Annotated in this window: 56 protein-coding genes (1 of these 56 running past the window's edge); 45 read left to right on the top strand and 11 right to left on the bottom strand. The window is 71.6% G+C overall.

Annotation, left to right across the window (positions count from 1 at the left end):
* From rpsH to VGE38_RS10560, 23 genes are all read left to right on the top strand, one after another.
* A protein-coding gene (rpsH, locus tag VGE38_RS10670) for a 30S ribosomal protein S8 (protein WP_331142524.1) crosses the window boundary here: on the top strand, nucleotides 1-266 show its 3' portion. It extends 154 nt beyond the left edge of the window; the window shows 266 of its 420 coding nt (coding positions 155-420); its start codon lies beyond the left edge, outside the window; its stop codon occupies nucleotides 264-266.
* Nucleotides 267-294: 28 nt separating this feature from the next.
* A complete protein-coding gene (rplF, locus tag VGE38_RS10665; RefSeq protein ID WP_331142523.1) occupies nucleotides 295-837 on the top strand; it encodes a 50S ribosomal protein L6 in 543 nt (180 codons plus the stop codon).
* The gene (rplR, locus tag VGE38_RS10660) at nucleotides 837-1,220 is read left to right on the top strand and encodes a 50S ribosomal protein L18 (protein WP_331142522.1); all 384 of its coding nucleotides are present in this window, start codon (nucleotides 837-839) and stop codon (nucleotides 1,218-1,220) included. The genes rplF and rplR overlap by 1 nt, the downstream gene beginning before the upstream one ends.
* A gap of 40 nt (nucleotides 1,221-1,260) precedes the next feature.
* Nucleotides 1,261-1,878 carry a 30S ribosomal protein S5 gene (gene rpsE / locus VGE38_RS10655; RefSeq protein ID WP_331142521.1) on the top strand — a complete coding sequence of 206 codons (618 nt, stop codon included), beginning with the start codon at nucleotides 1,261-1,263 and terminating at the stop codon, nucleotides 1,876-1,878.
* On the top strand, nucleotides 1,878-2,060 hold the full coding sequence (gene rpmD, locus VGE38_RS10650; protein ID WP_331142520.1) for a 50S ribosomal protein L30: 183 nt from the start codon (nucleotides 1,878-1,880) through the stop codon (nucleotides 2,058-2,060). The genes rpsE and rpmD overlap by 1 nt, the downstream gene beginning before the upstream one ends.
* Before the next feature lies 1 nt (nucleotide 2,061).
* Nucleotides 2,062-2,502 carry a 50S ribosomal protein L15 gene (rplO, locus tag VGE38_RS10645; RefSeq protein WP_331142519.1) on the top strand — a complete coding sequence of 147 codons (441 nt, stop codon included), beginning with the start codon at nucleotides 2,062-2,064 and terminating at the stop codon, nucleotides 2,500-2,502.
* 158 nt (nucleotides 2,503-2,660) lie between these two features.
* The gene (gene secY / locus VGE38_RS10640) at nucleotides 2,661-3,962 is read left to right on the top strand and encodes a preprotein translocase subunit SecY (RefSeq protein ID WP_331142518.1); all 1,302 of its coding nucleotides are present in this window, start codon (nucleotides 2,661-2,663) and stop codon (nucleotides 3,960-3,962) included.
* Complete coding sequence (locus tag VGE38_RS10635; RefSeq protein WP_331142517.1) at nucleotides 3,962-4,537, top strand: adenylate kinase; 576 nt, start codon at nucleotides 3,962-3,964, stop codon at nucleotides 4,535-4,537. The genes secY and VGE38_RS10635 overlap by 1 nt, the downstream gene beginning before the upstream one ends.
* Entirely contained in the window at nucleotides 4,537-5,358 is an 822-nt protein-coding gene (map, locus tag VGE38_RS10630) for a type I methionyl aminopeptidase (protein ID WP_331142516.1), read from the top strand. Before VGE38_RS10635 ends, map begins: the two co-directional genes overlap by 1 nt.
* A gap of 58 nt (nucleotides 5,359-5,416) precedes the next feature.
* Entirely contained in the window at nucleotides 5,417-6,052 is a 636-nt protein-coding gene (locus tag VGE38_RS10625; protein ID WP_331142515.1) for a 4'-phosphopantetheinyl transferase family protein, read from the top strand.
* Between the two features lie 82 nt (nucleotides 6,053-6,134).
* Nucleotides 6,135-7,985 (top strand): hypothetical protein, encoded by a 1,851-nt coding sequence (locus tag VGE38_RS10620; protein WP_331142514.1) that lies wholly within the window; start codon nucleotides 6,135-6,137, stop codon nucleotides 7,983-7,985.
* 46 nt (nucleotides 7,986-8,031) lie between these two features.
* Complete coding sequence (locus tag VGE38_RS10615) at nucleotides 8,032-9,084, top strand: LLM class flavin-dependent oxidoreductase (RefSeq protein WP_331142513.1); 1,053 nt, start codon at nucleotides 8,032-8,034, stop codon at nucleotides 9,082-9,084.
* Between the two features lie 237 nt (nucleotides 9,085-9,321).
* Nucleotides 9,322-9,543 (top strand): translation initiation factor IF-1, encoded by a 222-nt coding sequence (gene infA / locus VGE38_RS10610; protein ID WP_011757309.1) that lies wholly within the window; start codon nucleotides 9,322-9,324, stop codon nucleotides 9,541-9,543.
* A 29-nt stretch (nucleotides 9,544-9,572) separates the two neighbouring features.
* The gene (gene rpmJ, locus VGE38_RS10605) at nucleotides 9,573-9,686 is read left to right on the top strand and encodes a 50S ribosomal protein L36 (protein ID WP_004008316.1); all 114 of its coding nucleotides are present in this window, start codon (nucleotides 9,573-9,575) and stop codon (nucleotides 9,684-9,686) included.
* Nucleotides 9,687-9,888: 202 nt separating this feature from the next.
* Complete coding sequence (rpsM, locus tag VGE38_RS10600; protein WP_331142512.1) at nucleotides 9,889-10,266, top strand: 30S ribosomal protein S13; 378 nt, start codon at nucleotides 9,889-9,891, stop codon at nucleotides 10,264-10,266.
* A gap of 103 nt (nucleotides 10,267-10,369) precedes the next feature.
* The gene (rpsK, locus tag VGE38_RS10595) at nucleotides 10,370-10,777 is read left to right on the top strand and encodes a 30S ribosomal protein S11 (protein ID WP_331142511.1); all 408 of its coding nucleotides are present in this window, start codon (nucleotides 10,370-10,372) and stop codon (nucleotides 10,775-10,777) included.
* 35 nt (nucleotides 10,778-10,812) lie between these two features.
* A complete protein-coding gene (gene rpsD, locus VGE38_RS10590; RefSeq protein WP_331142510.1) occupies nucleotides 10,813-11,421 on the top strand; it encodes a 30S ribosomal protein S4 in 609 nt (202 codons plus the stop codon).
* Nucleotides 11,422-11,554: 133 nt separating this feature from the next.
* Entirely contained in the window at nucleotides 11,555-12,571 is a 1,017-nt protein-coding gene (locus VGE38_RS10585) for a DNA-directed RNA polymerase subunit alpha (protein WP_331142509.1), read from the top strand.
* A gap of 144 nt (nucleotides 12,572-12,715) precedes the next feature.
* Complete coding sequence (gene rplQ, locus VGE38_RS10580) at nucleotides 12,716-13,321, top strand: 50S ribosomal protein L17 (RefSeq protein WP_331142508.1); 606 nt, start codon at nucleotides 12,716-12,718, stop codon at nucleotides 13,319-13,321.
* Between the two features lie 181 nt (nucleotides 13,322-13,502).
* On the top strand, nucleotides 13,503-15,836 hold the full coding sequence (locus tag VGE38_RS10575; RefSeq protein WP_331142507.1) for a putative bifunctional diguanylate cyclase/phosphodiesterase: 2,334 nt from the start codon (nucleotides 13,503-13,505) through the stop codon (nucleotides 15,834-15,836).
* A 127-nt stretch (nucleotides 15,837-15,963) separates the two neighbouring features.
* Nucleotides 15,964-16,788, top strand: coding sequence for an amino acid ABC transporter substrate-binding protein (locus VGE38_RS10570; RefSeq protein WP_331142506.1), 825 nt, complete (start codon nucleotides 15,964-15,966; stop codon nucleotides 16,786-16,788).
* The gene (locus VGE38_RS10565; protein ID WP_331142505.1) at nucleotides 16,788-17,450 is read left to right on the top strand and encodes an amino acid ABC transporter permease; all 663 of its coding nucleotides are present in this window, start codon (nucleotides 16,788-16,790) and stop codon (nucleotides 17,448-17,450) included. The genes VGE38_RS10570 and VGE38_RS10565 overlap by 1 nt, the downstream gene beginning before the upstream one ends.
* Nucleotides 17,440-18,198: an ATP-binding cassette domain-containing protein gene (locus VGE38_RS10560; protein WP_331142504.1), complete on the top strand. Its 759-nt coding sequence runs from the start codon at nucleotides 17,440-17,442 to the stop codon at nucleotides 18,196-18,198. The genes VGE38_RS10565 and VGE38_RS10560 overlap by 11 nt, the downstream gene beginning before the upstream one ends.
* A gap of 166 nt (nucleotides 18,199-18,364) precedes the next feature.
* On the opposite strand, the gene VGE38_RS10555 is transcribed toward VGE38_RS10560, so the two are convergent.
* Entirely contained in the window at nucleotides 18,365-19,699 is a 1,335-nt protein-coding gene (locus VGE38_RS10555) for an HNH endonuclease signature motif containing protein (protein WP_331142503.1), read from the bottom strand.
* A gap of 323 nt (nucleotides 19,700-20,022) precedes the next feature.
* Here VGE38_RS10555 and VGE38_RS10550 point away from each other — a divergent pair, with 323 nt between their 5' ends.
* Nucleotides 20,023-21,297 (top strand): PucR family transcriptional regulator, encoded by a 1,275-nt coding sequence (locus VGE38_RS10550; protein ID WP_524538547.1) that lies wholly within the window; start codon nucleotides 20,023-20,025, stop codon nucleotides 21,295-21,297.
* Between the two features lie 41 nt (nucleotides 21,298-21,338).
* Here the strand turns inward: VGE38_RS10550 and VGE38_RS10545 are convergent, their stop codons facing one another.
* Complete coding sequence (locus VGE38_RS10545; protein ID WP_331142501.1) at nucleotides 21,339-21,563, bottom strand: helix-turn-helix transcriptional regulator; 225 nt, start codon at nucleotides 21,561-21,563, stop codon at nucleotides 21,339-21,341.
* A gap of 197 nt (nucleotides 21,564-21,760) precedes the next feature.
* Nucleotides 21,761-22,537 (bottom strand): DUF72 domain-containing protein, encoded by a 777-nt coding sequence (locus tag VGE38_RS10540; protein ID WP_331142500.1) that lies wholly within the window; start codon nucleotides 22,535-22,537, stop codon nucleotides 21,761-21,763.
* On the opposite strand from VGE38_RS10540, the gene truA reads away from it, so the two are divergent.
* Together truA and VGE38_RS10530 are read left to right on the top strand one after the other, a co-directional pair.
* On the top strand, nucleotides 22,530-23,369 hold the full coding sequence (gene truA / locus VGE38_RS10535; RefSeq protein ID WP_331142499.1) for a tRNA pseudouridine(38-40) synthase TruA: 840 nt from the start codon (nucleotides 22,530-22,532) through the stop codon (nucleotides 23,367-23,369). The two genes, VGE38_RS10540 and truA, sit on opposite strands and share 8 nt — an antisense overlap.
* Nucleotides 23,366-23,977, top strand: coding sequence for a class I SAM-dependent methyltransferase (locus tag VGE38_RS10530; protein ID WP_331142498.1), 612 nt, complete (start codon nucleotides 23,366-23,368; stop codon nucleotides 23,975-23,977). Before truA ends, VGE38_RS10530 begins: the two co-directional genes overlap by 4 nt.
* 125 nt (nucleotides 23,978-24,102) lie before the next feature.
* Here VGE38_RS10530 and VGE38_RS10525 read toward each other — a convergent pair whose 3' ends face one another.
* The gene (locus VGE38_RS10525) at nucleotides 24,103-25,434 is read right to left on the bottom strand and encodes a cytochrome P450 (RefSeq protein ID WP_331142497.1); all 1,332 of its coding nucleotides are present in this window, start codon (nucleotides 25,432-25,434) and stop codon (nucleotides 24,103-24,105) included.
* Between the two features lie 54 nt (nucleotides 25,435-25,488).
* Nucleotides 25,489-26,481, bottom strand: a complete 993-nt coding sequence (locus tag VGE38_RS10520) for an alpha/beta hydrolase (protein WP_331142496.1) — start codon at nucleotides 26,479-26,481, stop codon at nucleotides 25,489-25,491.
* 110 nt (nucleotides 26,482-26,591) lie between these two features.
* Here VGE38_RS10520 and VGE38_RS10515 point away from each other — a divergent pair, with 110 nt between their 5' ends.
* Both VGE38_RS10515 and VGE38_RS10510 read left to right on the top strand, forming a co-directional pair.
* Nucleotides 26,592-28,286: an ABC-F family ATP-binding cassette domain-containing protein gene (locus VGE38_RS10515; protein ID WP_331142495.1), complete on the top strand. Its 1,695-nt coding sequence runs from the start codon at nucleotides 26,592-26,594 to the stop codon at nucleotides 28,284-28,286.
* On the top strand, nucleotides 28,283-29,320 hold the full coding sequence (locus tag VGE38_RS10510) for a GNAT family N-acetyltransferase (RefSeq protein ID WP_331142494.1): 1,038 nt from the start codon (nucleotides 28,283-28,285) through the stop codon (nucleotides 29,318-29,320). The genes VGE38_RS10515 and VGE38_RS10510 overlap by 4 nt, the downstream gene beginning before the upstream one ends.
* A gap of 109 nt (nucleotides 29,321-29,429) precedes the next feature.
* On the opposite strand, the gene VGE38_RS10505 is transcribed toward VGE38_RS10510, so the two are convergent.
* Nucleotides 29,430-30,788, bottom strand: coding sequence for a S1C family serine protease (locus VGE38_RS10505; RefSeq protein WP_331142493.1), 1,359 nt, complete (start codon nucleotides 30,786-30,788; stop codon nucleotides 29,430-29,432).
* Between the two features lie 104 nt (nucleotides 30,789-30,892).
* Between VGE38_RS10505 and VGE38_RS10500 the strand changes: the two genes are divergently transcribed.
* Entirely contained in the window at nucleotides 30,893-32,098 is a 1,206-nt protein-coding gene (locus VGE38_RS10500; protein WP_331142492.1) for an MFS transporter, read from the top strand.
* Nucleotides 32,099-32,196: 98 nt separating this feature from the next.
* Here VGE38_RS10500 and VGE38_RS10495 read toward each other — a convergent pair whose 3' ends face one another.
* Nucleotides 32,197-33,486, bottom strand: coding sequence for a citrate synthase (locus VGE38_RS10495; RefSeq protein WP_331142491.1), 1,290 nt, complete (start codon nucleotides 33,484-33,486; stop codon nucleotides 32,197-32,199).
* 257 nt (nucleotides 33,487-33,743) lie between these two features.
* On the opposite strand from VGE38_RS10495, the gene rplM reads away from it, so the two are divergent.
* The 3 genes from rplM to glmM are packed head-to-tail and all read left to right on the top strand — an operon-like array spanning nucleotide 33,744 to nucleotide 36,093.
* Nucleotides 33,744-34,187 carry a 50S ribosomal protein L13 gene (gene rplM / locus VGE38_RS10490; RefSeq protein ID WP_331142490.1) on the top strand — a complete coding sequence of 148 codons (444 nt, stop codon included), beginning with the start codon at nucleotides 33,744-33,746 and terminating at the stop codon, nucleotides 34,185-34,187.
* 24 nt (nucleotides 34,188-34,211) lie between these two features.
* On the top strand, nucleotides 34,212-34,724 hold the full coding sequence (gene rpsI, locus VGE38_RS10485) for a 30S ribosomal protein S9 (RefSeq protein WP_331142489.1): 513 nt from the start codon (nucleotides 34,212-34,214) through the stop codon (nucleotides 34,722-34,724).
* A 22-nt stretch (nucleotides 34,725-34,746) separates the two neighbouring features.
* A complete protein-coding gene (gene glmM, locus VGE38_RS10480) occupies nucleotides 34,747-36,093 on the top strand; it encodes a phosphoglucosamine mutase (RefSeq protein ID WP_331142488.1) in 1,347 nt (448 codons plus the stop codon).
* A 101-nt stretch (nucleotides 36,094-36,194) separates the two neighbouring features.
* Here glmM and coaA read toward each other — a convergent pair whose 3' ends face one another.
* Nucleotides 36,195-37,202 (bottom strand): type I pantothenate kinase, encoded by a 1,008-nt coding sequence (gene coaA, locus VGE38_RS10475; RefSeq protein ID WP_331142487.1) that lies wholly within the window; start codon nucleotides 37,200-37,202, stop codon nucleotides 36,195-36,197.
* A gap of 68 nt (nucleotides 37,203-37,270) precedes the next feature.
* On the opposite strand from coaA, the gene glmS reads away from it, so the two are divergent.
* The 11 genes from glmS (at nucleotide 37,271) to tsaD (ending at nucleotide 49,534) form a co-directional block, all read left to right on the top strand.
* A complete protein-coding gene (gene glmS, locus VGE38_RS10470) occupies nucleotides 37,271-39,127 on the top strand; it encodes a glutamine--fructose-6-phosphate transaminase (isomerizing) (protein ID WP_331142486.1) in 1,857 nt (618 codons plus the stop codon).
* Nucleotides 39,124-39,474 (top strand): holo-ACP synthase, encoded by a 351-nt coding sequence (locus VGE38_RS10465; protein ID WP_331142485.1) that lies wholly within the window; start codon nucleotides 39,124-39,126, stop codon nucleotides 39,472-39,474. The genes glmS and VGE38_RS10465 overlap by 4 nt, the downstream gene beginning before the upstream one ends.
* Nucleotides 39,475-39,579: 105 nt before the next feature.
* Nucleotides 39,580-40,896: an aspartate aminotransferase family protein gene (locus VGE38_RS10460; protein ID WP_331142484.1), complete on the top strand. Its 1,317-nt coding sequence runs from the start codon at nucleotides 39,580-39,582 to the stop codon at nucleotides 40,894-40,896.
* A complete protein-coding gene (locus VGE38_RS10455; RefSeq protein WP_331142483.1) occupies nucleotides 40,896-42,389 on the top strand; it encodes a CoA-acylating methylmalonate-semialdehyde dehydrogenase in 1,494 nt (497 codons plus the stop codon). Before VGE38_RS10460 ends, VGE38_RS10455 begins: the two co-directional genes overlap by 1 nt.
* A gap of 167 nt (nucleotides 42,390-42,556) precedes the next feature.
* Nucleotides 42,557-44,008: an NAD(P)H-hydrate dehydratase gene (locus VGE38_RS10450; protein ID WP_331142482.1), complete on the top strand. Its 1,452-nt coding sequence runs from the start codon at nucleotides 42,557-42,559 to the stop codon at nucleotides 44,006-44,008.
* Nucleotides 44,005-45,222 (top strand): alanine racemase, encoded by a 1,218-nt coding sequence (alr, locus tag VGE38_RS10445; RefSeq protein ID WP_331142481.1) that lies wholly within the window; start codon nucleotides 44,005-44,007, stop codon nucleotides 45,220-45,222. The genes VGE38_RS10450 and alr overlap by 4 nt, the downstream gene beginning before the upstream one ends.
* Nucleotides 45,213-46,277, top strand: coding sequence for an alpha/beta fold hydrolase (locus VGE38_RS10440; protein WP_331142480.1), 1,065 nt, complete (start codon nucleotides 45,213-45,215; stop codon nucleotides 46,275-46,277). The genes alr and VGE38_RS10440 overlap by 10 nt, the downstream gene beginning before the upstream one ends.
* Nucleotides 46,274-47,275, top strand: coding sequence for a tRNA (adenosine(37)-N6)-threonylcarbamoyltransferase complex ATPase subunit type 1 TsaE (tsaE, locus tag VGE38_RS10435; RefSeq protein WP_331142479.1), 1,002 nt, complete (start codon nucleotides 46,274-46,276; stop codon nucleotides 47,273-47,275). Before VGE38_RS10440 ends, tsaE begins: the two co-directional genes overlap by 4 nt.
* Entirely contained in the window at nucleotides 47,272-47,928 is a 657-nt protein-coding gene (gene tsaB / locus VGE38_RS10430) for a tRNA (adenosine(37)-N6)-threonylcarbamoyltransferase complex dimerization subunit type 1 TsaB (RefSeq protein WP_331142478.1), read from the top strand. The genes tsaE and tsaB overlap by 4 nt, the downstream gene beginning before the upstream one ends.
* A complete protein-coding gene (gene rimI / locus VGE38_RS10425) occupies nucleotides 47,925-48,377 on the top strand; it encodes a ribosomal protein S18-alanine N-acetyltransferase (RefSeq protein ID WP_331142477.1) in 453 nt (150 codons plus the stop codon). Before tsaB ends, rimI begins: the two co-directional genes overlap by 4 nt.
* A 101-nt stretch (nucleotides 48,378-48,478) precedes the next feature.
* On the top strand, nucleotides 48,479-49,534 hold the full coding sequence (gene tsaD / locus VGE38_RS10420; RefSeq protein ID WP_331142476.1) for a tRNA (adenosine(37)-N6)-threonylcarbamoyltransferase complex transferase subunit TsaD: 1,056 nt from the start codon (nucleotides 48,479-48,481) through the stop codon (nucleotides 49,532-49,534).
* 136 nt (nucleotides 49,535-49,670) lie between these two features.
* On the opposite strand, the gene VGE38_RS10415 is transcribed toward tsaD, so the two are convergent.
* The 3 genes from VGE38_RS10415 to VGE38_RS10405 all read right to left on the bottom strand — a co-directional run bounded on the left by VGE38_RS10415 (nucleotide 49,671) and on the right by VGE38_RS10405 (nucleotide 52,728).
* Nucleotides 49,671-50,867, bottom strand: coding sequence for a hypothetical protein (locus VGE38_RS10415; RefSeq protein WP_331142475.1), 1,197 nt, complete (start codon nucleotides 50,865-50,867; stop codon nucleotides 49,671-49,673).
* Nucleotides 50,864-51,388, bottom strand: coding sequence for a SigE family RNA polymerase sigma factor (locus VGE38_RS10410; protein ID WP_331142474.1), 525 nt, complete (start codon nucleotides 51,386-51,388; stop codon nucleotides 50,864-50,866). The genes VGE38_RS10415 and VGE38_RS10410 overlap by 4 nt, the downstream gene beginning before the upstream one ends.
* A 167-nt stretch (nucleotides 51,389-51,555) precedes the next feature.
* Complete coding sequence (locus tag VGE38_RS10405) at nucleotides 51,556-52,728, bottom strand: class I SAM-dependent methyltransferase (RefSeq protein ID WP_331142473.1); 1,173 nt, start codon at nucleotides 52,726-52,728, stop codon at nucleotides 51,556-51,558.
* Nucleotides 52,729-52,918: 190 nt separating this feature from the next.
* Between VGE38_RS10405 and groES the strand changes: the two genes are divergently transcribed.
* Both groES and groL read left to right on the top strand, forming a co-directional pair.
* Nucleotides 52,919-53,215, top strand: a complete 297-nt coding sequence (gene groES, locus VGE38_RS10400) for a co-chaperone GroES (protein ID WP_331142472.1) — start codon at nucleotides 52,919-52,921, stop codon at nucleotides 53,213-53,215.
* 95 nt (nucleotides 53,216-53,310) lie between these two features.
* Nucleotides 53,311-54,933 carry a chaperonin GroEL gene (groL, locus tag VGE38_RS10395; protein ID WP_331142471.1) on the top strand — a complete coding sequence of 541 codons (1,623 nt, stop codon included), beginning with the start codon at nucleotides 53,311-53,313 and terminating at the stop codon, nucleotides 54,931-54,933.
* The last annotated feature ends 44 nt before the right edge of the window (nucleotides 54,934-54,977 follow it).

The raw sequence follows: 54,977 nt of genomic DNA, 5'->3' as shown, positions 1-54,977 counted from the left end.
AGGACAACGTCGCTGCTGACGGCACTCCCGGCGTGGGCAAGACGCTGACCATCACGCTCAAGTACGGCCGCAACCGTGAGCGCTCGATCGCCGGTGTCCGGCGCATCAGCAAGCCCGGCCTGCGGGTGTACGCCAAGCACACCGGCCTGCCGCGCGTGCTCGGCGGCCTGGGCGTCGCGATCATCTCGACGAGCCAGGGTCTGCTGACCGACCGCCAGGCGAACCAGAAGGGCGTGGGTGGGGAAGTCCTCGCCTACGTCTGGTGACCTGAGACCGAGAGAGGAGAGAAGAACTATGTCGCGAATCGGCAAGCTCCCCGTCCCGGTCCCGGCCGGTGTCGACGTCCAGATCGACGGCGCCACCGTCACGGTGAAGGGCCCCAAGGGCACCCTGTCGCACACCGTCGCGTCCCCGATCACCGTCGAGAAGGGTGAGGACGGCGTCCTCGACGTCAAGCGTCCCGACGACGAGCGCGTCTCCAAGGCGCTGCACGGCCTGACCCGCACGCTGGTCAACAACATGGTCGTGGGCGTCACCGACGGCTACGAGAAGAAGCTCGAGATCGTGGGCGTCGGCTACCGCGTCCTGTCCAAGGGCCCGACCCAGCTGGAGTTCCAGCTCGGCTACTCGCACCCGATCGTCTTCGACGCGCCGGAGGGCATCACCTTCACCGTCGAGGGCCCGACCAAGCTCGGTGTCGTCGGCATCGACAAGCAGCAGGTCGGAGAGGTCGCGGCCAACATCCGCAAGCTCCGCAAGCCCGAGCCGTACAAGGGCAAGGGTGTCCGTTACGCCGGCGAGAACGTCCGCCGCAAGGTCGGAAAGGCTGGTAAGTGATGGCCATCTCGCTGTCGAACCGCAAGCACACCGCCGCCCGCGTCAAGTCGCGCCTGCGTCGCCAGGTCCGCGGTCGCAAGAAGATCCACGGTACGCCCGAGCGCCCGCGCCTGGTCGTCACCCGGTCCTCGAAGCACATCACCGCCCAGGTCGTCGACGACCTGGTCGGCAAGACGCTCGTCTCGGCCTCGACGATCGAGGCCGACCTGCGTGGCGTCGAGGGCGACAAGACCGCCAAGGCGAAGCGCGTCGGCGAGCTCGTCGCCGAGCGGGCCAAGGCCCAGGGCATCGAGGGCGTCGTCTTCGACCGTGCCGGCAACAAGTACCACGGCCGCATCGCGGCGCTCGCCGAGGGCGCCCGCGAGGGTGGCCTGGCGTTCTGATCGCAACACCAGCGACTAGAGAGAGAAGAGGAACAGTCTCATGAGCGGAGCCCAGCGCGGACAGCGTGGTGGCGAGCGCCAGTCGGGTGGTCGCGGTCGCGACGGTCGACGTGACGCTGAGAAGACCGCCTACATCGAGCGCGTCGTTGCGATCAACCGTGTCGCCAAGGTCGTGAAGGGCGGTCGTCGCTTCAGCTTCACCGCCCTCGTGATCGTGGGCGACGGTGACGGTCTCGTCGGCGTCGGCTACGGCAAGGCGAAGGAGGTCCCGGCCGCGATCGCCAAGGGTGTCGAGGAGGCGAAGAAGGCTTTCTTCCGCGTCCCCCGCATCCAGGGCACGATCCCGCACCCGGTCCAGGGTGAGAAGGCCGCGGGCGTCGTCATGCTCCGTCCGGCCGCTCCCGGTACCGGTGTGATCGCCGGTGGCCCGGTGCGCGCTGTCCTGGAGTGCGCCGGCCTGCACGACATCCTGAGCAAGTCGCTCGGGTCGTCCAACCAGATCAACATCGTCCACGCGACGGTCGAGGCCCTCAAGCAGCTCGAGCAGCCCGAGGCTGTTGCTGCCCGCCGTGGTCTCGCCGTCGAGGACGTCGCCCCGGCCGCGCTGCTCAAGGCGCGCGCGGAGGCCGCTGCTGCCCCGGCGGAGGTGAGCAACTGATGGCTCAGCTCAAGGTCCAGCAGAAGAGGGGCCTCGTCGGCCTGAAGCAGAACCAGCGCGACACGCTGCGCTCCCTGGGTCTGAAGCGGATCGGCGACGTGGTCGTCAAGGAGGACCGCCCGGAGATCCGGGGCATGGTCAACACCGTCCGTCACCTCGTGACGGTCGAGGAGGTCGACTGACATGACGCTCAAGCTGCACCACCTGCGTCCGGCGCCCGGTGCCAAGACCGCCAAGACCCGCGTCGGTCGTGGTGAGGGCTCGAAGGGTAAGACCGCCGGCCGCGGTACCAAGGGCACCAAGGCCCGCTACCAGGTTCCGGTCGCCTTCGAGGGTGGCCAGATGCCGATCCACATGCGGCTCCCGAAGCTCAAGGGCTTCAAGAACCCGTTCAAGGTGGAGTTCCAGGTCGTGAACCTGGACAAGCTCAGCGAGCTGTTCCCCGAGGGTGGCGCCGTCACCGTCGAGGCGCTGGTCGCCAAGGGCGCGGTCCGCAAGAACCAGCCCGTCAAGGTGCTCGGCACCGGCGAGCTGACCGTGAAGGTGGACGTCACCGCGGACGCCTTCTCCGGCTCGGCCAAGGAGAAGATCGAGGCCGCCGGCGGAACGGTCACCGTTTCCTGATTGTTCGATCGTGACAAGGCGCGGTCGGGGTCGCCTGCGAAGGTGATCCCCGGCCGCGCCTTTGTCGCTCCTGCCCTGTTAGGCTGCCCGGGTTCTGCAGGCTGCTTCACGTGCGGGCAGAACCTGTCGTTGCTGGTTGTTGAGAAGAGGACCGACTCGTGCTTGGCGCGTTCGCGAACGCATTCCGGACCCCGGACCTGCGACGCAAGCTGTTGTTCGTCCTGGGGATCATCGTGGTCTTCCGGGCGGGCTCGCAGATCCCTGCCCCTGGCGTCAACGTCGCCAACGTCGAAGAGTGCATCAACCTCACGAAGGACGGCGCGGGCGCGGGGCTCTACAACCTCGTCAACCTCTTCTCCGGCGGCGCACTGCTGCAGCTCACCGTGTTCGCGCTGGGCATCATGCCCTACATCACCGCGAGCATCATCCTGCAGCTCCTCGTCGTGGTGATCCCGCGGCTGGAGGCCCTGAAGAACGAGGGCCAGACCGGGCAGACCAAGATCACGCAGTACACCCGCTACCTCACGCTCGGCCTGGCCGTGCTGCAGGCGACCGGCATCGTGGCGCTGGCCCGGTCCGGCGACCTGCTCCAGTGCACCCAGCCACTGCTGCACGACAACGGCACCGCGACCTTCCTCGTCATGGTCGTGACCATGACCGCCGGCACCGCGGTGATCATGTGGCTCGGCGAGCTCATCACCGAGCGCGGCATCGGCAACGGCATGTCGATCCTCATCTTCACGCAGGTCGTGGCGACGTTCCCCGCGACCATGTGGGCGGTCCAGGAGCAGCACAGCTGGTGGACCTTCGGCGTCGTGATGGCCATCGGTCTGGCGATCATGGCGGCGGTCATCTTCATCGAGCAGGCGCAGCGCCGGATCCCGGTGCAGTACGCCCGCCGCATGGTCGGCAGCCGGATGTTCGGCGGGTCGTCGACCTACATCCCGCTCAAGGTCAACCAGGCCGGCATCATCCCGGTCATCTTCGGCTCCTCGTTGCTCTACCTGCCGGCGATGGCCGCGCAGTTCAACCAGGGCAGCGACTCGATCTGGGTCGAGTGGATCAACAAGTACTTCGTCAGCGGGGACCACCCGATCTACATGGCGACGTACTTCCTGCTCATCATCTTCTTCACCTACTTCTACGTCTCCATCACCTTCAACCCGACGGAGGTGGCGGACAACATGAAGAAGTACGGCGGCTTCATCCCCGGGATCCGGGCGGGCAAGCCGACCGAGGACTACCTGTCCTACGTCCTGTCCCGCATCACGCTGCCGGGCTCGCTCTACCTCGGTCTGGTCGCGCTGATCCCGCTGATCGCGCTGGCCCTGATCGGTGCGAACCAGAACTTCCCGTTCGGCGGCACCTCCATCCTCATCATGGTCGGCGTCGCGCTCGACACGGTGAAGCAGATCGAGAGCCAGCTGCAGCAGCGCAACTACGAAGGATTCCTCCGCTGATGCGTCTGATCATCATGGGCCCGCCCGGCGCCGGTAAGGGCACCCAGGCCAAGTTCATCGCCGAGCACTTCGGCATCCCGGCCATCTCCACCGGCGACATCTTCCGCGCCAACGTGTCGCAGGGCACGCCGCTGGGCGTCGAGGCGAAGCGCTACATGGACGCCGGGGAGTACGTCCCGGACGAGGTCACCAACCGGATGGTCCGCAACCGGATCGACGAGCCCGACGCCACCACGGGCTTCCTGCTCGACGGCTACCCCCGCACGCTGGCGCAGGTCGAGGAGCTCGACGGCATGATCGCGTTCACCGGTCACCGCCTCGACGCGGTGGTCTGCCTGACGGTCGACCAGGACGAGATCGTCCAGCGACTGCTGCAGCGCGCGCAGGTCGAGGGCCGGGCCGACGACACCGAGGACGTCATCCGGCGCCGCCAGGAGCTCTACGTCGAGCAGACCGCGCCGCTCATCGAGGTCTACGGCGGGCGCGGGATCGTCCACCAGATCGACGGCATGGGTGCCGTCGAGGACGTCACGAAGCGCATCTTCGAAGCCCTCGACGTCGTCCCCGAGAGCTGATGGGCCTTCTCGACCGCGGCGTCGAGATCAAGACGCCCGAGCAGATCGACGCGATGCGGCGGGCCGGCCTCGTCGTCGGCCGCACCCTGGAGCTGCTGCGCGGCTCGGTGCGCGCCGGCATGACGACCGGTGAGCTCGACGCCATCGCCGAGGACAGCATCCGGTCGGCCGGGGCCGTGCCCTCGTTCCTGGGCTACCACGGCTTCACCGGCACGATCTGCGCGTCGGTCAACGACGAGGTCGTGCACGGCATCCCGGGCGAGCGGGTGCTGGCCGAGGGCGACCTGGTCTCGATCGACTGCGGCGCGATCGTCGACGGCTGGCACGGCGACGCGGCGATCACGGTCGCCATCGGCGAGGTCTCCGAGGAGCTCACCCGGCTGATGGAGGTGACCGAGGAGTCGATGTGGCGCGGCATCGCCGCCGCGCGACTCGGCGGCCGCGTCACCGACATCTCCGCCGCGATCGAGAGCTATGTCCGCCGCCGGGGCCGCTACGGCATCCTGGAGGACTACACCGGCCACGGCATCGGCTCGCAGATGCACCAGCCGCCGAACGTCCCGAACTTCGGCAAGCGCGGCCGCGGGCCCAAGCTGGTCGAGGGCCTGGCGCTCGCCGTCGAGCCGATGATCACGCTCGGCACCAAGGAGACCGACACCCTCGAGGACGAGTGGACCGTGGTCACCACCGACGGGAGCTGGGCGGCCCACTTCGAGCACACGTTCACCCTGACGCCGCAGGGCGCGTGGGTGCTCACCGCACTGGACGGCGGTCGCGCCAAGCTCGAGGAGCTCGGCGTGCCGTACGGCGGCCGGGACTGATCCCGATCGCCCGCGCTGTCGCGGTCGTGGCCCTGCGGGTAGCCGCTAGGGTCGTCTCGTGAGCGTCGTCCGGTTCGCCCCCGTCGAGGGGGAGTACGACGAGCGCTGGCTCACGGCCGCCGAGCGGTCCCGTCGCGACCGGCTCGTGCAGACCCCGGACCGCACGGCCTTCGTCGCCGCGCACGTGCTCGTGCGCGAGTGTGCGGCCGCCCTGCTGGACGCCGAGCCGCGTGACGTCGTCATCGCGCACCGGTGCCGTGACTGCGGCGGCGAGGACCACGGCGCGCCGTACGTCGTCGGAGCCGACCTGCACGTCAGCCTGAGCCACACCCGCGGCTGGGTCGCCGCGGTCGCCGCCGCGACGCCCTGCGGCATCGACGTGCAGGAGGTCGGCCACGTGCCCGACCTGGCCCTCTCCGAGGCCGAGCTCGCGTGGGCGGGCGAGGACGCCGTCCGTCGCACCCTGCTGTGGAGCCGGAAGGAGGCCCTGGCCAAGGCGGGGCTGGCCGACGTCGGCGCCTTCTGGGAGCACGACGTCCGCGCGCGTGACGCCCGGATCAGGGACTGGGCCGACGACGGCGTCGTCGGCGCCTGGGTGATCGCCGGCCCCGACGACACCGGCGACCCCGACGACACCGGCGACACCGGCGACACCGAGGACGCTGCGGGCCCCGTGCTGGGCGGCACCCCCTAGACTCCGGCGCGTGCCAGGAGACCCCCCGCAGGCCCCGCTGACCATCGGTCTGGCGATCACCGGCCTGCATGTCATCCACATCGTGGAGTACTGCCGGGCGCACGACCTTCCGCTCGACCACCTGCTCGTGCAGAACGCCCCGGCATCGCCTCGAACCCTCGAATGGATGCAGACGGCGCGTCAAGCGCTCGTGCCGGATGCTCAGGAGTACGTCCTGAGGGACGACCCGCACGAGACCGCGGGTGAACTCGCGTACGTCGGCGCACTGCTGTCCAGCCACGCAGGGCCGGTGCGCATCGTGAGCGGTGGCTTCCACCATCCGTTCCTGTGGTTCCTGGTCGAGCGCTACGGTGCGCGGATCGATGAGGTCGTGGTGGTGGACGAGGGTGTCGGCAGCTACGCAGCAACGATCGGCGACCGGCACGCGACGCCGCAGATAGTCCACCTGCTCCAGACCAACGAGATCGAGTCCGCCCACGCCGCGTTCGCCGCGTTTCCCGTCACGTTCTACAGCCGCTACCCGCTCGATCACCAGTTGCTAGAGATCGACGCTCTGGAACCGGCTGACCCTGCTGTCCTGCGCGAGGTTCTCCGCTTCGATGCGAGCCCCGCCGCGCCCGAGATCTACTTCGTCGGGTCTCCGCTCCAGATGGTCCTCACCGACTCGAGCCTTGACATCGCGCTCACGTCGTTGGCACTCCACGCGGCCAAGCGGCTGCACCCCGAAGCTGCCGTCGTCTACATCCCGCATCGCGACGAGCTCCCGGAGAAGCTCGAAGCCGTGGCGACGTTGGTCGAGGTGCGCCCGCTCGGCCATCCGATCGAGCTGGAGGCGATCATTTCGGGAGTCGCCCCGCGCCGATTGGCCACCTTTCTCAGCAGCGCAGCCATCTCGTGTGCCGTGGTGGACCCCGACGTCGACGTCGACGTCTTCGTCGTCCCGGGCCGGTGGACTCGTCCCGAGCACGTCGAGGGCACGCGCTCCGGGTTGCAACTCTTCATCGACCTGCTTGGCGAACAGGTGGTGCTCCATGATCTCGATGCGGGAGTCCCGCATGCGATGATCCCGCCGGGGGTGCTCGACCAGCATGTCTCGCCGACGACCGTCGTGGACGGAGTGGTCGTCGACAGCACCTTGCCGGTCGATGACCTGGTCGTGATCCTGGGGAGCAACGGCGACGCGGCGTTCCAACCGCCCGATACGGCCCTGGCCCAGGCTCGCGCGATGCTCGCCTTCGCCAACGCCCTCACGTCCTCCGGCCAGGTGCGATACGTGCCGGCTCGGGGCGAGGCTGCGGCCACCTTGTCGGCGCTCGAGTCGGTCGTCGAGGTGGAGCGTCGAGACCTGCCCCCCTCTCTTCTCCCGGCGGAGTGGGGAGTGCGTCCACGACACGTAGTGACCATTCGGTCGACGTGGCTTCCGGCCTTCGCGACCGATCCGGAGGGCGATGTCACCGGATGGGTGCTGCGAGCGGCACCCAGTGGCTATGAGCTCGAGGAGACTGCTGTCGAGGTGGTCCACAGGGCCTACCGCGAGGTGTCCGGTGTCCGCCTCCGCTGGGAGACCCTGCCTGAGGAGCCATATGACCCCGCCGAGGAATTGCTGCGCGCGCAACGTCGGCACTCCCGCGATCGGCAGGCCCTGTGTGACCGGATCGACCAGCTCGAAGACACGCTCGCTGCCACGGTCGAGGAGTCCACGACGCGGAATGTCGTGATCGGGGAGCTGCGCCGAGCGCTCCGGTCCCAGGAGGCGGCGAACGCCCGGCTCGGAGAACGGAACGGCAAGCTCGTCGAGCGCAATCGGCGGCTCAAGGCCGAGATCGCCGCGCTCCGGGAGCGACTGGCCGCCGCCGAGCAGGAGGCGGCCCGGCGTACCGGCCTGCGGGGGTTGGTGGGCCGGGGCCGGCCGGGCTCCAAGGACCTCGACTGAGCCCGGTGGGCAGGAACAACCCGCGGGCGCGCGGGGTTGGTCCCTCGTGACTCCCGCGCTCTCCGTGCTCGACCTCGTCCCCGTCCGCACCGACCAGACCACCGGCGACGCGGTGCAGGCGTCCCTGGCGCTGGCCCGGCTCGCCGACGAGCTGGGCTACACCCGCTACTGGCTGGCCGAGCACCACAACATGCCGGCCGTGGCGGCCACGAACCCGCCCGTCCTCATGGCGCTCATGGCCTCGGCCACCCGCCGGATCCGGGTCGGCTCCGGCGGCGTGATGCTGCCCAACCACGCGCCGATGGTCGTCGCCGAGCAGTTCGCGCTGCTGGAGGCGGCCTTCCCGGGCCGCATCGACCTCGGCATCGGACGGGCGCCGGGCACCGACCCGGTGACGCGCTACGTGCTGCGCGACGGCGCCTCCGACGCGATGGGTGACTCGGCGGTCGACCGCTTCCCCGACCACGTCGACAACGTGCTCGCGATGATGGACACGACCGGCGTCTCCATCGCGCTCGGCGGGCGGCGCCACGAGCTCCACGCGACGCCCGCCGCCACCTCGGTCCCGGCGATCTGGCTGCTCGGGTCCTCGGACTACTCCGCCCGCCTGGCCGCGGAGAAGGGGCTGCCCTACGTCTTCGCCCACCACTTCGCCGGGTCGGCCGCCGACACCCGGGCCGCGATCGATCTCTACCGCTCCGGCTTCCGGCCCTCGGACCAGCTGGCCGAGCCGCGCACGTTCCTCACGGTCAACGCCTCGGTCGCCGAGACGCGCGAGGAGGCCGAGCGGCAGGCGCTCCCGCAGCTGCTGACGATGCTCCGGCTGCGCACGGGTGCGCCGCTGACGGCCCAGCAGCTGGTCGAGGAGGCCGAGAAGGAGGAGGTGCCCGAGGCGCACCAGGGCCTGCTCGACGCCATGCGACGCCGCTGGGTGATCGACGCCCCGGCGGCCGCGCGCGAGCGGATCGCGGCGCTGGCGGGGGAGTACGGCGTCGACGAGGTCATGGTCAATCCGGTCGGCGGCGCCCACGTGGGCGACCCGGTGGACCGGGCGCCGGGCCGCGAGCAGACGCTCCGGCTGCTCGCCGCGGTCGATTAGGGAATCGTCTCCGCGTCCCACTAGACTGATGCGTCGGCCCAACGTGGGTCTGTTCCGTCGTGCCTCGCGGCTGCCTGTCGCTCACCTGGTGAGCGAGAGGATGAGGTGCCCGGACGGCTGCACGAGGTCCACTCCGATGCCCCTGCGGGCACGCGAGAGGTTCCCGGGCCACCCGTTCCTCACCCGAGGAGCGGTGCAGGACAACGGTAGACATCGCTTCAACAGATTGTGGAGGACATGCCGAAGAAAGAAGGCGTGATCGAGATCGAGGGCACCGTCGTGGAGGCCCTCCCCAACGCCATGTTCCGCGTCGAGCTGAGCAACGGCCACAAGGTTCTCGCCCACATCAGCGGCAAGATGCGCCAGCACTACATCCGGATCCTCCCCGAGGACCGCGTGGTGGTGGAGCTCTCTCCCTACGACCTCACCCGGGGTCGGATCGTCTACCGCTACAAGTAAGCAGCCGATCTACCAGAAAGAGGCTGACCATGAAGGTCAACCCCAGCGTCAAGCCCATCTGTGACAAGTGCAAGGTGATCCGTCGCCACGGCCGCGTCATGGTGATCTGCGAGAACCCGCGCCACAAGCAGCGCCAGGGCTGAACGCCCTTCGCTGGTCGAGTAGCCCGAGCCGCTAGGCGAGGGCGTATCGAGACCGCGGGCCACACAACTGAATAACCCACCTCGACGTACTACCCGCGGAACTGCTGCGGGGAACCACCTCTGGAGCTTCAGGCCAGAGCTCAGGCGCCACCTGGGACGTACGTCGACTGACACCTGAGGCTGAAACTACGAAGGAATCAACATGGCACGCCTCGTTGGTGTGGATCTCCCGCGTGACAAGCGCGTCGAGATCGCGCTCACCTACATCTACGGCATCGGCCGTACCACCTCCCAGCAGCTTCTGGCCGCGACCGGTGTCGACCCCAACACCCGCGTCCACGCTCTTGCTGAGGACGAGCTGGTCAAGCTCGCGAAGGAGATCGAGTCCCGTGGCCTGACGATCGAGGGTGACCTCCGTCGTGAGGTGCAGGCCGACATCCGCCGCAAGATCGAGATCGGCAGCTACCAGGGTCGCCGTCACCGCATGGGCCTTCCGGTCCGCGGCCAGCGCACCAAGACCAACGCCCGCACCCGCAAGGGTCCGAAGCGCACCGTCGCCGGCAAGAAGAAGGCCAAGTGATCGCTGGTCTCGATACGCCCGCTCGTACCTCGCGGGCCACTCGACCAGCGATGCGCTGACCTCTTCCTCGATCTCACAGACCAGCTACAGCAGGAGTTACTGAATGCCTCCCAAGAGCCGTCAGGCTGCGGCGAAGACCAAGGTCCGCCGCAAGGAGAAGAAGAACGTCGCCCAGGGCGAGGCTCACATCAAGAGCACGTTCAACAACACGATCGTCACGATCACCGACCCCACCGGCGCGGTGATCTCGTGGGCCTCGGCCGGCACCGTCGGCTTCAAGGGCTCGCGCAAGTCCACCCCGTACGCCGCGCAGATGGCTGCGGAGGCCGCCGGCCGCCGCGCCATGGAGCACGGCATGAAGAAGATCGACGTCTTCGTCAAGGGCCCGGGCTCGGGCCGCGAGACCGCGATCCGTTCGCTGGGTGCCATCGGCCTCGAGGTCGGCACCATCCAGGACGTCACGCCGACCCCGCACAACGGCTGCCGCCCGCCCAAGCGCCGTCGCGTTTGATCCCGACCCGAGACTTCCAAGGAGACTGAGAGAACATGGCCCGTTACACCGGCCCCATGACCCGCAAGTCGCGCCGTCTCGGTGTCGACCTTGTCGGTGGCGACGCTGCTTTCGAGAAGCGTCCCTACCCTCCCGGCCAGCACGGCCGGGCGCGCATCAAGGAGAGCGAGTACCGCACCCAGCTGCAGGAGAAGCAGAAGGCTCGCTTCACCTACGGCGTGCTGGAGAAGCAGTTCGCGAACTACTACGCCGAGGCGCACCGCCGTCCCGGCAAGACCGGTGACAACCTGCTCCAGCTGCTCGAGAGCCGCCTGGACAACGTCGTCTACCGCGCCGGCTTCGCCCGCACCCGCCGCCACGCCCGCCAGCTGGTCGTCCACGGCCACTTCCTGGTCAACGGCAAGAAGGTCAACATCCCGTCGTTCCAGGTCTCGCAGTACGACATCATCGACGTGCGCGAGAAGTCGCTCGAGATGACCCCGTTCATCGTGGCTCGCGAGACCCACGGCGAGCGCGTCGTCCCGGCCTGGCTCGAGGCCATCCCGGGCCGCATGCGGATCCTGGTGCACCAGCTCCCCGTCCGGGCGCAGATCGACCTGCCGGTCCAGGAGCAGCTCATCGTCGAGTACTACTCGAAGCTCTGATCACCGCCCTCCTGCCCCCGCCACGCGGGGGCGGGAGGCGCTCCTCAGAACCCCACAGCTCCACACCTTCCGTCGCTCCCCTTAGAAGTTCGGATCCGTCATATAGCGGGTGGGTCCGGAAAGGAAAGATCCAGTGCTCATCGCACAGCGCCCCACTCTGTCGGAAGAGACCGTCGACGAGTTCCGCTCGCGGTTCGTCATCGAGCCGCTCGAGCCCGGCTTCGGCTACACGCTCGGCAACTCGCTGCGTCGTACGCTCCTCTCCTCCATCCCCGGCGCCGCCGTCACCAGCATCAAGATCGACGGTGTCCTCCACGAGTTCTCGACCATCGAGGGCGTCAAGGAGGACGTGACCGAGGTGATCCTGAACCTCAAGGGCCTGGTCGTCTCCTCCGAGCACGACGAGCCGGTCACCATGTACCTGCGCAAGTCGGGTGCCGGTGAGGTCACGGCCGCCGACATCGCGCCGCCGGCCGGCGTCGAGGTCCACAACCCCGAGCTGAAGATCGCGACCCTGTCGGACAAGGGCAAGATCGAGCTCGAGCTCGTCGTCGAGCGTGGCCGCGGCTACGTCTCGGCCGTCCAGAACAAGGGCGCCGACAACGAGATCGGCCGGATCCCGGTCGACTCGATCTACAGCCCGGTCCTCAAGGTGACCTACAAGGTCGAGGCCACCCGTGTCGAGCAGCGCACCGACTTCGACAAGCTCGTCATCGACGTCGAGACCAAGCCGTCGATCCGTCCCCGCGACGCGCTCGCCTCGGCCGGCAAGACCCTGGTCGAGCTGTTCGGCCTGGCCCGTGAGCTCAACGTAGAGGCCGAGGGCATCGACATCGGCCCGTCGCCGGTCGACGAGCAGCTGGCTGCCGACCTCGCCCTCCCGGTCGAGGACCTGCAGCTGACGGTCCGGTCCTACAACTGCCTCAAGCGCGAGGGCATCCACACCGTGGGTGAGCTCATCAGCCGCTCGGAGCAGGACCTGCTCGACATCCGCAACTTCGGCGCCAAGTCCATCGACGAGGTCAAGGCGAAGCTGCACGAGATGGGCCTCTCGCTCAAGGACAGCGCCCCGGGCTTCGACCCGTCCGCCGCCCTCGCCGCCTACGGCGACGACGACGACGATGCGTTCGTCGAGGACGAGCAGTACTGATCCCGCCGTACGTCATGCGTCCTGGCTGCTCCGGCAGCCGGGGCGCATGACGTCCGCAGCAGCACCACCACCGAAAACCGATCCGCCGTCCGGCGGGTCGTCTACCCCGGTACCTGACACGGCCGGAGAGAAAGGAAGAGGCAGATGCCTACTCCCAAGAAGGGCGCCCGTCTCGGCGGCAGCCCGGCCCACCAGCGGCTGATCCTCTCGAACCTCGCCACCGCGCTGTTCGAGCACGGCCGCATCACCACCACCGAGGCCAAGGCCCGGACCCTGCGTCCGCTGGCCGAGAAGCTCATCACCAAGGCCAAGAAGGGCGACCTGCACAACCGTCGCGAGGTCCTGAAGGTCATCCGCGACAAGGGCATCGTCCACGTCCTGTTCACCGAGATCGCCGAGCAGTTCGCGGAGCGTCCGGGCGGCTACACCCGGATCACGAAGATCGGCCCCCGCAAGGGCGACAACGCTCCGATGGCGGTCATCGAGCTCGTGACCGAGGCCTACAACCCGAAGCCCGCCGCGTCGAAGTCCACGAAGGCCACGAAGGCCGCCACGGTCACCGAGGCGACCGAGGTCGCCCCGGCCGAGGTCGAGGCGGAGAACGAGGCCGGCGAGACCGAGGTCGTCGCCGTCGAGCCCGACACCGAGACCGCCGAGGCGGAGTCGGTCGCCGAGGAGAGCACCGAGGAGTCCACGGAGGACGCCGCTGAGGCGCCTGCCGAGGAGAGCACCGAGGAGGAGAAGGCCTGAGGCCTTCGGATTCCGAGCGAGGGGCCCGTCACCGCGAGGTGGCGGGCCCCTCGTGCGTCTCGCGCGTGTCTGATCCCAGGAGCGACTGGTGAGTAGGCTCCCTGGGTACGCTGCACGGGTCCGACCCCGACCGGTGGTTGCGGCAGCACGTCCCCGTTGACTCGGTTCGGAGGCACTTCCCATGCCCGCGTTCTTGGCCCGCCTGCCGGAGTTGCGTGCGTGGGGCTTCAACGTGCTGGTGTGCTGCGCCGGCCTGGCGTTGTTCGTGCTGGCCTGCGTCGAGGCGTTCGCCGATGCCGGCACGGTGCCCTGGGCGATGTGCGTGGTGGGCGTCGTGCTCACCGTGGTCATCTCGCGGTTCCCGATCGTCATCGACCGCGGCGACGGCGGCGGGATCGAGATCGGCTTCGACTCCAGCATCCTCATGTTCATGCTCTGCACCCTCGACCTGCCCGAGGCGCTGGTCGTGTGGTCGTGCGGAGTCCTGGCGACGCAGGTGATCAGCGACCGCCGGCTGTCCTCGAAGCTGTTCAACATCGGCGTCGGGATCCTCGCCGGCTTCCTGGCCGGACTGGTCCTCGTCGAGGTGCGCGGCGACAGCATCGGTACGCCGCGCGAGCTGGCTGCCGTGGCGCTCGCGGCGGCGGCGTACTTCCTCGCCGACCTCGTGCTGTCGGCGGTCTCGGTCGCGATCAGCACGAGCACCGGCCTGGGCCAGCATCTGCTCCAGCGGCAGATGCTGCTGGCGCTGGCCTGCTTCGTCCCGTTCGACACGCTGGGCTACCTCGGCGCCATGGTCTACCGGTCGCAGCCGTGGTGGACCGTGATGCTGCTCGGCGGGCCGCTGGCGACGCTCCTGGTCGCCACCAAGGCCGTCACCAGGGGCAGCGAGCACGCGCGGCGGCTCACGGTCCTCTTCGACGCGGCGCTGCGCGCCCAGACGCTCTCGGACCGGAACCAGATCGAGGAGGCGCTGGTCGCGGACGCCCGCCGGCTGCTCCGGCTCCCCGAGGTCGCGCTGCACTCCTCGCCGCCAGGGCGCGGCGAGATCGGCGCGCCGGTCCAGCGCCGCGGCATGCCGAGCTGGGTGGTGGCCAAGGCCAAGGAGCGGGCGCGGTCGACGATCGGCGCGGACGAGCAGGCGCTCCGCGCGCTCACGGCGGTCGCCTCCGACGCCTTCGCGCGCCTGGAGCTGATCGACGAGATGGTGCACATCGCGCGCCACGACCCGCTCACGGACCTGCCGAACCGCGGCATCCTGCTGGACCGGGTCACCGACGCGCTTGCCCGGGGCCGGGGGCACGAGGCGCCCGTCGCCCTGCTCTTCATCGACCTCGACGGCTTCAAGCCGGTCAACGACCGGTTCGGTCACGCGGCCGGCGACCAGCTGCTCGTCTCGCTGGCCGGCCGGCTCCGGGCGCTGGTGGGAGGCGCAGGCACCGTCGCCCGGCTGGGTGGCGACGAGTTCGCGGTGCTGTTCGAGGACCTCGGCCACGACGACGTCGTGGGGGTGTGCGAGCGCGTGCTGGAGGCGATCCAGCAGGAGGTGAGCATCGCGGGCCACCGCATCTCGCTGCGCGGCAGCGCCGGGCTGGCGGTCGCGGCCCCGGGCGACTCCGCCGCCGGCCTGCTGCGCAACGCCGACCTGGCGATGTACGTCTCCAAGGAGGAGGGGCGCGGCCGGCTGGTCGAGTACGACGCCTCGATCGGCCGCGCCCGGCTCGAGCGGCTGGAGCTGGTCGACGACCTGCGCGGGGCGATCGAGCGCTCCGAGATCGAGGTCGTCTACCAGCCGGTGCTCCTCGTCGACGAGCGACGGATCGTCGGCGCGGAGGCGCTGGCACGCTGGAACCGCCGGGGGAGGCCCGTGCCGCCGGACGTCTTCATCAAGGCGGCCGAGGAGGCCGGACTGATCGTCCAGCTCGGCGACGTCGTGCTGCGCAAGGTGGTGGCCGACTCCGTCCGCCTGCGCGAGGCGGTCGACGGGCCGTTCTCGATGGCGATCAACGTCTCGGCGCGTCAGCTCGCCGAGCCGGGCTTCGTGCGGAGCATCGAGCAGGCGACCGCGGAGGCCGCCGGTGTCACGCTGATTCTGGAGATCACCGAGCGCGAGGGCATCGACGTCCACGAGCGCATGCTCGACGCGATGCACGCGATCCGGGCGGCGGGCGTGGAGTTCGCCGTCGACGACTTCGGCGTCGGGTTCTCCTCCATCAGCTACCTCCACGACCTGCCGGTCCAGGTCATCAAGGCCGACAGCAGCCTGTCGCAGGGCATCGACACCGACGAGCGGGCCTGGGCCCTGCTCCGCTCGGTCATCGCCATGGGCCACACGCTCGGCCTGGCGGTCGTCGTCGAGGGCATCGAGCGGGAGTCGCAGCTGGAGCTGCTCAGCGGCGTGGACGGCCCGGGGCTGTGCGCGCAGGGCTACCTGATGTACCGCCCCATGCCCGCCGAGCAGCTGATCGCCACTGTGGTCGCCGACCGGCAGGACGCCGACGACCGGGTCGGGTGAGCCCAACGCGACCCACGTCACGGAAGGAGTGCCGTCTTCTGGGCGTTACGGGGTAACGGACCTGTGGTCCGGGCGTCGGGCCTGCGGGCCGACGCGCTCGTCCATCGATCACCAGAAGAGGAACCCCATGCGCCTTCGTCGCCTCGTCCCCGTCCCGCTGCTGCTCGCCCTCGGAATCGGGCTGGCCGCCTGCGGCGAGCCGACCGACCGCGGCGCGGACGGCGACGCCGCTCCGGCCGCCGGCGGTACCTCGCTGGAGAAGATCCAGGAGGCCGGCGTACTCAAGATCGGCACGGAGGGCACCTACCGGCCGTTCAGCTTCCACGAGGGCGGCACCGGTCCGCTCACCGGCTTCGACGTGGAGATCGCCCGCGCCGTCGGCGAGCAGCTCGGCGTCGAGGTGGAGTTCGTCGAGACGCCGTGGGACGCGATCTTCGCGGGTCTGGACTCCGGCCGCTTCGACGCGATCGCCAACCAGGTCTCGATCAACCCCGAGCGCGAGGAGCGGTACTCCTTCTCCACGCCGTACACCGTCAGCCCCGGCGTGGTCGTGGTGAGCAAGGACGACGACAGCATCAGCTCGTTCGCCGACCTGAAGGGCAAGACCACCGCCCAGAGCCTGACCAGCAACTGGTACGAGGTCGCCAAGGACAACGGCGCCCAGGTGCAGCCGATCGAGGGCTGGGCGCAGGCCGTGACCCTGCTCAAGCAGGGCCGTGTCGACGCGACCGTCAACGACGTGCTGACGTTCCTGGACTGGCAGAAGACCGAGGGTGACACCAGTCTGAAGATCGCCGCCGAGTCCGACGAGGTCTCCGAGAACGCCATGGCGTTCCGCCAGGGCAGCGACGACCTCGTCGAGGCCGTCGACGAGGCGCTGGCCGACCTGGCCGCCGACGGCACGCTCGCGGCCATCTCGCAGAAGTACTTCGGCGAGGACGTCACCCAGTAGTGGACCTCGACTTCGAGCTGCTCGGGAGGGCGTTCTGGCCGCTGGTCAAGGGCGCCCTCCTGGGGACGATCCCGCTGTCGCTGATCAGCTTCGCGCTGGGCCTGGCGATTGCGATCGTCATCGCGCTGATGCGGATCAGCCGGCACCGCTGGCTCGCCGCGCCGGCGCGGGTCTATGTCTCGATCATCCGGGGGACGCCGCTGCTGGTGCAGCTGCTGGTGATCTTCTACGGGCTGCCCGAGGTCGGCGTGACGCTCGATCCCTGGCCGACCGCGATCATCGCGTTCTCGGTCAACGTGGGCGGGTACGCCGCCGAGATCGTCCGGGCAGCGATCCTCTCCGTCCCGCGCGGCCAGTGGGAGGCCGCCCACATGATCGGCATGGACCGCACGCTCACGCTGCGGCGGATCATCCTGCCGCAGGCGGCGCGGGTCTCGGTGCCGCCGCTGTCGAACTCGTTCATCAGCCTGGTCAAGGACACCGCGCTGGCCTCCCTCGTGCTGGTGGGGGAGATGTTCCGGCGTGGTCAGGAGATCGCCGCCGAGAGCTCGCAGTTCCTGCTGATCTACATCGAGGCGGCCGCCATCTACTGGGTCATCTGCCTGGTGCTGTCCTTCGGGCAGACCCGGCTGGAGGAGAGGCTGGATCGTCGTGTCGCCTGACGCCCTGCTCGAGGTCCGCGGCCTGCACAAGGCCTTCGGCGACCACGTCGTGCTGTCCGGTGTGGACCTGACGGTGACGCCCGGCCAGGTCGTCGCCCTGATCGGGCCGTCGGGGTCGGGCAAGACCACCGTGCTGCGCTCCCTCAACGGGCTGGAGCGTCCCGATGCCGGCGTGGTCCGGATCGGTGAGGTGTCGGTCGACTTCGGCGCCCGGCCCTCCCGCGCGCTGGAGGACTCGCTGCGCCACCAGAGCGCCATGGTGTTCCAGCACCACAACCTCTTCCCCCACCTGACGGTCCTCGAGAACGTCACCGAGGGTCCGGTCCGGGTGCAGCAGCGTCCGCGCGCCGAGGCGGAGGCCGAGGCGCGCTCGCTGCTGGAGCGGGTGGGTCTCGCCGACAAGGCCGACGCCCAGCCGCACCGGCTCTCCGGCGGCCAGCAGCAGCGGGTCGGCATCGTCCGCGCCCTCGCACTGCGGCCGAAGCTGCTGCTCTTCGACGAGCCCACCTCCGCGCTCGACCCCGAGCTGGTCGGTGAGGTGCTCTCGGTCATCAAGGAGCTGGCCGAGCAAGGCTGGACCATGCTGATCGTCACTCACGAGCTCGCCTTCGCCCGCGACGTCGCCGACCAGGTGGTCTTCCTCGACGGCGGCCGGATTGTCGAGCAGGGCCCGCCGGCCGTCGTACTCGGCGAGCCGACGCAGGAGCGCACCCAACAGTTCGTCGAGCGCCTCCTGCGACCCTTCTGACCCACCGCCTCGCCGGTCGAGCCGGCCGCTCTCCGTTGGTCGCGCCGGTTCTTCGTCGGTCGAGGAGCCGCTATCTCGTTGGTCGAGCCGGCGAGCCGCTAGGCGAGCCGTGTCGAGACCATCCAGGGCGTGCCAATGCCCCCGCCTACCGGGTGGGGTGGCGGGGTCAGGGGCGGGTTGGATGTCGAGTGGTGTCGATGCTGGTGGTGCCGTCGGGGTCGACGTGGAACGTCAGGCCGTGGGGGCTGCGCCAGACATAGACGCCGGGGTCGAGCAGGTCGTAGCTCCAGGCGGTGTGGGTCTTGATCCGATGATGCCGTCGGCACAGCGGCGCGAGGTTGCAGGAGCAGGTGGGCCCGCCGGCGGCATGAGCGGTGTGGGCGGTGATGTGGTCGGTGTCGCAGCTCCGGGCGGGGCGGGTGCAGTGCGGGAACACGCAGCGCCCGTTGACCAGGGCCACCTGCTCCCGCAGCTTCCCTGACGGCTGGTAGCCGGTGGTCTCGAGGTGCTGGTTGAGGTCGAGCACCGGCCGCACCGTCACGGTCGTGTTCTGGATGGTGAGCCATTCCCGGAGCTGGTCGAGGGTGATCATGCTGCGGGTGTTCTCGATCCGCACGAACGGGTCCGGCGTGCCGGAGCGGTCGACGTCCAGGTGGGCGTAGAGCACCACCTGACGCCGCGGCACGGGCACCCGCGCATCGCCCGGCTCCTCGGTCTGCTTATCGGAGTCACTGGTGAGGTTGAGGGTGAGGTCGTTGCGGGCGATCTCGCCGAGGGCTTTGGCGCGGCGTACGTCGAGGGAGTCGGTGGAGCCCAACTGGGCCAGGGTGGTGGCGACCGCGTGGAGGGCGTCGTCGAGGTCGAGGGCGTCGGCCAGGTCCAGGATGCCGTGGAGCTGCACACAGCCGTCGGTGGTGACGTGCCGGGTCTCCACGGTCACGTAGCGGCATTCCCGCGCTGCCTGGGCTTGGGCTTGAGCCCGGTCGGGGTCGAAGCGGGTGAGGGCCTCGGCGATGGTGCGGTCCAGCTGGGCGGGGCCGACCTTGTGCGCCACCGGCGCCAGCTGTCGGTCCACCCATGCCGCGGCCTCCCACGACAGGCCGAGGGTGGCCTCGGCGATGCGGCGGGCCTGCCAGGGCTGCACCCGCCCGGCGGTCAACCCGGCCCAGGTGCGAGGGAGCCGGTAGCGGCACTCCATGACCTGGCCGAGCCAGATCCGACCGGAGTCGGTGGAGCGACCCAGCACCGCGGCGAGCTCGGCGATGGCGAACTCCGCCACCAACGGCGCACCCTCACCGGCGATCGCGACGGCACCTTCGGTGCCCGGCAGCGTCGCGGCCTGCGTGAGCGAGTCGACGGAGTGCATCGCCGCCCAGCCGATCGCGTCGACCATGATCTGGACCTCGGCGGTCCGGGCGGCCTCGCGGTGGATGCGCAGGTCGGCCAGCACCGCGGCCGGGGCGTCCGGCGTGGTGTCGAGGTCGATGCCCGGGCTGGTCATGGGTCCACTCAAGCACCCGGCACCGACAGTCACCGCGAGCCCGCCGCCGCGCTTGTGGAGGGCCGATCATGGGTTCCGACACCCTGGCTCCCAGCCGCATCACGGGTGGTCTCGACACGGCTCGCCTGGCGGCTCGCCGGCTCGACCAACGAGGGGGCCGGCTCGACCCACGAGCGCATGACGGCGCTTGACAGACGTTTGGCAAGAATAGGCACAACCTGTTCGGCATCGGTTGTCATGGGGGTGACAAGTCCTGCTTCTGTCCGTCCCGCCTTGCCGGGAATCGCTTGCCGCGGCGGGCTGGGGCGGGCTTCCTTGACCTGATGTTCGGGCGCCAGGGAGGTCGTCCGACTCGACGGGGAGGTTCGGTGAGCAACGGGGTCCCGGTGCCGAAACCACGGCAGCCAGCCCACAACGGCCCGCGTCCCAGTCTGCCCACGCAGGTGGTCGATGCGCTGCGCCGCGCCCAGGAGCCGATCATGGCGGCAGTCACACGCCACCTGGAGGGCCAGGCTCGCGGTTACGCCGGCGGGTCGGCCAAGCCGCCGGGCCGGCTGGTGTGCGCGGCCGTGAAGGCGGCCGCCGACCTCTATGTCGCCGAGGCGGCTGGTGGTCAGCCTCCGCGTACGGGCACCGACCAGTTGTTCGCGCGGTTGGGCCGGGTCGAGGCCGAGGAGCGGATCCACCTGGATCGGATGCACGCGGCATGGCAGGTCACGACCCGCCACGCATGGCGTGAGATCTCCCGCCATTGCCGTCAGGCAGGTGCGGATGCGGGTGCGCTGACCGTCCTCGGCGAGCTGTTGCATGAACTCATGGAGGAGCTCTTCCGCTACGTCGAGGCGGGCTTCCTCCAGGCGACGCGGCCGCACGACGTACGGGCCCGTCTCGGCCGCATGCTGCTGCTGTCGCCGGGCAACGACGCACTGCCGAGCCTCGCTGCTGCCGCGTGCTGGCAGCCGCCGAAGCTGGCGGTGGTGGCTGTCGTGGAGCATGCCGCACGCCGGGCTGCACCCGACCTGCGCCAGCTCTCCGCAGCGGTCTTGGCCTGGTCGGACACGTCGCGCACGACCGTCATCCTCGACGCTGCGCGGTACGAAGAGCTACGGCCCGCGCTCCTGGCCGCGGTGCGGCCGTCGCCGGTCGCGCTGATGGGTCCGGTGGGGCTGGAGACGCTCGGCGACGCTCACCGGTGGGCGCGCCAGGCGCTCGCCCTGAGGCGCGACGGCGTGCTCCCTGCCGATCCGGTCGTCGACTGTGCGGAGTGGCTCGACCTGCTGTTGGCGGCGTCGGATCCTCCGCTGCTGAACCACGTCACCCGAACGGCGCTGCACCCGCTCACGGATCTCGGCCCGCACCAGCGCTACATGCTGGCGCTCACCCTGTACGACGCGATCGTGCGTGGTGGGTCCGCACGCGAGATCGCCGTCCGGCTCGACGTCCATGCGAACACCGTCCGTCACCGCCTGCGCCAGCTCGAAGGCCTCTTCGGGGACCGGATGCAAGAGCCGCGTGGTCGCATCGTCCTGGTGATGGCGCTCAACGCCGTCCTGCCCGGTTGGCGTGACGCAGCCAAACGCGGAGCGAACCGCCGCTGATCCAAACGCCCGCGCACCGCGCCAGCGGGGCGTCGGGCGGCTCAGCCCTCGCCGGGGTCGATGAGGTCCAGTGGGCTCATCTCCAGCGCCTCCGCCAGCAGGAAGATGGTGTCGAGCCGGGCGTTGGCCGGCCCGGGGCGCCCGGTGACGGGGTCCTTGCGGTTGTTGCGGTTGTTCTCGATGTTCTGGATCTGGTTGCGGGAGATCCCGGTCCGCTCGGCGAGCTGCTCCTGGGTGAGGCGCAGAGCGACGCGTCGCTCGAACACCCGCTTCGCCAACAGCTCCGCAGACCGGTAGTAACCGGCGGGAGGTTGGCGGTTGGACACGGGTCAACACTGGCTGCGCCCCGCGACGGAGTCCGCCCAACGAAGTTGGCTATTCGCCGCACCTGTTGGGCGCTGCGCTACGACACACTGGTCTCGACGACGCTCGCTGGCGCTCGCTGCTCGACCGGCGGGATCGGTCAGGTGAGGAGGGTGCGGAGCTCGATGGCGTTGGTGATGGCGTGGCCGGAGCCGTCGTTGTCGAAGTAGCCCCAGACCGTGCGGCCCTCCCGGCGCCAGGCCTCCACCTGCGAGGCCCACGACTCGATCTCGGCGGGGGAGTAGCGGCCGGCGTACAGCGGGGCGGAGGTGGGGCCGTGCCACCGGCAGTAGACGAACGGCGCGGTCGCGCGCAGCACGGTGTGCAGGCCCGTGCCGTGGGTGACGACGAAGGCGGCGCCGTGCTTCTCCAGCAGCTTCGCGACGTCGTCGTGGTCCCAGGAGGGGTGGCGCAGCTCCATGGCGACGCGTACGTCGGCCGGCATGGTCGCCAGGAACGCCGCCAGCCGATCGTCGTCGCGCTCGAAGTCGCCGGGCAGCTGGACCAGTACCACGCCGGCCCGGTCGCCGAGGAGTCGCGCCGCCGCGGTGAGCCGCCCCGCCCAGGCGGCGTCCGGGTCGTTGAGCCGGCGGCCGTGGCTGAGCCACCGCGACGCCTTCACCGACATCGCGAAGCCCGGCGGCAGGCCGGTCGCCCAGGAGCGGAAGGACCGCTCGCCCGGCCAGCGGTAGAACGACGCGTTGAGCTCGACGGTGTCGAACCGCTCGACGTAGTAGTCCCGCCAGCGCGCCTTGCCCAGCTCGGGCGGGTAGAAGACCCCAGCCCAGTGGCCATAGGTCCATCCCGAGGTGCCGATCCGCACGCCGTCCATGCAGGTGCGGTACCCGAGCGGTGGGAGGATGCAGCCCGTGCGCATCCGGATCGACCTCGCCTACGACGGCAGCGACTTCCACGGCTGGGCCGTGCAGCCGGGGCTGCGGACGGTGCAGGGCGAGGTGCAGCAGGCGCTCGCGCTGGCGCTGCGGGTCCCGGAGGTGTGGGTGACCTGCGCCGGGCGCACCGACACCGGCGTGCACGCGCGCGGCCAGGTGATCCACGTCGACACCGACCCCGAGACGCTCGAGCGGAGCGCCGGGCGGTCCGCCCTGCCACCGGCGCAGGCGCTGGTCCGCAAGCTCAACGGCATCCTGCCGGCCGACGTACGTGTGCAGGCGGCGCGGGAGGTTCCCGACGAGTTCGACGCGCGGTTCTCCGCGCTGTGGCGGCGCTACGCCTACCGGGTGGCCGACCGGCCGACGGCGTACGACCCGCTGACTCGCCACCACGTGCTGCACTGGCCGCGGGAGCTGGACCTGGCGGCCATGAACACCGCCGCCGCCGACCTGCTGGGGCTCCACGACTTCACCAGCTTCTGCAAGGCGCGGGAGGGCGCCACCAGCATCCGTCGCGTCGAGCGGCTGCACTGGGACCGTGACGCGTCCGGCACCGCGACGATGACCGTCCTGGCCGACGCCTTCTGCCACTCGATGGTGCGGGCGCTGGTCGGCTGCCTGCTGGCGATCGGGGAGGGTCGCAAGCCCGTGGCGTGGGCCGCGGAGATGCTGGAGCGGGCCGAACGCTCCTCCGACATCCACATCGCCTCGCCGCGCGGCCTGACGCTGGAGGAGGTCGGCTACCCGCCCGACACCGACCTCGCCGGCCGGCTGCTGATCACCAAGGCCCGACGCCAGGAGAGCGAGCTCGGATGAGCGAGGACCACTACTTCTCCGCCGACCCCTCGGTGGCCTTCAAGCGCGCCCCGGTGACCGCCGAGGTGTGGGGACAGCGGCTCGAGCTCGTCAGCGGCAGCGGCGTCTTCGCGCAAGGGCGCGTCGACATCGGCACCTCGGTGCTGTTCCGCGAGACCGAGCCGCCCGCGCCGGGCCGGATCCTCGACCTGGGGTGTGGGTACGGCGTCATCGGGCTCGCCATCGCGTCGCAGTGGGCTCGGCAGGGTCTTGCCGCGGGCTCCGTCACCGGTGTCGACGTCAACGAGCGGGCCGTGCTGCTGGCCAACGAGAACGCCTCGTCCCTCGGGGTCGCCGACCGCTACCGCGCGGGGACGCCGGAGCAGATCGGGGTCGAGACCTACGACGAGATCTGGAGCAACCCGCCGATCCGGATCGGCAAGGAGGCGCTCCACGAGCTGCTGCTCACCTGGCTGCCGCGGCTGGTGCCCGGCGGGCGCGCCGTGATGGTGGTTGGCAAGAACCTCGGCGGGGACTCGCTGCAGGCGTGGCTGACCGGTCAGGGCTTCCCGACCACGCGCCTCGGGTCGGCCAAGGGGTTCCGCGTTTTGGAGTCGCGCCGGCCCTGAGTCGCCGGACGTCATACGAGCGGGTTGTTCTGGCGACCACTTCGTATGACGGCCGCCAGACGTCATACGACCGGGTCGCCCTGACGACCACTCCGTATGACGTCGGCCCCGACGGCCGCCGGACGTCAGACGACCGGGTCGCCCTGACGACCACCTCGTATGACGCTCGCCCCGAGCCGCACCGGCAGCGACTCCAGCCCATGCACGATGGACAGCTCCCGGAAGGCCAGCTCGCCGACGTCCTCGGTGGCCACCTCGATGTCGGGGAAGCGGTGGGCCAGCGCCGTCAGCGCCGCCCGCAGCTCCATCCGGGCCAGCTCCGCACCCACGCAGCGGTGCAGCCCGTGCCCGAAGGCGAGGTGGGCGGTGCCGGCGTTGCGCAGGTCGAACTGCTCGGGCCGCGGTACGACGCCGGGGTCGCGGTTGGCGCCGCTGAGCGAGACCACCACGACCGATCCCTTCGTGACCCGGTGGCCGAACAGGTCGTGGTCGTGGCGGGCGAAGCGCGGGAAGGCGATCTGCACCGGGCACAGGTAGCGCAACAGCTCCTCGACCACGGTGTTGACCTGCTGCCGGTCGCCGCTGCGCAGCGCCGCCATCGCCTCGGGGTGCTGGGTGAGCACGTAGGTGCCCATCGAGAGCATCGACGCGCTCGTCTCGTAGCCGCCCAGGAACACCCCGTCGGCCAGGCCGCCGAGCTCGACGTCGTCGAACTCGTCGCCGCGGGTGCGGATGATCTCGCCGATCAGCCCGTCGCCGGGATCGAGCCGCTGCCGGCGTACCTCCTCGATGAGGAAGGTGCGGGTCTCGGTGGCCGCGCCGAACACGCCGGCCCCGCCCTCCGACACGTCGAACCGGGCGGCGCCCAGGGCGTGGAACGCCTCGCGGTCGGAGTCGCGGATCCCGAGCAGCTCGCAGATCACCCGGAACGGGATCTCGAAGCCGAAGTGCGCCACCAGGTCGACGACCGGGCCGCGCCGCTCCAGCTCGTCGAGCGCCTCGGCCACGATGCCGTCGATGAGCCCTTCGAGCCGCGCCAGCCGCCGCATCGTGAACTCCGGCGTGAGCAGGCCGCGCAGCCGGGTGTGGTCGGGGGCGTCGGTCATGCCGAGCCCGCCGATGCGCTCGGCCTCGGTGCGGGGCCGGCTGCCGAGCAGGTGCCGCATGTCGTTGCTGTAGGACCGCGCGTCGGCGAGCACCGCCTTGGCCTCCGCGTGCCCGGTGACCAGCCAGACGTCGAGCCCGAGGATGTTGGCGATCTTGAGCACCGGCCCCTGCTCCGCACGCGCTTCGCGCAGCGCCGGGACGGGGTCGACGCCGTGCCGCCGCAGCGGGTACGTCGCGTGCTCGGGCACCTTGCGCAGCGTGGTGATGTCGGGGATCGGAGACGACTGCCGGCGCAGGGCGAAGCGCAGCGCGCGACGGCGAACCGGTGCCGGTACCCAGGTCAGCGACATGGGGAACAGTCTGGACGGTCGTGTCGGTCGATGGCCATCAGGGTCACCCCGGGTTCAGCCCTCGGGGTGCTCCCCGTGCAGCACCGAACGGAACAGCGCGAAGGTCTCCTCGACCGCCGCCTGGGCGCCCCGGGAGTGCCGCCCCATGTCGACGAAGCCGTGGATCAGGCCCGCGAAGGTCCGCAGCTCGACCGGTACGCCGGCCGCCTCCAGCTTCCGGGCGTACGCCGTGCCGCTGTCGCGCAGCGGGTCGAACTGCGCCACCACGACCACGGCCGGGGCGACCCCGGCCACGTCGCCCCGGAGCGGGGAGAGCCGCGGGTCGGACGCATCGGCGCCGGCGGCGTACTGCTCCAGGAACCAGACCATCGTGGCGGTGTCGAGGAAGTAGCCCTCGGCGTTCTCGACCAGGCTCGGGTAGTCGCCGGCCACGTCGGTGGCGGGGTAGATCAGCAGCTGGCCGGCCAGGTCGCGACCCTCGTCGCGGAAGGTCTGCGCGACCACCGCCGCCAGGTTCCCGCCCGCGCTGTCGCCCGCGACCGCGACAACGCCGGTGCCGCCGAGCCCGACCTCGGGCGTCCCGGCCTGCTCGGCGACCCAGCGGGCCGCCGCCAGCGCGTCCTCGACCGCGGCGGGGAACGGGTGCTCCGGCGCGAGCCGGTAGTCGACCGACACGACGACGGCCTCGCAGTCGCGCGCGAGCGTGCGGCAGGTCAGGTCGTGGGTGTCGAGGTCGCCGATCACCCAGCCGCCGCCGTGGAAGACGACGATCGTGGGCAGCGGACCCGCGCTCGGCCGGTAGACCCGGGCCCGGAGCTCGCCCGCGCCGCCGGGCACGGTCGTGTCGCGCACCTCGGCGAGCTGCGGCACCAGCGCCGGGTCGAGGAGGTCGACGGTGAGGACCCGGAAGCCGCGCCGCGCGTCCGCGGGGGTCTGCTGCCACATGGGGGGATGACCCGCCTGCGCCAGGAAGGCGAGCAGGCCTGCCAGCTCGGGGTCGAGGGAGGGATCCAGCGCAGGATCGAGGGCGGGGGTGGTGTCGGTCACGCCGCAAGTAAAGAGGGCCCGGCCGTCGGGCGCAATGCTCGCGTCCGCCGCCGTCGTGCGGGGGAGAAATGGGGTGTGCGCCGCGGCGATCCGGCGGAGGATGTCGGTTCGTGGGCCACGTCGATGTCGCGAACGTCAGGTACGAGCTCCCGGACGGCCGGGTGCTCCTCGACGACGTCTCCTTCCGCGTCGGCGAGGGCGCGAAGGTGGCGCTGGTCGGCGCCAACGGCGCGGGCAAGACCACCTTGCTGCGGATCATCACCGGCGAGCTGCAGCCGCACGGCGGCGTCGTCACCCGGACGGGCGGGCTCGGCGTGATGAGCCAGAAGGTCGGCGTCTCGCCCGGCGCGACCGTCGAGAACCCCACGGTCGCCGAGCTGCTGCTGAGCGTGGCGCCGCCGCGCATCCGCGCCGCGGCCGCCGATGTCGAGCGCTGCGAGCTGGCGCTCATGGAGACCGACGACGAGCGCACCCAGCTGCGGTACGCCGAGGCACTGGCCGAGTACGCCGACGCCGGCGGCTACGACCTCGAGGTCACCTGGGACGTCTGTACGACGGCCGCCCTGGCGATCCCCTACGACCGGGCGAAGTACCGCGAGCTCGCCACGCTCAGCGGCGGCGAGCAGAAGCGGCTGGTGCTGGAGTACCTCCTGCGCGGCCCCGACGAGGTGCTCCTCCTCGACGAGCCGGACAACTACCTCGACGTGCCCGGCAAGATCTGGCTCGAGCAGCGCATCCGGGAGTCGGACAAGACGATCGTGTTCATCAGCCACGACCGGGAGCTGCTCGCCAACACCGCCACCCGGATCGTCACCGTCGAGCTCGGCTTCTCCGGCAACACGGTGTGGACGCATCCCGGCGGCTTCGCCAGCTACCACCAGGCGCGGCAGGACCGGTTCGCCCGGTTCGAGGAGCTGCGCCGCCGCTGGGACGAGGAGCACGCCAAGCTCAAGGCCCTGGTGCTGCGCTACAAGACCAAGGCGGCGTACAACGACGGTCTGGCCTCGCAGTACCAGGCCGCGCAGACCCGGCTGCGCAAGTTCGAGGAGATCGGCCCGCCGACCGAGCAGCCCCGTGAGCAGCAGGTCCGCATGCGGCTCACGGGCGGTCGCACCGGCAAGCGCGCGGTCGTGTGCGAGCAGCTGGAGCTGACCGGGCTGATGAGGCCGTTCGACCTGGAGGTCTGGTACGGCGAGCGGGTGGCCGTGCTCGGATCCAACGGCTCGGGCAAGTCGCATTTCCTGCGCCTGCTCGCCGCCGGCGGCACCCGGCCCGACCTCGAACACCTGCCCGTGGGGGAGATGGTCATCGAGCCCGTCGCCCACCGCGGGCTGGCGAAGCTCGGCGCGCGCGTGCGCCCCGGCTGGTTCGTGCAGACCCACGACCACCCCGAGCTGCGGGGCCGGACCCTGCTGGAGATCCTGCACCGGGGCGACCAGCACCGCGACGGCATGCCGCGCGAGCAGGCCAGCCGGGTGCTGGACCGCTACGAGCTCAGCGCCAGCGCCGAGCAGACCTTCGAGTCGCTCTCGGGCGGGCAGCAGGCGCGGTTCCAGATCCTGCTGCTGGAGCTGTCCGGCGCCACGCTGCTGCTGCTCGACGAGCCGACGGACAACCTCGACGTCCAGTCCGCGGAGGCGCTGGAGGACGGGCTGCGGGCGTTCGCCGGGACCGTCGTCGCGGTCACCCACGACCGGTGGTTCGCCCGCGACTTCGACCGGTTCCTGGTCTACGGCGCCGACGGCACGGTCTACGAGTCCGACGTGCCGGTGTGGGACGAGGGCCGCGTAGAGCGGGTCCGATGACGGCCCTGGAGATCGTCCGCGTGCACCCGGACGACGACGTGGCGCATCCCGGGCTGTTCGCCGCCTGGTACGCCGCCTACGCCGAGGCGGCGGCCCACGGCCGTGGCGAGTCGGCTGACGTGTGGCAGCTCGAGGAGCTGCGGGCCGAGCTCGCCAGCGAGGGTCGGGAGCGCCGGAGCCTGGCCTTCGCCGGTCTGCGCTCGGGAGCGGTGGTGGCGGCCGGCTGCGTCGAGCTGCCGCAGCTGGACAACCTCCGCCGCGCCGAGGTGGGCGTCTTCACGCCGCCGGAGCACCGCCGACGCGGCTTCGGAACCGCCCTGCTCGAGCACCTCGTCGAGGTGGTGAGAGCCGAGGGCCGCACCATCCTGGGCGCCGAGGTCCGCTGGCCGTACGACGGCGGGACCGACGACCAGCGCGCCGGAGTGCTCTTCGCGCGCTCGCACGGCTTCGACCTGGTGCTGGAGGAGGTGCAGCGGACGCTGCGGCTCCCGGTCGCCGAGGAGCGGCTGGCGGAGCTGGCCGGTCTCGCGGCCGAGCGGCACCCGGCGTACCGGCTGCGCTCCTGGAGCGGTCCGGTGCCCGAGGAGCTGCTGCCCGGCTGGGCCGAGCTCAGTGCCAGCCTGGAGACCGAGGCGCCGACCGGAGACCTGGCGATCGAGGCGACGACGGTCGACCTGGCCGCCGTACGCGAGGCCGAGGACCTGCAGGCCCGGCAGGGCCGGCGGTCGGTCAACGCGGTGGCGCTGGACGCAGCCGGCCAGGTCGTCGCCTACACCCAGCTGATGACGACGCGCCACGAGCCGGACCGCGCCTACCAGTGGGGCACGCTGGTGCGCCGCGACCACCGCGGCCACCGGCTCGGACTGGCGGTGAAGGTGGCCGCCCTGCGGCTGCTGCAGACCGCCGACTACCCCGCCATCGGCCGGGTGATCACCTGGAACGCCGAGGTCAACGAGCACATGATCGCGGTCAACGAGGCGCTCGGCTTCGTCCCCAGCGAGCGGCTCGGGGAGTTCCAGAAGCTGCTCGGGTGAGGGTCGCGGAATCCCCGGTTAACCGGGGGTTCCGCGACTTCGGGGGCGTTGCAACGCCCCCGAAGTTCAAGTTTCACCGGTTCACCGGGGATTCCGCGGCCGGCCAGATTCAGGACCGCGCCGTCCCCGCGTCGGAGTCCAGCGTCAGGGTGACGGTGTGCTCCTTGCCGCCGCGGGTGTAGGTGACGGTCACCTTCTCGCCGGGCCGGTAGGACCGGACGGTCGCGACCAGGCTGTCGGAGCTCACGATGAGCCGGTCGTCGACCTTGGTGATGATGTCGCCGACCTTGAGCCCGGCCTCGGCGGCGGCCGAGCCGGCGCCGACCTCGCGGATCTCCGCACCGTTCGCGGGGAACGGCGAGCCGTCCTCCGGCTGCTCGGGGGCCGGAGACTCCTCGGGTGCGCCGAAGCCGGGGAAGCCGCCCTCGGGCTGCTGCGGCCGGCTCTGCTCCTCGCCGGCGCCGACGTCGCGCACCGTGATGCCGAGCCGGGCGTGGGTGGGCTCCTCGCCCGCGATCATCTGGTCGATGATCGGTCCCACCGCGTCGATCGGGATCGCGAAACCCAGGCCGATCGAGCCGGCCTCGGTCAGCCCCGAGGAGGTCGTGCGGATCGAGGAGTTGATGCCGACCAGGCGGCCGGACATGTCGACCAGCGGGCCGCCGGAGTTGCCCGGGTTGATCGCCGCATCGGTCTGGATCGCGGGGTAGACGGTCGCGTTGTTGGCGCTGTCGGAGCCGACGTTGACCGGCCGGTCCAGCGCGCTCACGATCCCGCTGGTGACCGTGGAGCTCAGCCCGAAGGGCGAGCCGATCGCGACCACCTGCTGCCCGACCTGAAGGTCGCCGGACTTGCCGATGGTGGCCGGCTTGAGGCCGGAGACGTCCTGGGCCTTGATGACGGCGGTGTCGGTGAGCGAGTCCGTGCCGACGATGGTGGCCGCGGCGGTGCTGCCGTCGTTGAAGTCCACCCGGATCTGGCCGCCGTCCCCGGCCACGTCGACCACATGGTGGTTGGTGAGGATCAGCCCGTCGGCCGAGAGGATGATGCCGGAGCCCGAGCCCTGCTCCTGGCCGCCGGCCACGTCGATCTGGACCACCGAGGGCAGCACCGAGGCGGCGACCGCCTGGACCGAGCCCGACGGGGCCGTGGTCGAGGTGGTGGTGTTCTCACCGCTGTCGGTGACGCCCGCGAAGATGCCGGAGCCGCCGCCGTCCTCCTGCGTGGCGTCGTGGAGCGCCGCGCCGCCGTACCCCGCGCCACCGGCGACGAGCACGGTGGCCAGTGCCGCCGCGGCGATCCCGCGCCGTCGACGGGGGGCCGGGGGAGCAACGACCGGCCCGGCCACCGTGCTCGTGGTCGGAGGGGGACCGGAGGGTCCCGGGTAGGTGCCGAAGCTGGGGTAGGGCCGGGTGGGCTCCTGGTCGGCGCGGTCGGCGTCGTGCGGCCGCTCGGGGTGCTCGCTCATGGCTCCACGATGCGCCCGGAATCTGTGACGACGCTGAGACGTCGCTGTAGCAGTCGGAAGAACCGAGTGGCGCCCGGGGACGTCGGGACGGAAGGATCGCGGCCGTGCCGTCCCGTCCCGCGCTGCTCCGGCACCCCGACCTCCGGGACTTCCGGCTGCTCGTCGCCGGAGCCACCGCGAGCTCGTTCGGCAACGCGATCACCCCGGTGGCGCTCGCCTTCGCGGTGCTCGACCTCGGCGGCTCGGCCAGCGAGCTCGGCCTGGTCGTGGCGGTCTTCGCCCTGCTCGAGGTCGTCACCGCCCTGTTCGGCGGCGTGCTGGGGGACCGGATCCCGCGCCGGCTGATGATGGAGGGGTCGGCCGCCGGCAGCGCGCTGGTGCAGGCCACGCTCGCGGCCAGCCTGCTGACCGGCGTCGCCACCATCCCGCTCCTGGCCGTGCTCGGTGGCCTCACCGGCGTGCTGTCCGCCCTGAGCCAGCCGAGCTCGCGCGCGATGACCCGGCTGACCGTGCCGGCCGCCGACCTGGCCCGTGCGGTCGCCACCCGGACCATGCTGCAGACCTCCGCGATGACCGCCGGCTACGCGGTCGGCGGCGTGCTGGTCGCCGGCGTCGGATCCGGCTGGGCGATCGCGATCGACGCGGCGACGTACGCCGTCTCGGCGGTGTGCTTCGGACGCATCCGGGTCGCGCAGGCCCGCCCGGAGGGGCCGCGGACCTCGATGCTCGCCGACCTCGGCGAGGGCGTGCGCGAGGTGCTGCGGCACACGTGGCTGTGGCTGATGATCCTGCAGGCGATGGTCTACCACCTGCTCTACGGCGGGGCGCAGGGCGTGCTGGGGCCGGTCGTGGTCGGCGAGGGGATCGGCCGCTCGGCCTGGGGCTTCGCGATGGCCGCGCTGATGGCCGGCTTCGTCGTCGGCAGCGTGGTGGCGATGCGCTGGCGGCCGCGCCGCAGCCTGTACGCCGGCGCGTGGCTGCTCTGCCTGACCGCGCTGTTCCCGCTCGCGATGGCGCTGTCGGGCAGCCTGACGGTCATCCTCGCCGGCGCGTTCCTGCACGGCTTCGGGCTGCAGCTGTTCGACATCTTCTGGGACCTCTCGATCCAACGGCACGTGCCGGAGGACAAGCTCGCCCGGGTCTACTCCCTCGACGTGGTCGGCTCGTTCGTGGCGCGGCCGGTCGGTCTCGCGCTCACCGGACCGGTCGCCGAGGCGGTCGGCCTGCACCGCTGGCTGCTGGTGGTCGGCCTGGCGATGCTGGCCGTGGAGGTCGCCGCGCTGTTCTCCCGCGAGGTCCGGCGGCTCTAGCGAGCCTCGGGGCCGGCCGGGCGGACGCGCGGGCCCGGCAACGACGACGGCCGCCACCCGAGGCGGGTGGCGGCCGTCGTACGGCGGAAGGGCGAGGCTCAGGCCCAGCGCTCCGCGGCGGGCACGAAGTCGAGCGTGCGCGCGCCGGTGTAGATCTGCTTGGGCCGGGCGATCTTCTGCTCCTTGTCCTGGGTCAGCTCCAGCCACTGCGCCAGCCAGCCGGGCGTGCGGCCGATGGCGAACAGGACCGTGAACATCTCCGGCGGGAACTGCAGCGCCTCGTAGATGAGGCCGGAGTAGAAGTCGACGTTGGGGTAGAGCTTGCGCTTGACGAAGTACTCGTCCTCGAGCGCGATCTTCTCCAGCTCCTGCGCGATCTCCAGCAGCGGGTTGACCCCGGTGACCTCGAAGACGTCGTCGCAGGCCTTCTTGATGATCTTGGCCCGCGGGTCGTAGTTCTTGTAGACCCGGTGGCCGAAGCCCATCAGCCGCTCGTTGCCGTCCTTCACGCCCTGGATGAAGGAGGGGATGTTCTCCTTCGAGCCGATCCGCTTGAGCATGCGGAGCACGGCCTCGTTGGCGCCGCCGTGCAGCGGGCCGTAGAGGGCGCCGATGCCGGCCGCGACGGCCGAGTAGGGGTCGACCTGGCTGGAGCCCACCGAGCGCACCGCGTTGGTCGAGCAGTTCTGCTCGTGGTCGGCGTGCAGGATGAAGAGGGTGTCGAGCGCCTTGACGATGCGCTCGTCGGCCTCGTACTTCGACTCGCTCATCTTGAACAGCATCGAGAGGAAGTTGGCCGTGTAGGACAGGTCGTTGTCGGGGTAGACGTACGGCTTGCCCTGCGCGTGGCGGAACGACCAGGCGCCCAGCGTCGGCATCTTGGCGATCATCCGGATGATCTGGATGTCGCGCGTCTCCGGGTCGCTGATGTTGCTGGCGTCGGGGTAGAACGTCGAGAGGGCCCCCACCGACGCCATCAGCATCCCCATCGGATGCGCGTCGTAGCGGAAGCCCTCCATGAAGCCCTTGACGTTCTCGTGCACGAACGTGTGGTACGTGACGTTGTGCACCCAGGTGTCGTACTCCTCCCGGCTCGGCAGCTCGCCGTGGATGAGGAGGTAGGCCACCTCGAGGAACGTGGACTTCTCGGCCAGCTGCTCGATCGGGTAGCCCCGGTACTCCAGGACGCCCTTGTCGCCGTCGATGTAGGTGATCGAGCTGCGGCAGGAGGCGGTGTTCACGAAGCCCGGGTCGTAGACGGCCAGCCCGGGCTGATCCTCGGCCGGCTTGATCTGCCCGATGTCGGCGGCGCGGATGGTGCCGTCGGTGATCGGGACCTCGTACTCCAACCCGGTGCGGTTGTCGCGCACGGTAAGGGATTCAGTCACGGGGTTCACGGTAGCCGCAGGCCCGAAGGAGCGGTACGCCGGTGCCGCGCCGTACCACACGACCGGCTCGTTTTGACCCCTCCCGACCGGGCCCGTAGCCTTGTGCGGTCGTGACTCCTGCCGCTCTCCCGACCGCGCACGGTCGAGGGGGCAGTCCCGGACAGCTCAGCTGAGCCGGGCCGTGTTCGTCAGAAGCCACGAGCAGCACCACCCGGCGGGCGACCGTCCGCCGGTCCGAACGAACGAATGAGGCACACGTGCGTACCTACGCTCCGAAGCCGGGCGACGTCGAGCGCGCCTGGCACGTGATCGACGCGACCGACGTCCGTCTCGGCCGCCTCGCGGTGCAGGTGGCGAACCTGCTGCGCGGCAAGCACAAGGCGATCTTCGCCCCGAACGCGGACACCGGTGACTTCGTCATCGTCATCAACGCCGAGAAGGTCTCCCTCTCCGGCAACAAGCGCACCGCGAAGCTCGCCTACCGTCACTCGGGTTACCCGGGCGGTCTGACGGCGACCCCGATCGGCGAGGTCCTGGACAAGGACGCTCGCAAGGCGATCGAGAAGGCTGTGTGGGGCATGCTCCCGAAGAACAAGCTCGGTCGGCAGATGCTGAAGAAGCTCAAGGTCTACTCCGGCCCGACGCACCCCCACCAGGCCCAGCAGGCCGTCCCGTTCGAGATCCAGCAGATCTCCCAGTAATCGATTTTGAGCTGAGGAACTTTAGTGTCTGAGAACGCAGTACACGAGACTGGCGAGGTCGAGGAGACCTTCGAGACCGACGAGCAGGGCGTCGCCTACACCTCCGAGAGCGCCCCGTCGGCCGACACCCCGGCCCGTCCCGCCACCATCGCCCCGGCCGGTGCCACCGGTCGCCGCAAGGAGGCCGTCGCCCGCGTCCGGATCGTCCCGGGCACCGGCAACTGGACCATCAACGGCCGCACCATCGAGGACTACTTCCCGAACAAGCTGCACCAGCAGGTCGCGAACGAGCCGTTCGCCACGCTGCAGCTCGAGGGTCGCTTCGACGTCATCGCGCGCATCCACGGCGGCGGCATCGCCGGCCAGGCCGGCGCGCTGCGTCTCGGCGTGGCCCGCGCGCTGAACGCCGTGGACGTGGAGGCCAACCGCCCGTCCCTGAAGAAGGCCGGTCTGCTCACCCGCGACGCCCGCGTCGTGGAGCGCAAGAAGGCCGGTCTCAAGAAGGCCCGCAAGGCCTCGCAGTTCTCGAAGCGCTGATCTTCGAAGAATCGCTGCCTGTATGGCTCGCCTTTTCGGCACGGACGGGGTCCGGGGCCTGGCGAACGGTGAGATCCTCACCGCTTCGCTGGCCCTGGACCTCTCCGTTTCCGCAGCCCAGGTCCTCGCCGACGCCGGCCAGTTCGAGGGCCACCGCCCCCGGGCGGTCGTCGGCCGGGACCCTCGCATCTCCGGCCAGTTCCTCGAGGCCGCCGTCGCGTCGGGGCTGGCCTCCGCCGGCGTCGACGTCCTCGACCTCGGCATCGTCCCGACGCCGGGCATCGCCTACCTGACCGGTGCGCTCGACGCCGACCTCGGTGTCGTCATCACCGCGTCGCACAACCCGATGCCGGACAACGGCATCAAGTTCCTCGCGCGCGGCGGCGTGAAGCTCGACGACGTCCTCGAGGACGCGATCGAGCAGCGTCTCGGCAAGCCGTGGACGCACCCCACGGGCGCCGAGGTGGGCCGGATCGGCTTCTACCACGGCGGCATCGACGACTACGTCGACCACCTGGTCGCCACGCTCACCGGCCCGCTCACCGGGCTGACGGTCGTGCTCGACTGCGCGAACGGCGCCGCCCACGAGTCCGCCCCGCTCGCCTTCGAGCGGGCCGGCGCCACCGTGATCGCGATCAACGACAAGCCGACCGGACTCGACATCAACGACGGGGTGGGGTCGACCCACCTCGACGGCATCCGTGCGGCCGTGGTCGCCCACGGCGCCGACGCCGGCTTCGCCTTCGACGGCGACGCCGACCGGTGCCTCGCGGTCGACGCGACCGGCGAGGTCGTCGACGGCGACCAGATCATGGGCGTCCTCGCCCTCGCGCTGCGCGACGCCGGCCGGCTCGCCTCCGACACGCTGGTCGCCACCGTGATGAGCAACCTCGGCCTGCACCAGGCCATGCGGGCCGCCGGCATCACCCTGCGCACCACGGCCGTCGGTGACCGCTATGTGCTCGAGGACATGAAGGCCGGCGGCTACTCACTGGGCGGCGAGCAGTCCGGCCACGTCATCATGAGCGAGCACGCCACCACCGGAGACGGCACGCTCACCGCGCTCCAGCTCGCGCAGCAGATGGTCGTGACCGGTCGCCCGCTGGCCGAGCTCGCCGCGGTCGTCACCCGGTTCCCGCAGGTGCTCGTCAACGTCGGCGGGGTCGACAAGAGCCGAGCCGACGACCCCGAGTTGCTCGCGGCGGTCGCCGCCGAGGAGTCCGCGCTCGGCGACTCCGGTCGGGTGCTGCTGCGTCCGTCCGGCACCGAGAGCCTGGTCCGCGTCATGGTCGAGGCGCCCACCGCCGACCAGGCCACCGCCGTCGCCGAGCGGCTCGCGGCCGTCGTACGCACGCGGCTGGCGCTCTGAGGCGACCGGGTCTCGATACGCTCGCTGGCGCTCGCTACTCGACCAACGAGGTTCGCTGGTCGAGTAGCCCTCGCGAGGAACGAGCGAGGGCGTATCGGGGCCTACAGCTTGCGCAAGCGGACGTAGCGGACCGAGTGGTCCTTGTCCTTGCGGAGCACGAGGGTGGCGCGGGAACGGGTGGGCAGCACGTTCTGCACCAGGTTGGGGCCGTTGATGGTGTCCCAGATCCGCTCGGCCTCGGCGATCGCCTCGTCGTGGGTGAGGGAGGCGTACTTGGAGAAGTACGACGAGGGGTTGCGGAACGCCGTCTCGCGCAGCCGCAGGAAGCGCTCGACGTACCACTGCCGGATGTGCGTGGTGCCGGCGTCGACGTAGACGGAGAAGTCGAAGAAGTCCGAGACGCCGAGGCCGGCGCGGCCGTCCTCGCGCACGCGCGCCGGCTGCAGGACGTTGAGGCCCTCGACGATGACGATGTCGGGGCGCTTGATGACGACCTTCTCGTCGGGGACGACGTCGTAGACCAGGTGGGAGTACACCGGCGCCTCCACCTCGTCCTTGCCGGACTTGATGTCGACGACGAACTTCAGCAGCGCCCGCCGGTCGTAGGACTCCGGGAAGCCCTTGCGGTGCATGAGCCCGCGGCGCTCCAGCTCGGCGTTGGGGTAGAGGAAGCCGTCGGTGGTCACCAGCGCGACGTTGGGGTGCTCGGGCCAGTGCGCCAGCATCTGCTGCAGCACGCGGGCGGTAGTGGACTTGCCGACGGCGACCGAGCCCGCCACACCGATGACGAACGGCGTGCGCGGGGGAGTGGTGCGGTGCAGGAACGCCTCCTGCTCCCGGTGCAGCTGGCCGGCGGAGGAGACGTAGAGCGAGAGCAGTCGCGACAGGGGCAGGTAGACCTGCTGCACCTCGCGGAGGTCGATCTGGTCCCCGAGGCCCTGCAGGTGCTCGAGCTCCTCGGCCGTGAGCGGGCTCTCGGTCTCGTGGGCGAGCTTCGCCCAGGCCTCGCGGTCCAGCTCGAGGTACGGCGAGGACTCGCGGCCCTCGGCTCCTTCGGGGACGGTGCCGTTCGCGCTGCCACCGTCGACCGGCCGCTCCTGGGACGCCATGCGCGCGATTCTTCCGCACGAGTCGCAGAAGCCGGCCACGGGCACCCGCGCACGTAGACTGCGATGCCATGTGCGGGATCGTGGGATACGTCGGGGAGCGGTCGGCCGAGACGGTCGTGATCGAGGGGCTGCGCCGGCTGGAGTACCGCGGGTACGACTCCGCGGGCATCGCGGTCGTCGACACCGGCGCGAGCGAGCCCGTGCTCGCCATGCGCAAGAAGGCCGGCAAGCTGGCCAACCTCGAGAAGGTGCTCGCCGACGACGCCATCCCGACCGCCACCATCGGCGTCGGCCACACCCGCTGGGCCACCCACGGCGGCCCGACCGACGCCAACGCCCACCCGCACGCCGGCGACCGTCGCCGCGTGGCCGTGGTCCACAACGGCATCATCGAGAACTTCGCCGAGCTGCGCGCCGAGCTCACGGCAGCCGGCCACACCCTGGCCTCGGAGACCGACACCGAGGTGGCCGCCCACCTGCTCGAGCTCGAGCTCGAGGCCGGCCACGACCTCACGGTCGCGATGCAGCGCGTGTGTCAGCGGCTCGAGGGCGCCTTCACCTTCGTCGCCGTCGACAGCCACGACACCTCCCGCATCGTCGGCGCCCGCCGCAACAGCCCGCTGGTGGTCGGCATCGGCGAGGGCGAGAACTTCCTCGGCTCCGACGTGGCGGCCTTCATCGAGCACACCCGCGAGGCGATGGAGCTCGGCCAGGACCAGGTCGTCACGATCACGCGCGACGGCGTGTCGGTCAGCGACTTCGACGGTACGCCGTCCGAGGGCCGCCGCTACCACGTCGACTGGGACCTCTCGGCGGCCCAGAAGGACGGCTACGACTGGTTCATGCGCAAGGAGATCTTCGAGCAGCCGCGCGCGGTGGCCGACTCCCTGCTCGGCCGCCACGGCGCCAACGGCCTGCTGCAGCTCGACGAGATGCGGCTCTCGGACCAGGAGCTGCGCGAGATCGACAAGATCATCATCATCGCGGCCGGCACCTCGTTCTACGCCGGCATGGTGGCCAAGTACGCCATCGAGCACTGGTGCCGCATCCCGGTGGAGGTCGAGCTCTCCAGCGAGTTCCGCTACCGCGACCCGATCCTGGACTACTCCACCCTCGTGGTCGCGATCTCGCAGTCCGGCGAGACCGCCGACACCCTCCAGGCGATCCGCCACGCCCGCGCGCAGCGCTCGAAGGTGCTCGCCATCTGCAACACCAACGGCTCGACGATCCCACGCGAGTCCGACGCGGTGATCTACACCCACGCCGGCCCGGAGATCGGCGTCGCCTCGACCAAGGGCTACGTCACCCAGCTGGTCGCCTGCTACCTGCTGGCGCTCTACCTCGCCCAGGTCAAGGGCACCCGGTTCGGCGACGAGGTCACCCAGGTGGTCGAGCAGCTCGAGGCGATCCCGGCCCAGATGGAGCGGGTGCTGGAGAAGGCAGAGGAGGTCTACGCCCTCGCCCGGCAGCACGTCGACAAGAAGTCCTTCCTCTTCCTCGGCCGCCACGCCGGCTACCCGGTGGCGCTCGAGGGCGCCCTGAAGCTCAAGGAGCTGGCCTACCTGCACGCGGAGGGCTTCGCGGCCGGCGAGCTCAAGCACGGCCCGATCGCCCTGGTCGAGGACGGTCTGCCGGTGCTGTGCGTGGTCCCGCCCCAGGGCCGCGACCAGCTGCACGACAAGATGCTGTCGGGCATCCAGGAGGTCCGCGCCCGCGGCGCCCGCACCATCGTGCTGGCCGAGGAGGGCGACGACCGCATCGCGCCGTACGCCGACGCGCTGATCACGCTGCCGACGGTGCCGGTGCTGCTCCAGCCGCTGGTCGCCGTGGTCCCGCTGCAGCTGTTCGCCTGCGAGCTGGCCACCGCCATGGGTCACGACGTCGACCAGCCGCGCAACCTGGCCAAGTCAGTGACGGTGGAATGATCCTCGGCGTCGGTATCGACGTGTGCGACATCGAGCGGTTCGCCGCGACGCTGGAGCGCACCCCGGGCCTGCGGGAGCGGCTCTTCACGCCCGCCGAGCGGGAGCGCCGCGACGCGTCGCTGGCGGCGCGGTTCGCCGCCAAGGAGGCCCTCGCCAAGTCGCTCGGGGCGCCCCAGGGACTTGCCTGGCACGACGCCGAGGTGGTGTCGGAGGACTCGGGCCGGCCGCTGTTCGAGCTGCGCGGGACGGTGCGCGCCCGGGCCGACGAGCTCGGCGTCGCCCGCGTGCACCTGTCGCTGTCGCACGACGCCGGGATCGCCTCCGCCATGGTGGTGCTGGAGGGCTGACGCCGGCGGACACCGTCGCTATAGTCGCCTGATGGCCACGGATTCAGTGGTCATCGGTCGCAACCTCGACCGGATCCGTGACAAACGCGTGAGCAGGTGGCTGTGATGACCGGGGCACCCGACGACGACCTCGCCCGGACGCTGGACCGGGCCCACGTCTTCCACTCCTGGTCGGCCCAGGCAGCGCTGGACCCGCTCGTCATCGCCGGCGGCAAGGGGTGCCGGCTGTGGGACCACGCCGGGCGGGAGTACCTAGACTTCTCCAGCCAGCTGGTCAACACCAACATCGGGCACCTGCACCCCCGCGTGGTCGAGGCGATCCAGCGGCAGGCCGCCGTACTGCCGACCGTCGCGCCGGCCACCGCCAACCTCGTCCGCGGCGAGGCGGCCGCCCGCATCCTGGGGCGCGCCCCCGACGGCTTCGCCAAGGTCTTCTTCACCAACGGCGGCGCCGACGCGATCGAGAACGCCGTCCGGATGGCCCGGCTCCACACCGGGCGCGACAAGGTGCTCTCGGCCTACCGCAGCTACCACGGCAACACCGGCGCGGCGATCGTCGCCACCGGCGACTGGCGCCGGGTGCCCAACGAGTTCGCCCGCGGGCACGTCCACTTCTTCGGCCCCTACCTCTACCGCTCGGAGTTCTGGGCCACCACCGCCGAGCAGGAGTGCGAGCGGGCGCTGCACCACCTGCGGCGGGTGCTCGAGGCCGAGGGGCCGGCCAGCGTGGCCGCCGTACTCCTCGAGACGATCCCGGGGACCGCGGGCGTGCTGGTCCCGCCGCCGGGCTACCTCGCCGGCGTGCGCGCGCTGTGCGACGAGTACGGCGTGCTGCTGATCCTCGACGAGGTGATGGCCGGCTTCGGCCGGACCGGGGACTGGCTGGCGCTCGACGCCTACAACGTCGACGGCACCGTCGTGCCGGACCTCATCACCTTCGCCAAGGGGGTGAACTCCGGCTACGTGCCCGTCGGCGGCGTCATCATCAGCGAGCCCATCGCGGCGACGTTCGACGAGCGGGTCTTCCCCGGCGGTCTGACCTACAGCGGTCACCCGCTGGCGGCGGCCTCGATCGTGGCGACGCTCGACGCGATGGCGGAGGAGGGGATCGTCGACAACGCCAAGCGGATCGGCCGCGACGTGCTCGGCCCCGGCCTGGCCGCGCTCGCCGAGAAGCACGACGTGATCGGCGAGGCGCGCGGCATGGGCGTGTTCTGGGCCCTGGAGCTGGTCGCCGACCGCGACACCCGGGCGCCGGTCGACGCCGCGACCATGGGCCGGGTCAAGGCGGGGTTGCTGGAGCGCGGCCTGATCCCGTTCGTTGCCGACAACCGGATCCACGTCGTACCGCCGTGCGTCGTCACCGACGCCGAGGTCGCGGAGGCGCTGGAGATGTACGACGACGTCCTGGGAGGACTGTGATGACCACGACCGTGGACCACTGGATCGGCGGTGCCGCCGTGCCGGGCGCGGGCGACCGGCTCGGACCGGTCTACGACCCGGCCCTCGGCGAGGTGACCAAGCAGGTGCGCCTCGGGACCGCGGCCGACGTGGACGCCGCGGTGAGCGCCGCCCGGAGCGCCTTCGAGGGCTGGTCGCAGGCCTCCGTGGCGCGCCGCAACCAGGTGCTGTTCGCCTTCCGCGAGCTGTTCCACGCGCGCACCGCCGAGCTCGCCGAGATCATCACCTCCGAGCACGGCAAGGTGCTCTCCGACGCGGCCGGCGAGATCGCCCGGGGCCTGGAGGTCGTGGAGTTCGCCTGCGGGATGCCGCACCTGGCGAAGGGCGCCTTCTCCGACAACGTCTCCACCGGCGTCGACGTGTACTCCCTGCGCGAGCCGCTCGGCGTGGTCGGCCTGATCACGCCGTTCAACTTCCCGGTGATGGTCCCGATGTGGTTCGCGCCGATCGCGATCGCGCTGGGCAACGCCGTCGTACTCAAGCCGTCGGAGAAGGATCCCTCGGCCGCCAACTGGATCGCCGCGCTGTGGCAGGAGGCCGGGCTGCCCGACGGCGTCTTCAACGTCGTGCACGGCGACAAGGAGGCGGTCGACGCGCTGCTCACCCACCCCGACGTCGCGTCGATCTCGTTCGTCGGATCGACCCCGATCGCGCGGTACGTCTACGAGACCGGCACCGCCGCCGGGAAGCGGGTCCAGGCGCTCGGCGGCGCGAAGAACCACATGCTGGTGCTGCCCGACGCCGACCTCGACCTGGTCGCCGACGCCGCGGTCAACGCGGGCTTCGGCTCCGCGGGCGAGCGGTGCATGGCGGTCTCGGTGGTGCTCGCCGTCGACACCATCGCCGACGAGCTCGTCGCCAGGGTCGCGGACCGGATGGCCGGCCTGCGCACCGGCGACGGCCGGCGCGGCTGCGACATGGGCCCGCTGGTCACGCGCGAGCACCGGGACACCGTGGCGTCGTACGTCGACCGGGCGGTGAGCGACGGCGCGACCGTGGTCGTCGACGGCCGCAAGGCGGAGTTCGACGGCGCGCCCGACGGCTTCTGGCTCGGTCCGACGCTGGTCGACCGGGTGCCGGTGGACTCGGCGGTCTACACCGACGAGATCTTCGGGCCGGTGCTCTCGGTGGTCCGCGTGGCGGGCTACGAGGAGGGTGTCGAGCTGATCAACGCCAGCCCGTACGGCAACGGGACCGCGATCTTCACCAACGACGGCGGTGCCGCGCGGCGGTTCCAGCGGGAGGTGCAGGTCGGGATGATCGGGGTCAACGTGCCGATCCCGGTGCCGGTCGCCTACCACTCCTTCGGCGGCTGGAAGGCCTCCCTCTTCGGCGACGCGAAGGCGTACGGCACCCACGGCGTCGACTTCTTCACCCGCGAGAAGGCGGTCACCGCCCGGTGGCCCGACCCCTCCCACGGGGGAATCAACCTCGGCTTCCCGCGCAACCACTGACCTGCGCCGCCCGAGCTACACGCTGTCTCGCCGCGCGCAAAGTGTCACCGTGACCGTTGCAAACTGTCACGGTGACGGTTTGGGCCGAGAGTGACACTCCCGAGGGTCACGCTCGCCGCAAAGTGTCACGGTGACACTTTGCGGGCGGCGGCCACTAGCGTGACGGCGTGAGGTTCGCGCACACGGTCGAGCAGGTCCGCGCTGTCGAGGCGACGCTGTTGGCCCAGCTCCCGGAGGGCGCGCTGATGCAGCGCGCGGCCGCCGGACTGGCGTCGGCGCTGATCGACTTCCTCGGTGGCGCCTACGGGCGGCGGGTCCTGCTGCTGGTCGGCCCGGGCGACAACGGCGGCGACGCGCTGTACGCCGGCGCGCGGCTCGCCCGCCGGGGCGCGGCCGTCGAGGCCTGGCTGCTCGCCGACCGCGCCCACGAGGGCGGGCTCGCTGCGCTCCGTGCCGCCGGCGGTCGGGTGGGTGCCCCGCGACCACTGCGAGCCGGCGCGGTCGACGTCGTCGTCGACGGGATCGTCGGCATCGGCGGCCGACCGGGCCTGCCGGACCACGTCGCGGAGGCGGTCATCCCGATCCACCCGTCCATCCCGCTCGTGGCCGTCGACGTACCGAGCGGCGTCGACGTCGACACCGGGGAGACCGGCGCGATGCACCTGCGTGCCGACCTCACCGTCACCTTCGGCACGCACAAGGTCGCCCACCTCGTCGACCCCGCCGCCACCGCCTGCGGCGCCGTGCACCTGGTCGACCTCGGGTTCGGCGACGCTTCGACTGCGATCGGGCAGGCCGAGATGGAGGCGCTGCAGCCGCTCGACGTCGCCCGGCTGCTGCCGCACCCGGCGCCGCACGCGCACAAGTACACCCGTGGCGTCGTCGGCGTGCGCGCCGGCTCGGCCACCTACCCCGGCGCCGCACTGCTCGCCGTCGCCGGCGCGAACACCGGCCTCGCCGGCATGGTGCGCTACGTCGGCAGCGCGGCCGACACCGTCAAGCAGCACCATCCCGAAGTGGTCGGCGACGGGCGCGTGCAGGCGTGGGTGGTCGGCCCCGGGACGGCCGACGAGGCAGGCGCGCAGCTGGCCGCCGCGCTCGAGGACGGGGTTCCCGTGGTGGTGGATGCGGACGCGTTGGGGGAGTGGTCTCGACACGCCTCGCTGCGCTCGTCGGCTCGACCACCGGGAGCGGGGGGAGTTGTGCTCACTCCGCACGCGGGCGAGCTCGCCGCGATGCTCGGCGTCGAGCGGGCCAGCATCGAGGCCGCGCCGCTGCGACACGCCCGGTTCGCGGCGCAGCGGTACGACGCCGTCGTACTCCTCAAGGGACGCCACACGCTGATCGCCCGGCCCGACGGGCGCACCCGGGTGACGACCGTCGGGACGCCGTGGCTGGCCAGCGCCGGTGCGGGCGACGTGCTGGCAGGCGTCATCGGGTCACTGCTGGCCGCCGGACTGGACCCCTTCGACGCGGCCAGCGTCGGCTCGTGGGTGCACGGGGCGGCGGCGACGCTGGCCTCGGCGGGCGGCCCGCTGGTCGCCGGGCAGGTCGCCGCGGCGGTGCCGCAGGTGGTGCGCGACCTGCCGGCGGGACCCGGTGGGACAATGAGGGCATGAGTGGGGCCGCGACGACGCAGACGAGAGCGGAGATCGTCGTCGACCTCGCAGCGATCCGCCACAACGTCGCGCGGCTGACCGCCCACACGGGCGTCCCGGTGATGGCGGTCGTCAAGGCGGACGGCTACGGCCACGGCATGGTCGAGTCCGCGCGAGCCGCGCGCGAGGGCGGCGCCGCCTGGCTCGGCGTGGCGACGCTCGACGAGGCGCTCACGGTGCGCAACGCGGGCGACGCCGGCCCGCTGCTGTGCTGGCTGCTCCTGCCCGGGGACGACCTGGCCGCGGGGATCACCGCCGGAGTCGACCTCACGGCGTACACCGTCGCCGAGCTCGACGACCTGGCCACCGCTGCTGCCCGCGCGGGCCGCCCCGCCCGCGTGCAGCTCAAGATCGACACCGGACTCTCCCGCGGCGGCGCCACGATGGCGCAGTGGCCGGGCGTCGTCGCCCGCGCCCGCGCCGGCGAGGAGGCCGGCAGCTGGACGATCACCGGCATCTGGTCCCACTTCGCCTCCAGCGAGGTGCCCGACGACCCCGCCAACGACGCCCAGGAGAAGCTCTTCCGCGAGGCGCTCGACCTCGCCGCCGAGGCGGGCCTGCGCCCCGAGGTGCGGCACCTGGCCAACTCCGCGGCGGCACTGCTGCGACCCAGCGCCCGCTTCGACCTGGTCCGCTGCGGCATCGCGGCGTACGGCCTCGACCCCGCCCCGCAGCTCGCCGACAGCCCGTGGCCCGGCCTCGGCCTGCGGCCCGCGATGACGGTGCGCGCGCCGCTCACGCTGGTCAAGCACGTCGCGGCCGGCGCCGCGGTGTCGTACGGCGGCCTGTGGGTCGCGCCGGGGGCGACGACGCTGGGTCTGGTGCCCGTGGGGTACGCCGACGGGGTGCCGCGACAGGCGGCCAACCGCGGCGCGGCGCTGGTCGCGGGACGCCGCCGTCCGCTGCGGGGCGCGGTGTGCATGGACCAGTTCGTCGTCGACCTCGGCGGGGACGAGCCGCCGGTCGGCGAGCCGGTGCTCCTCCTCGGTCCCGGCGACGCGGGGGAGCCGACCGCCCAGGACTGGGCCGAGGTCAGTGGCACGATCAGCTACGACATCGTCACGCGGCTCGGCGGCCGGCTGGTCCGGCGCCACGTCGACACCGCACGAGACGAGACGGCACAGGACGAGACGGCACAGGACATCGGGCAGGGAGAGGGTTCGCCATGGGCGTGACCGGACGGATCGCCGGGCTGACGGCCGGTGCGGCAGGAGTGGCCGCAGCGGGTACAGCGCTCCGTGTGGCACAACGACGACGGCTCATCTCGCGGCGGGTCGGGGACCCGCCGGCGTTCGGCAGCCTGCACTCCCCGCCCCGCACGATCATCGCCGAGGACGGCGTGCCGCTCCACGTGGAGGTCGACGAGGTCGACGAGGCGCGGCGGGGGAGCAGCGCGCCGGCAGTGACGATCGTCTTCGTCCACGGCTACACGCTGAACCTCAACTGCTGGCACTTCCAGCGCGCCGCCTACCGCGGCCTGGTGCGCACCGTGTTCTACGACCAGCGCTCGCACGGCCGCTCCGGCCGCGGCAGCATCACCAAGGGCACCATCGACCAGCTCGGCCGCGACCTCAAGTGCGTCATCGACGCGGTCGTGCCGGACGGTCCTGTCGTGCTCGTCGGCCACTCGATGGGCGGCATGACGATCGTCGCGCTGGCCCAGCAGTTCCCGGAGCTGTTCGGCACCAAGGTGCTCGGCGCGGCCCTCATCTCGACGACGGCCGGCGGCCTGGACCCCTCCCGAGTGCTCTTCCCGATGGTTCCGTCGCGGATCGGCGCGGGCATCACGCACGGCACCATCCGGGCGCTCGGCCGGGGCCACCGTGCGGTCGACGGCGTACGCCGGATCGGCCGCTCGCTGGCCACCGTGCTGACCGACGCGTTCGCCTTCGGCGACGAGGTCCCGGCGTCGTACGTCGAGTTCGTGGACGACATGATCGCCGCCACGCCCTTCCAGGTCGCCGCGGAGTTCTTCCCGGGGTTCCGCGAGCTCGACAAGTTCGACCATGTCGGCATCCTGGGGGCCGTCCCGACCACGGTCGTCTGCGGCACCGCGGACCGGCTCACCTCGGTCGGCCACAGCCGCAAGCTGCACAGCCGGATCCCCGGCTCCACGCTGCTGGAGTGCGACAACGCCGGGCACATGGTGATCATGGAGCGACACGGCCAGGTCAACGCCGCCCTCGACCAGCTGCTGGCCGCGGCGGCCGAGCGCGAGCAGCGCGCATGACCGCTGTCGACAGCGCGCTGCAGGTGCGTCACGTCGGGCCGGAGGCCGCCGCCACCGTGCTCGCCATCGTGCAGGAGGCGTTCCGGGCCCGCCCGCCGCTCGACCCGCCCGCCGACGCCCTGGCCGAGACAGCCGAGACGATGGCGGCCCGGCTGGCGCCGTACGGCGGCCTGCTGGCCAGCCTCGGCGACGAGCCGGTCGGGGCGCTGGTGCTGGACCCGGTCGCCGACGAGCACGGCCGGACGATGTACCTGCGCCGCTTCGCGGTGCTCCCGCTCCACCAGGGCGCCGGCATCGCCCACGCGCTCGTGGAGGCGGCCGTGGCCGACGCCGAGGCGCACGGCGGGTTCGTCGACGTGACCGTCGTCGCCCGTGAGGAGCTGCCCCGGACCGTGCGGTTCTGGGAGCGCCAGGGCTTCCGGGAGATCGCCCGGCGCGGCCCGAACGTCGAGCTGCGACGCCCGCTGACGACCCATGTAGTCGAGGTGGAGGAGCCGGAGGCGATGCGCGCGCTCGGCGAGCGGCTGGCCCGCCAGCTCCGCGCGGGCGACCTGCTGGTGCTGACCGGCGAGCTCGGCGCCGGAAAGACGACGTTCACCCAGGGGCTCGGCGCGGGGCTGCGGGTGCGCGGCGACATCACCTCGCCGACGTTCGTCATCGCGCGGGTGCACCCCTCCGAGGCGGGCGGGCCCGCGCTGGTCCACGTCGACGCCTACCGCCTCGGTGGCGGAGCCGGCTCCCGCCGACAGGACCCGCGTGCGGAGCTGGACGACCTCGACCTCGACACCGAGCTCGACGAGGCGGTGACGGTCGTGGAGTGGGGCGAGGGCATCGCCGAGGGGCTGGCGGAGTCGCGCCTCGAGATCCGGATCATGCGTGCGTTGACCGTGGACGAGCTGGAGGGCGACCTGGACCCCCGCCGCGTCGAGATCACTCCCGTCGGCCCGCGCTGGCACGGCATCGACTGGGCCGCCGTCGACGAGAGGCTGGCCCGATGACCATCCTGCTCGCCTTCGACACCGCCACACCGCAGGTCAGCGCGGCGCTGTACGCCGACGATGCCGTGATCGCCGAGCTCGTCGCCGAGCGGCCGATGAAGCACGGCGAGCAGCTCGCGCCGCTCGTCGACCGGTTGCTGCGGCAGACCGGTACCGACCGACACGACCTGACCGCGATCGCGGTCGGCGCGGGGCCGGGACCCTTCACCGGCCTGCGGGTCGGACTGGTCACCGCCCGCACGCTCGGGCACGTCCTCGACATCCCCGTCTACGCCGCCTGCACCCTCGACGTGCTCGCCGCCGAGGCCGTGGGGACCGGCGCGGTGTCCGGCCGGTTCATGGTGGCCACCGACGCGCGGCGCAAGGAGGTCTACCTCGCCGGCTACGACGAGGACGGCGCGCGGCTCTCCGGACCGGTCGTGGAGCGGCCGGCCACGGTGGCCACGGACCTGCCCGTCGTGGGCGAGGGGGCCACGCTCTACCCCGACGCCTTCCCGAACGCCGTCGGTCCCGCGCGGCCCTCGGCCGGCTGGCTGGCCCGGGTGGTCGCGGAGGAGCGGGCCGAGCTGCTCGACCCCGAGCCGCTGTACCTGCGCCGCCCCGACGCCGAGACCGCCGCCTCGACCGCCGCCTCGACCTCAGCGGGCCGGTGAGGATCCGGCCGGGCGCGCCCGACGACGTCGCCGAGGTCGCGGCGCTCGAGGAGACCGCCTTCCCGACCGACGCCTGGCCGGCCGGCTACCTCGCCGAGGCGGTCGCCGGCGAGCTGCCGACCGTCCGGCTGCTTGTCGCCGAGGTCGACGACCGGGTGGTCGGCCACGCGATCCTCAGCACCGTCTTCGAGATCGCCGAGCTGCAGCGGATCGCCGTGCTGCCGGCGTACCGGCGTGGTGGGGTGGCTCGCGCCCTGCTCGCCGAGGTCGTCGCCCAGGCGACCGAGGAGGGCGCGGACCGGCTGCTGCTCGAGGTGCGGGAGAACAACGCCCCCGCGCTCGCCTTCTACGCCGCCGCCGGGTTCGCCGAGATCGACCGGCGTGAGGCGTACTACCGCGACGGCACGACCGCCGTCGTCCTGCAGCGAGAGCTGTCCACCGGTCCGTGAGGGCGGGCACCTGACCTCCTCCGCCGCGACACGCCGGTCGGAGGTTGGTGGCGTCAGGTGCCTGGCGCGCCGGGAGTTCAGGGGTTCGGCACAATGAGCGGGTGAGCGACGAGCCGCTGGTGCTGGGGATCGAGACCTCCTGCGACGAGACAGGGGTCGGGATCGTGCGCGGGCACACGCTGCTCGCCGACGCCGTCGCGAGCAGCGTGGAGGAGCACGTCCGGTACGGCGGCGTGGTGCCCGAGGTCGCCTCGCGTGCGCACCTGGAGGCGATGGTGCCGACCGTCGAGCGGGCCTGCGAGACCGCCGGCATCCGGCTGAGCGACGTCGACGCGATCGCGGTCACCAGCGGACCGGGCCTGGCCGGCGCGCTGCTGGTCGGCGTCGCGGCCGCCAAGGCGCTGGCGCTGGGCCTGGGCAAGCCGCTGTACGGCGTCAACCACCTCGCCTCGCACGTCGCGGTCGACCAGCTCGAGCACGGTCCGCTCCCCGAGCCGTGCATCGCCATGCTGGTCAGCGGCGGGCACTCCTCGCTGCTGCGCGTCACGGACGTGACCGGCGAGCACGGCGGCGTGGACCCGATGGGCGCGACCATCGACGACGCGGCCGGCGAGGCGTTCGACAAGGTCGCCCGGCTGCTCGGCCTGGGGTTCCCGGGCGGGCCGGTCATCGACCGGGAGGCCCGCTCCGGGTCCTCGGTCGCCATCGACTTCCCGCGCGGACTGACCTCGCGCCGTGACCTGGAGCGGCACCGGTTCGACTTCTCCTTCTCCGGGCTCAAGACCGCGGTCGCGCGGTGGGTCGAGGCGCGCGAGCGCTCCGGCGAGCCGGTGCCGATCGCGGATGTCGCCGCGTCGTTCCAGGAGGCGGTCTGCGACGTACTGGTCCGCAAGGCCCTGGACGCCGCGGCCTCCGAGGGCATCGAGGACCTCGTCATCGGTGGCGGCGTGGCCGCGAACTCCCGGCTCCGGGTGCTCGCGGAGTCGCGCGCCGGTGACCTCGGCATCCGGGTGCGGGTGCCGCGGCCGGGGCTGTGCACCGACAACGGCGCCATGGTCGCCGCGCTGGGTGCCGAGATGGTCGCCCGCGGCCGCACGCCCTCCGCGCTCGACCTGCCCGCCGACTCCTCCCAGCCGATCACCAGCGTCCTGGTCTGAGGGCTGGCGGCTCGGCGCGGACGTCATACGACCTGGCTGCCCTGGCGACCGCCTCGTATGACGTCCGGGGAGGTCATACGGTCTGGCTGTCAGGGCGACCGCCTCGTATGACGTCCGCCTGGAGGGGACGGGAGCGTCAGGGCAACATCAGCACCGGTACGCCGTCAGGGCCGTCAGGGCCACCCGGCAGCGGACCGACGAGGTCCTCCTCGTCGCCGTCGAGGGTCAACCGCACCAGGAACGTCCCCACACCCTCGCGGTCGACGACGGCCAGCAGCGAGCCGTTGGTCTCCCAGGCGACGTCGAGGATCGTGCCGTCGGGATCGAGCGTCGCGTCCACGATGTCGTCGTCGACACCCACGATGTAGCCCTTGGTGGGGCCGTACCCGTCGCTGCGGACGTCGACGGCGTACAGGTGGCGCCCGTCGGGGGCGAACTCCATCCGGCTGAGGTTGCAGTCGCGCCAGAGCATCGCGCCGCGCTCCACGCTCCACAGTCCGCTGCAGCCGCCCTCGTCGGTGACCGAGATCTGCCCGGCGACGAACCGGCCGTCCGCCGAGACGTCGCTGACCGAGCCGAGCGCGGGCACGAACGGCTGGGCCATCGCGTCGGGGTGCCGGCTGACCAGGTTGGTCACGGTGCCGTCAGGAAGCATCCCTTGCAGCACGACCCGGCAGTCGTCGCCGGTGCGCACGTCGCCGCAGGTATCGCCGAGCAGCGCCACCACGGTGGGGTTCCCGAGCTCCACGCCACTGAGCCGGGCACCCGGCAGGTCGGTCACGGCGTCGTCGCGCCCGACCACGACGACCGAGCCGTCCGGCCTGGTCCAGGCGGCCGCGTCCCCGGAGGCATCCGTGACGACCCGACCGGACAGCGGCGACGGGCCGCCGATCTCCCCGTCGCGATCGCCATCGACCGACACCACCTCGAGGCCACCGTCGTCGGTGGAGCGCGTCAGGATCATCCGGCCGTCGGCGAGCAGGGCGACGTCCTGCCAGTCACCGTCGGGCAGGGCGGTCCTCCCGCCGTCGGGCCGGAGCAGCGCGTCGTCGCGGACGTAGGGGACCAGCGGGTCGTCGAGGACGGGCGGCGACGGCGTACGGGTGGCCGGGGTGGGCGAGGGCCGGTCCGTCACCTCGGGCGCGACCAGCGCCGCCGGCACGGCGAGCGCCGCGACCGCCGCGGCGACGCCGAGGACGGCGGTACGCCGCTGCCGCCGCCGGATCCGTCGCGCACGACCGGCGACGGCGTCGAAGGTCAGCGGCGCGTCGGTCAGCGCGTCGCCGCGGCGACCCAGCTCGCGACGCAGCCGGGTCTCGAGATCGGGGGTCATCGTTCCTCCCGAGGGTCGAGGTGGTCGGGGGTCCGCTCGCGCAGCGCGGCCAGGGCGCGGCTGGTCTGGGACTTCACGGTCCCCACCGAGACGCCGAGGGTCTCGGCCGTCTCACGCTCGCTGAGCTGTTCGTAGTACCGCAGGACCAGCACCGCGCGGGCCCGTCCCGGCAGGCCCTGGACCAGCTCCCACAGCGCGGCGCCGGTGCCGTCGTCGTACGGCGCGTCCACGCCGGTTTCGGGCAGCGTGGGGCTGGCGACCTCGTGCCGGCGCCAGGACCGTCGCCACAGCGAGGTGGTCTCGTTGACGAGGATGCGACGCACGTAGCCGTCGATGGCGCCCTCGTCGCGGACCCGGTCCCAGGCGAGGTAGAGCTTGGCGAGCGCGGTCTGGAGCACGTCCTCGGCCTGGTGCCGGTCGCCGGTGAGGAGGTAGGCGGTGCGCAGCAGCGCCGGCTGACGCCCCTCGAGGTACGCCGTGAAGTCGGCGTCCCGGTCCGACCGGTCGCTCCGCGCGCGCATGCTCACCTCCGACGGCACCTGCGACGGCACCTGCGACGGCACCTTCGACGGGGTAGCCGACACTCGCATCCTCCACCTCCACGGCTCTCGAGGGGAGGACGCAGCGTGCGCACGAAAGGTTGCAGTCGAGTCCCGGGTCGTGGCCCCTCGGTTCCCGGGTCCTGGCCCTAGAACGGCCGCACGAGCAGGCAGGTCCCTTCGCCGGCCACCCGCGTGAGCACGATGGTGGCCTCGTTGGGGCCGGCCAGCGACAGTCGCCGCCGCAGCTGGTCGGGCTCGACGCTGACGCCGCGCTTCTTGATCGTGAGCCGGCCGATGCCGCGCTCGCGCAGCGCCGCCTTCAGCGCCCGCTCGCGGTAGGGGAGCTCCTCGAGCACCTGGTAGCCACGGGCGAACGGCGTGCGGAACGACTGCGACGAGGTCACGTAGGCGATGCGCTCGTCGAGCAGACCGCCGCCGACCCCGGCGGCCACGGCGGTGACCAGGCCGGCGCGGATCACGGCGCCGTCGGGCTCGTAGAGGTACTCCGCGACGGGCGCCACCCCCACGGCCGCCACGCCGGGGTCGTCCTCGTCGGTCAGCGTCGCGAGACCGCCGTCGCCGATCACGGTCGCGCGCCGGCGTACCGTCGCCAGGCGGCCGGACCACAGCGCCGCCTCCTTCACGTCGCCGTGGTCGCTGACCCACTCCGCCTCGACGGTGTCGGGCACCATCTCGTGCGGGATCCCCGGCGCCACCTTGACGCAGGCGTCGCGCGCGAGCAGGCCGAGCACGAACGACCACGGCGGCGTCCAGCCCTCCGCGTCCCACACCCGGCCCCGCTCGCCACGGCGCGCGGGGTCGGCGAAGGCGACATCGAAGGGGGAGTGGTCGACCTCGGTCGCGTCGGCCACCTGCACCGCGCCGGGCAGCCCGAGCGCGTCGAGGTTGGCCTGGGCGACGGCGACCCGGACGGGGTCCAGATCGACGCCCGCGGCCGTGATGCCGGCGCGGGCGGTGGCGATCAGGTCACCGCCGATCCCGCACCCCAGGTCGACCACGCTGGCGGCCTGGAACGCCACCAGCCGGCCCGCGCGGTGCGCGGCGACCGGGAGCCGGGTCGCCTGCTCCAGCCCGTCGGGCGTGAAGTACATCGACGCCGCCAGCTCGCCGAACTTCGCGGTCGCCCGGGCGCGCAGCTCCACCTGGGTCATCGCGGCGGCGACGTACGCCGGCTCGGCGCCGTCCTTGCGGAGCACGGTGTGCGCGCGGAGCGGATCGGCCGTCCCGACCTCCTCGGCCCGCGTCAGCAACCGCTGCCCGGCGTCGGTCAGCAGCCAGCGGAAGGCGTCGAGGTCCACGGGCCGATCCTTGCAGCCCGAGCCTGCCCTAGCACTCATCCGGGGTGAGTGCTAACGTCTGATCTGGCACTCTCCCCGCGAGTGTGCCAGCGCCTGCCGAGCCAGGGGACGACCCCCGCGACGGCGTCCGGGGACGCAGGCGCCAGACGTGAACATTCGCCTATCGAAGTGTGAAGGGGAGGTCGACACCGTGTCGATCAACATCAAGCCTCTCGAGGACCGCATCGTCGTCAAGCAGGTCGAGGCTGAGCAGACCACCGCCTCCGGCCTGGTGATCCCGGACACCGCCAAGGAGAAGCCGCAGGAGGGCGAGGTCCTCGCGATCGGCCCCGGTCGCATCGACGACAACGGCAACCGCGTCCCGCTCGACGTCAAGGTCGGCGACAAGGTCATCTACAGCAAGTACGGCGGCACCGAGGTCAAGTACGGCGGCAACGAGTACCTGATCCTCTCGGCGCGCGACATCCTCGCGGTCGTCGAGTCCTGATCCACGACGCTGGGACGTCATACGCGCTGGTCGCCTGAGCAACCGGCCCGTATGACGTCCCGCTTCGTTTTCACCACCTGATTCAAGGGAGAGTCATGCCGAAGATCCTGGAGTTCGACGAGAACGCCCGCCGTGCCCTCGAGCGCGGCGTCGACGCGCTCGCCAACGCCGTCAAGGTCACGCTCGGCCCCAAGGGCCGCTACGTCGTGCTGGACAAGAAGTGGGGCGCGCCGACCATCACCAACGACGGCGTCACCGTCGCGCGTGAGGTCGAGCTCGACGACCCGTTCGAGAACCTCGGTGCCCAGCTGACGAAGGAGGTCGCCACCAAGACCAACGACGTCGCCGGTGACGGCACCACCACCGCCACCGTGCTCGCCCAGGCGCTGGTCCACGAGGGCCTGCGCGCCGTGGCCGCGGGCGCCAACCCGATGGGCCTCAAGCGAGGCATGGACCAGGCCGCCGCCGCGGTCGGCGACGCGCTGCGCGAGGCCGCCCGCGATGTCGACAGCAAGGAGGACATGGCCGCGGTCGCGACCATCTCCAGCCGCGACGCGCACATCGGCGACCTGCTCGCCGACGCCTTCGACAAGGTCGGCAAGGACGGCGTCATCACCGTCGAGGAGTCCAACACCACGGGCACCGAGCTCGAGTTCACCGAGGGCATGCAGTTCGACAAGGGCTACATCTCGGCGTACTTCGTCACCGACCCGGAGCGGATGGAGGCCGTCCTCGACGACCCCTACATCCTCATCCACCAGGGCAAGATCTCCGCCGTCGCGGACCTGCTGCCGCTGCTGGAGAAGGTCATCCAGACCGGCAAGCCGCTCTTCATCCTCGCCGAGGACGTCGAGGGCGAGGCGCTCTCGACCCTGGTCGTCAACAAGATCCGCGGCACGTTCAACGCCGTCGCGGTCAAGGCCCCGGCCTTCGGCGACCGCCGCAAGGCGATGCTGCAGGACATCGCCACCCTCACCGGTGGCCAGGTCATCGCCCCCGAGGTCGGCCTCAAGCTCGACCAGGTCGGTCTCGAGGTGCTCGGCAAGGCCCGCCGCGTCGTCATCACCAAGGACAACACCACGATCATCGACGGCGCCGGTGACGCCGCCGAGGTCGAGGGCCGCGTCAACCAGATCAAGGCCGAGATCGACAACACCGACTCCGACTGGGACCGTGAGAAGCTCCAGGAGCGCCTCGCGAAGCTGGCCGGCGGCGTGTGCGTCATCAAGGTCGGCGCGCACACCGAGGTGGAGCTGAAGGAGAAGAAGCACCGCATCGAGGACGCCGTCTCCGCGACCCGCGCCGCGATCGAGGAGGGCATCGTCGCCGGTGGCGGCTCCGCCCTCATCCACGCCGTCGCCGCGCTGGACAACGACCTCGGCCTGACCGGTGACGAGGCGGCCGGCGTCCGGATCGTCCGCAAGGCCGCGGACGAGCCGCTGCGCTGGATCGCCGAGAACGGCGGCGAGAACGGCTACGTCATCACCACCAAGGTCCGCGAGCTCGGGGTCGGCAACGGCTACAACGCCGCCACCGGCGAGTACGGCGACCTCGTCGCCCAGGGCGTCATCGACCCGGTCAAGGTCACCCGCTCGGCGCTCGTCAACGCCGTTTCCATCGCGGGCATGCTGCTCACGACCGAGACCCTGGTCGTCGACAAGCCCGAGGACGAGGAGCCCGCCGCGGCCGGTGGTCACGGTCACGGTCACGGTCACTGACCGAACGCCTCACCACCGAGTCGGCACGTCCTCGCCTGAGAGGA

This window comes from Nocardioides sp. (genome assembly GCF_036405735.1).
In the GTDB taxonomy this organism is placed as follows: domain Bacteria; phylum Actinomycetota; class Actinomycetes; order Propionibacteriales; family Nocardioidaceae; genus Nocardioides.
This window is presented reverse-complemented; position numbering and strand designations above follow the sequence as displayed.

What these genes read in the sequence shown, in the direction of transcription:
- rplF (WP_331142523.1), top strand. Translation starts at nt 295, where the DNA reads ATGTCGCGAATCGGCAAGCTCCCCGTCCCGGTCCCGGCCGGTGTCGAC.
- rplR (WP_331142522.1), top strand. Translation starts at nt 837, where the DNA reads ATGGCCATCTCGCTGTCGAACCGCAAGCACACCGCCGCCCGCGTCAAG.
- rpsE (WP_331142521.1), top strand. Translation starts at nt 1,261, where the DNA reads ATGAGCGGAGCCCAGCGCGGACAGCGTGGTGGCGAGCGCCAGTCGGGT.
- rpmD (WP_331142520.1), top strand. Translation starts at nt 1,878, where the DNA reads ATGGCTCAGCTCAAGGTCCAGCAGAAGAGGGGCCTCGTCGGCCTGAAG.
- rplO (WP_331142519.1), top strand. Translation starts at nt 2,062, where the DNA reads ATGACGCTCAAGCTGCACCACCTGCGTCCGGCGCCCGGTGCCAAGACC.
- VGE38_RS10635 (WP_331142517.1), top strand. Translation starts at nt 3,962, where the DNA reads ATGCGTCTGATCATCATGGGCCCGCCCGGCGCCGGTAAGGGCACCCAG.
- map (WP_331142516.1), top strand. Translation starts at nt 4,537, where the DNA reads ATGGGCCTTCTCGACCGCGGCGTCGAGATCAAGACGCCCGAGCAGATC.
- infA (WP_011757309.1), top strand. Translation starts at nt 9,322, where the DNA reads ATGCCGAAGAAAGAAGGCGTGATCGAGATCGAGGGCACCGTCGTGGAG.
- rpmJ (WP_004008316.1), top strand. Translation starts at nt 9,573, where the DNA reads ATGAAGGTCAACCCCAGCGTCAAGCCCATCTGTGACAAGTGCAAGGTG.
- rpsM (WP_331142512.1), top strand. Translation starts at nt 9,889, where the DNA reads ATGGCACGCCTCGTTGGTGTGGATCTCCCGCGTGACAAGCGCGTCGAG.
- rpsK (WP_331142511.1), top strand. Translation starts at nt 10,370, where the DNA reads ATGCCTCCCAAGAGCCGTCAGGCTGCGGCGAAGACCAAGGTCCGCCGC.
- rpsD (WP_331142510.1), top strand. Translation starts at nt 10,813, where the DNA reads ATGGCCCGTTACACCGGCCCCATGACCCGCAAGTCGCGCCGTCTCGGT.
- rplQ (WP_331142508.1), top strand. Translation starts at nt 12,716, where the DNA reads ATGCCTACTCCCAAGAAGGGCGCCCGTCTCGGCGGCAGCCCGGCCCAC.
- VGE38_RS10575 (WP_331142507.1), top strand. Translation starts at nt 13,503, where the DNA reads ATGCCCGCGTTCTTGGCCCGCCTGCCGGAGTTGCGTGCGTGGGGCTTC.
- VGE38_RS10570 (WP_331142506.1), top strand. Translation starts at nt 15,964, where the DNA reads ATGCGCCTTCGTCGCCTCGTCCCCGTCCCGCTGCTGCTCGCCCTCGGA.
- VGE38_RS10555 (WP_331142503.1), bottom strand. Translation starts at nt 19,699, where the DNA reads ATGACCAGCCCGGGCATCGACCTCGACACCACGCCGGACGCCCCGGCC.
- VGE38_RS10550 (WP_524538547.1), top strand. Translation starts at nt 20,023, where the DNA reads ATGTTCGGGCGCCAGGGAGGTCGTCCGACTCGACGGGGAGGTTCGGTG.
- VGE38_RS10540 (WP_331142500.1), bottom strand. Translation starts at nt 22,537, where the DNA reads ATGCGCACGGGCTGCATCCTCCCACCGCTCGGGTACCGCACCTGCATG.
- VGE38_RS10530 (WP_331142498.1), top strand. Translation starts at nt 23,366, where the DNA reads ATGAGCGAGGACCACTACTTCTCCGCCGACCCCTCGGTGGCCTTCAAG.
- VGE38_RS10525 (WP_331142497.1), bottom strand. Translation starts at nt 25,434, where the DNA reads ATGTCGCTGACCTGGGTACCGGCACCGGTTCGCCGTCGCGCGCTGCGC.
- VGE38_RS10510 (WP_331142494.1), top strand. Translation starts at nt 28,283, where the DNA reads ATGACGGCCCTGGAGATCGTCCGCGTGCACCCGGACGACGACGTGGCG.
- VGE38_RS10505 (WP_331142493.1), bottom strand. Translation starts at nt 30,788, where the DNA reads ATGAGCGAGCACCCCGAGCGGCCGCACGACGCCGACCGCGCCGACCAG.
- glmM (WP_331142488.1), top strand. Translation starts at nt 34,747, where the DNA reads ATGGCTCGCCTTTTCGGCACGGACGGGGTCCGGGGCCTGGCGAACGGT.
- coaA (WP_331142487.1), bottom strand. Translation starts at nt 37,202, where the DNA reads ATGGCGTCCCAGGAGCGGCCGGTCGACGGTGGCAGCGCGAACGGCACC.
- glmS (WP_331142486.1), top strand. Translation starts at nt 37,271, where the DNA reads ATGTGCGGGATCGTGGGATACGTCGGGGAGCGGTCGGCCGAGACGGTC.
- VGE38_RS10465 (WP_331142485.1), top strand. Translation starts at nt 39,124, where the DNA reads ATGATCCTCGGCGTCGGTATCGACGTGTGCGACATCGAGCGGTTCGCC.
- VGE38_RS10460 (WP_331142484.1), top strand. Translation starts at nt 39,580, where the DNA reads ATGACCGGGGCACCCGACGACGACCTCGCCCGGACGCTGGACCGGGCC.
- VGE38_RS10455 (WP_331142483.1), top strand. Translation starts at nt 40,896, where the DNA reads ATGACCACGACCGTGGACCACTGGATCGGCGGTGCCGCCGTGCCGGGC.
- alr (WP_331142481.1), top strand. Translation starts at nt 44,005, where the DNA reads ATGAGTGGGGCCGCGACGACGCAGACGAGAGCGGAGATCGTCGTCGAC.
- VGE38_RS10440 (WP_331142480.1), top strand. Translation starts at nt 45,213, where the DNA reads ATGGGCGTGACCGGACGGATCGCCGGGCTGACGGCCGGTGCGGCAGGA.
- tsaE (WP_331142479.1), top strand. Translation starts at nt 46,274, where the DNA reads ATGACCGCTGTCGACAGCGCGCTGCAGGTGCGTCACGTCGGGCCGGAG.
- tsaB (WP_331142478.1), top strand. Translation starts at nt 47,272, where the DNA reads ATGACCATCCTGCTCGCCTTCGACACCGCCACACCGCAGGTCAGCGCG.
- VGE38_RS10415 (WP_331142475.1), bottom strand. Translation starts at nt 50,867, where the DNA reads ATGACCCCCGATCTCGAGACCCGGCTGCGTCGCGAGCTGGGTCGCCGC.
- VGE38_RS10410 (WP_331142474.1), bottom strand. Translation starts at nt 51,388, where the DNA reads ATGCGCGCGCGGAGCGACCGGTCGGACCGGGACGCCGACTTCACGGCG.
- groL (WP_331142471.1), top strand. Translation starts at nt 53,311, where the DNA reads ATGCCGAAGATCCTGGAGTTCGACGAGAACGCCCGCCGTGCCCTCGAG.